The sequence below is a fragment of the Paraburkholderia caledonica NBRC 102488 genome (genome assembly GCF_000685095.1).
GTDB classification, from domain to species: domain Bacteria; phylum Pseudomonadota; class Gammaproteobacteria; order Burkholderiales; family Burkholderiaceae; genus Paraburkholderia; species Paraburkholderia caledonica.
The window spans coordinates 112748-153544 of record NZ_BAYE01000015.1 but is presented as its reverse complement, the minus strand read 5'-3'; the positions used below and the strand labels follow the sequence as shown (position 1 = coordinate 153544).

Sequence of the window (40797 nt, the reverse complement as noted above, 5' to 3'; positions counted from 1 at the left end):
CCGAGCGGTTTTTTTTGCGCCGTTTTTTCCCGGCCCGCAAGCGCGCGTCGCGGTGCGATTGCGGGCGCGGCGGAGCGACCGTCCTGCCGCGTTCGCCTTCTAACGCTGATCGGTCACATTCGTGTTGTACGTGGTCGAGCCGATGACGACGTTCTTCAACGTGATGCCGTTGACGTTGTACGCGTAGATCGGTCCGGGCGTGGTCGACGTGGCCGGTCCCGCGCAAACCGCCGTGCCCAGGTTGCAGTTCGAGATGGTGACGCCTGTAATCGGCGGGATCGTCGGCGCGGGCGTGGGTCCGTTGTAATCGAATGCAACCGGACCTTGTGCGACGATCGCCTGGAAGCACGAACCGGTGACGCCGCCGACGGTCACGTTGCTCGCCTGCACATTCGATATGTTCACGTTCTGCACGACGGCAGGCCGCGTTCGTATCGCGTCGTTGGCGGGCTGGTAATCGCAGTCAAATGTGATGAGACCGCCTTGAGCCGCTGACGGATTCGCCGCACTCGCGGTGACCACGCCGAGCGGCACCGTGCCGTTGATCGGGCTGCCCGCGAGCAGCGCGCTACCGTAGCCGCCGCCTTTCAATGCGACGCCGTTGGGCAGCGTCACCTTGTCGACAAAGAAGTTTTTCACGAAGCCGCCGCGATTCATGTTCGTCTTGATGCGGATCGCGATGTTCAGCGGATTGGTCGCCCAGTTCTGATTCAACATCTGCAGATTGCGTGCGTAAATGTTCTGCACGCCGCCGCCCATTTCACTGCCGAGCGTAATGCCGCCGTGACCGCTATTCATCGTGCAGTTCTGGATGACATGGTTCTGTGCGGGACCGTATTGCGTGTCGAGATCCTTGCCCGACTTGATCGCGATGCAGTCGTCGCCCGTATTGAACGTGACGTTGTCGCAGAGCACGTTATTGCAGGCGTCTGGATCGAAGCCGTCGTTATTCGGGCCGATACTGTTCGTCGTGACGCCGCGAATCACCACGTTCTTGCAAGCGGTCGGATGATGCTGCCAGAACGGCGTGTTATTGGTGCAATAGTTCTCCATCAACACATTCGTGCAGCCGATAAACTCGACCATGCACGGTCGCAGATAGTGGCCGATGCCGAAGATACGCTTCGCAACCGGAACGCCGGCTTCCGAGAGAGCGGGCAAGTAGTTCTGATCCTGTTGCCATGGCGTCGTCGGACTCGTCAGCTGTGCGTATAGCGTGTCGGAAATGCCTGGTGCGGCGGTCCGGAGGTCCACATTGTTCGGGTTCCGATATACCTGAGAAGGCGTCGACGAGCTCACGCAACCGTAGGCGCCATTCGAACCCTTGAATGTCCACCAGCATGTGGCAGTGTTGCCCGAACCGGAGAAGGGTATCATGGCCTGGCCGTTCAGAACCGAGGTCGCGTCTTCGCCGGTCAACGCGATGTTGGTCTGATTGCGGGCGTACACCGGTGAGCCGTAGTTCAGGCAATCATTGGCCTGCCAGCGGCTGTAAAAGAGTTTGCCGTTCGCACCGCAGTCTACGGGGCCATCCTTCGCATAGTCCGCCGGATTCGGGCTGAAATAGATCGTGCAATTCGCGCTCAGGTGGAAGTTGACGTTGCTGAGCAACACGATCGGCCCGGCGCAATACCAGGTACCGGAGGGCACCACGACGCGTCCGCCGCCGGCTGCATTGCAGGCCTGAATCGCGGCGAGAAACGCGGGCCGCGAGTCGAACGACGAGGGCGCGTTAGTCTGGTTCGAGCCGGGGCTCGCGGGTGAAGAAGAACCCGTGTACGGATTGGTCGCAGCGACAACGGCGCAAGGCTGTGCGCCGTATTGTGTGACGACGAAGTCGCGCGACGGGAACATGGACTGCGTGACGCCGGCGAGCGACGCGATGATTTGTGTCGCCGCGCCGGCACTGCCCCAGATCGGATCTTCCGGTGTCAGGCCCGAACTGCCCGAGCCGCCGCATGCGGACAGGCCGCCGACGAGCGTTGCGCCCGCCGAGGTCCCGGCGAACACCATGAAAGCCCGGCGCCCCGGCGAAGCAGGCTCGGCGCGACCGGGGGGGGTCGATGTCGCTCCTTGGCTGCCGCTTTTATATTGAATTGCCACGAATGTCGCCATGCCCTGGAGGGCGTTGTAAATAGTCGTCGATGTTCGAAAGTACGCGGTTCATTTCGACCGCTTGAATTCCATCAGTCATCCTTAATAAATGAAAGAAATGAAGGGAATCTGTCTGCTTGGGTGAGTTGAAACGCAATCCGCGCCGCTTTGACCGTTCGTCGGATTGAACGGAGAAAGCGGCGCGGCTGGATGCGCGTGGCGGATCAGGCTGTTTGCTGGCCGATTTCGTGATTGGCGAGCACTTCGAGCGCGCGCACCATCGCGGAGTGGTCCCACGCTTTGCCGCCGTGCGCGACGCATGCGTTGAAAAGTGCCTGACAGGTGGCGGTATTCGGCAGCGAGACGCCGAGTGTCTGCGCGGTCTGAAGCGCGAGATTCAAATCTTTCTGATGCAATTCGATCCGGAAGCCGGGGTCGAACGTGCGTTTGGTCATACGCTCGCCGTGCACTTCGAGAATGCGCGACGACGCGAAGCCGCCCATCAGGGCTTCTCGCACGCGAGCCGGGTCCACACCGGCTTTCGACGCGAGCAGCAGCGCCTCGCCGACTGCCTCGATCGTGGCCGCCACGATCACCTGATTGGCGACCTTGCATACCTGTCCGGCGCCGACCGCGCCGATTAGCGTGACGTTTTTGCCCATCATGTCGAACAACGGCTTCACGCTGTCGAAGGTGTTCTGCTCGCCGCCCACCATGATGGTGAGCGAACCCGCCTTCGCGCCGACTTCGCCACCCGACACCGGAGCGTCGAGATAGTCCGCGCCGGTTTCACGCACGCGAGCGGCGAAGTCGCGGGTGGCCATCGGCGAAATCGAACTCATGTCGACCACCGTCTGTCCGGCCCGCAAGCCGCTCGCCAGTCCGTCTTGGCCGAACAGCACGCGCTCGACGTCCGGCGTGTCCGGCACCATGATGAAGATCACGTCCGCCTGCGCGGCGACGGCGGCGGGGCTGTCGCAAGCCTGCGCACCGGCTTGGGTGAGATCGTCGGGCACGCCGCTGCGCGTGAAGGCAGCGAGCGTGACGCCGTTCTTGAGAAGATTGGCAGCCATGGGCTTGCCCATGATGCCGAGTCCGATAAAGCCTGCTTTTTGCATGGAATGCTCCGAAGATATCGTGGCGGCCACGCCTGTGCCGGGTAGTGTGCGCTTAGCCCGGTTCAGCTTTGGCCCGCCGGTTTCTGCATGAAGTGTTGGTGGACCGTCTGCGCGGCGTTCCTCAAAAGCCCGAGGTCGGCGCAAACGGCGATGATGCGGCAGCCCATATCACGATAGCGCTCCGCGTCGGCTTGCACCGGTGCAAGAATGCCGCTCGGCTTGCCGGCGGCCTGCGCGCGCTCGAACACATGCGCGATCGCCTGCTGCACGTCGGGATGTCCGGCGTTGCCCAGGTGCCCGTACCCCGCAGCGAGGTCCGACGGCCCGACGAAAACGCCGTCGACTCCGTCCACGGCAAGAATCTCGTCGATGGCGTCTACCGCATTGCGGCTCTCGATTTGCACGATCACGCAGACGTTGTCGTTGGCAATGTCAAAATAGTCGGGTACCGTCGCATAGCGGTTGCCGCGGTGACCCACCGAGACGCCGCGAATGCCCTGCGGCGGATAGCGGGTGGCCGCGACCGCACGCGCCGCGTCGTCGGCGCTATCGACGAACGGCACGAGGAAGTTGGAAAAACCGCTGTCGAGCAGCCGCTTGATGACGACGCTGTCGTTGCCGGGCGGGCGCACCACGGGCGCGCTGCGGCTGTCCTTGAGCGCCATCAGTTGCGGAATCAGCGTGAGGACGTCGTTGGGTGCATGTTCGGCGTCGAGCAGCATCCAGTCGAATCCGATCACACCGAGCAACTCCGTGACGATCGGGCTGGCGAGCGAGGCCCAGCAGCCGATCAGGGTTTCGCCTCCGCGTACCGCCCGGCGGAAACTATTGGGAAGGGACTGATAAGGCTGGCAGGTCACGGCGGGCATGAACGTTTTCCTCGAACGACAATGGATCGGGCTTGTTCCGACGATGGCTGACCGCATGTTATAGGTCGTCGTATATCTATTTCAGATTAGCACCCGAGGAAGCCGTTGTAACGGGCACGTTAACCCGAATCTATGCCGATGCAAAGCGGTTCAGGTTGCGTGGTAACGCCGTCATGTTGTAGGATGACTTATATCTTTAGCATTCAATCCAAAGGAAGAGACATGTCCAGTTCCAGCGAAGTCATCGGTCGGATCACCGGCGAAATGCTGATCGGCCGTCAATCGGTGCGCGGCGCCGAAGAGGCGCTGCACGCATTCAATCCCGCCACCGGTGCGGACATCGCCGAGCCGGTTTTCGGCAGCGGCACGGCTCGCGACGTGGGCCTCGCGTGCGAACTGGCGCAGAAAGCGTTCGATCCGTACCGCCAACTGCCGCTTGCGGTGCGCGCGGAATTTCTGGAGCGTATCGCCGACGGCATCACTGCGCTGGGCGATGCTCTCGTCGAGCGTGCGCAGCAGGAGTCAGGCTTGCCGAAAGCGCGCCTCGAAGGCGAGCGCGGTCGCACGACGGGTCAGTTGAAGCTGTTCGCGCAATTCGTTCGCTCGGGCCAGTGGCTCGACGCGACGCTCGACTCGCCGCTGCCCGAGCGCAAACCGCTGCCGCGTTCCGATCTGCGCATGCAGAAGATTGCGATCGGCCCGGTCGCCGTGTTCGGCGCAAGCAACTTCCCGCTCGCGTTTTCGGTGGCGGGCGGCGATACGGCTGCGGCGCTCGCGGCCGGTTGCCCGGTGGTGGTGAAGGCACATCGTGCTCACCTCGGCACGTCGGAAATGGTGGGCCGCGTGATTCAACGCGTTGCACAGGAAATGGATTTGCCCGAAGGCGTGTTTTCGCTGATCGTCGGCGCAGGCAATTCGGTCGGTGAAGCGCTGGTCGCGCATCCGGCGATCAAGGCGGTCGGCTTCACCGGTTCGCGCGCGGGCGGCCTGGCGCTGATGCGCGTCGCGGCGGCGCGTCCCGAGCCAATTCCGGTGTTTGCGGAAATGAGCAGCATCAACCCGGTGTTCCTGCTGCCGAACGCACTCACGCAGCGCACCGAGAACATCGCTCGCGGTTTCGTGGATTCGCTGGTGCTCGGCGCCGGCCAGTTCTGTACCAACCCGGGCCTTGCAATCGCTGTCGACAGCGACGCGCTGAAGAACTTCGTCGCCGTGGCGTCCGAGGCGCTGGGCGGCAAGCCGGCGCAGACCATGCTCACTTCGGGCATCTGTTCGGCGTACACGCAAGGCGAAAGCAAACTCGCCGGTATCCCGGGCGTGGAGACGGTGGCGCGCGGCGTCGACGTGACGGGGCCGAACCAGGCGCGCGCGGCATTGTTCGTGACGGACGCCAAAACGTTCCTCGCCACGCCGGCGCTGGAAGACGAGGTGTTCGGACCGGCATCGACGATCGTGCGTTGCAAGGACGAAAACGAACTGCTTCAGGTTGCCGAGCACTTTGCCGGCCAGTTGACCGCGACGATCCAGATGGACAGCGCCGACGTACCCGCAGCCAGAAAGCTCGTGCCGATTCTCGAGCGCAAGGCTGGCCGGCTTCTGGTCAACGGCTATCCGACCGGCGTCGAAGTGTGTCACGCGATGGTTCACGGCGGCCCGTTCCCGGCTACGTCCGATAGTCGCGCGACTTCGGTCGGCACGACCGCGATCGAGCGTTTCCTGCGCCCGGTCTGTTATCAGGATTTCCCGGCCGACCTGCTGCCGCAGGCACTGGCTGACGACAATCCGCTCGACCTGTGGCGCCGCCGCGATGGCGAGATCACGCGCAGCTGATCATTGCGTTTGAACTGCGGCTGAAACGAAAAATGGCCGGGGAGGCGACTCCCCGGCCATTTTTTTTGCGTATTCGCCGTGACAAACGGCGAGGTGCTCAGCGGCCCGTCAACTATGGCTTTCTGAAATTTCGTTCGCGCGGCGCAGCCGTTCGCGGCTGTTGGACAGATGCATGCGCATGGCAGCGCGCGCGCCTTCGGCGTCGTGCCGGGTGATCGCCTCGAGAATGCTCTCGTGCTCCAGGTTGACGAGCGACAGATACGCGTCCGGCTCCGCGCGCGCAATGCCCGCCGAGTCGAGCCGGTTACGCGGAATCAGCGCGCTGCCCATTTGCGTGAGGATGTCCACGAAATAGCGGTTGCCCGTGGCGCGCGCCACCGAGATATGGAATTGCAAATCGGCGTCGACGCTGTCGCGTCCGTTGTGGCGCGTCGCCTCGATCGCGTCGAGCGCGGCGCGCATGCGCGCGACGTCTTCCGGCTTCGCGCGTTGAGCGGCGAGGCCCGCACATTCCGTTTCGAGGCTGATGCGCAGTTCGAGAATCGACAGCACGTCGCGAAGCGTGGTGGCCGGCACCATGTCGATGCCGAGCTTTTCGCGCTGCGGTTCGAGCACGAAGCTGCCGATGCCGTGACGCGTCTCAATGATCTTGCCCGCCTGCAGGCGCGAAATCGCTTCTCGGATAACCGTGCGGCTTACGCTCAGCGTGACCATGAGTTGCGATTCTGTCGGCAGCTTGTCGCCGGGCTTGAGGGCGTTCGACGCGATCTGCTCGGTGACGTAATTGACGACGAGCTCGGCGAGATTACGAGCGCGTCGTGGCGGTGCCGCGGATGCCAGTGGTGTAGCCATCGAAAACGCCCCTTGAATCAGGTAGTTGCAGAGACTTCGTGCGATCCATTATACCGTCGTCTGACGACTGATTATAGAAAGGCCGGATCATTTAGCGCCGTGCCGCGGCCGGGAAGCGGCGGCGCGCGGTACGGCGCTGTCGGGCGGCGACCCGGCGCGGCGATTAGCGCGGGCGCAATTCCACGCGCTTGATGTCCTTCACGATAACGAGGTAGCTGAACACCGTGAGCAGCGCATTTGCGCCGACGAAAACCAGTGCGCCATTGAACGAGCCGCTCTTCGCCACGAGATAACCGATCACGATCGGCGTGACGATGCCGGCCACGTTACCGAACATGTTGAAGATCGCGCCGGACAAACCGAGCGCTTCCTTCGGCGACGTATCGGCGACCACCGCCCAGCCGAGCGCGCCGATGCCCTTGCCGAAGAACGCGAGCGACATCAGCGCGACGACGACCCAGTCGGTGGACACGTAGTTGCAGCCGATGATCGACACCGACAGCAGCATGCCGCCGACAATCGGCACCTTGCGCGCGACGGTCAACGAATGGCCGCGCCGGATCAGCGAATCGGACAGGATGCCGCCGAGCACGCCGCCGGAGAATCCGCAGATCGCGGGCAGCGACGCCACGAGGCCCGCTTGCAGGATCGTCATGCCGCGCGCCTGCACGAGGTAGATCGGAAACCACGTCAGGAAGAAGTACGTCAGCACGTTGATGCAGTATTGCGCCAGATAGACGCCGACGAGCATCCGGTTGCCCAGCAATTGACGCACGAGGGACCAGCCGCCCGCCTTCTCGACGCTTTCACGACGCGCGTTATGTTGGCCGCTCACCACGCCGCCGCCCTGTTCGATGTACTCGAGTTCCGCAGCGGAGACGCCCGGGTGATCGGCGGGATGCTTCATCACCTTGAGCCAGGTGAGCGCGAGCAGTAAGCCGGCGACGCCCATCACCACGTAGACCATGTGCCAGCCGAACGCGTGCGTGAGCCAGGCCATCAACGGTGTGAATACGACTGCCGCGAAATACTGCGCCGAGTTGAATATCGCCGATGCCGTGCCGCGTTCCTTGGTCGGAAACCAGCTTGCCACCACTTTGGCGTTAGCCGGAAAAGCGGGCGATTCCGCCGCGCCCATCGCGAAACGCAACAGGAAGAGACCGGTGACCGCCGCAGCCGCGCTGCCAAGCAGGCCGATCGAGCTTTGCAGCAGCGTGAAGAGCGACCAGAAGAAAATGCTCGCGGCATACACGCGCCGCGCGCCGAAGCGGTCGAGCAGCCAGCCGGCCGGCAGTTGTGAGAGCACGTACGCCCAACTGAACGCGGAGAAGATGTAGCCCATCCGGATCGCGTCGAAGCCGAACTCTGCGCGCATTGCCGAGCCGGTGACCGACAGCGTCGCGCGGTCCGCGTAGTTGAACGTGGTGATTACAAAGATAAGCAGCAGGATTGCGTAGCGGACTTTCGTGCGCTTCGCAACGTTCGCGGAACTTGCCGTGCGGCTCAGGTCCATGGTCATCTCCTTAGTTCTTATGCAAGGGAGCGGGGGTCGGGCCTTGGCGGCGCGGCGGCTCCCAAAGGCATGTGCAAAAAACGCCCGGCGACGGTGTTGTCCCCGGGCGCTGTTGCGCTGCCGCCTGTGCGGCGCCTGGTTCCTGACCGGCGAGAAATCCACGCGCCGGTCAGGCGCGCAGCATTACTGCGGGCCGAGCGTCTTGATGAGCGCGTCGAGTTGCGCCATTTCTTCTTCGGTCAGATCGGTCAGCGGTGCGCGCACCGGGCCGGCGCTATGGCCAACCAGCTTTGCACCTGCCTTGACGATGCTGACCGCGTAGCCGGCGCGGCGGTTGCGGATCTTCAGGTACGGCAGGAAGAAGTCGTCGATCAGCTTGCCGACGGTTGCGTGGTCGTCCGCGGCGATAGCGCGGTAGAAGTCCATTGCCGTCTTCGGAATGAAGTTGAATACCGCCGACGAGTACACCGGAACGCCCAGCGCCTTGTATGCCGCGGCGTAGACTTCCGCGGTCGGCAGGCCGCCGAGGTATGAGAAACGGTCGCCCAGACGGCGGCGGATCGTTACCATGTTTTCGATCTCGCCCACGCCGTCCTTGAAACCGATCAGGTTCGGGCAGCGCTCGGCGAGCCCTTCGAGCATGTCGGCGTTGAGCTTGGAATTCGCGCGGTTGTAGATGATCACGCCCATGTTCGGCACGGACTTGCAGACCTCTTCGGCGTGCGCGGCGATACCTTCCTGGCAGGCTTCCGTCAAATAATGCGGCATCAGAAGAATGCCGTTCGCGCCGTGGCGCTCGGCTTCCTTCGCGTACGCAATGGCGACGCGCGTCGGGCCGCCTGCGCCGGCCAGAATTGGTACCTTGCCCTTGCACACTTCAGTTGCGGTACGCACCACGTTCGAGTAGTCGTCATGCGTCAGCGAGAAGAACTCGCCCGTGCCGCCCGCCACGAACAATGCCGACGCGCCATACGGAGCCAGCCATTCCAGGCGCTCGGCGTAAGTGTCGGCGCGGAAATCGCCGTTCTGGTCAAAGTCGGTGACGGGGAAGGAGAGGAGGCCTTGCGAGACGATCTGCTTGAGTTCCTGCGGTGTAGTCATGATGTATGTATCCGGGCGTCGCTAAAGGTTGAGATCGGTTGGAGCGTCGATCGATAGAAATGAAGATTTCTTATACGTCATCGTACAACAACAGTTCGGCTAACTCAACGGCGTTTTCGCGGCATAATGCTAGTCATAGGGTAAATACGGAACATGCGGGCAAACATGTATGTTGTAGGATGACGTATGAATTGCTGCCGCAGAAGGCGTAAATCGCCATAAGGATCGATGCAATGGAACTCTCACCCCTCTACATTCGCGTTCACCCCAATGACAATGTCGCGATCGTCGTCAACGACGGCGGCCTAGGCGAGGGCGCGGTCTTTCCCGACGGCCTCGTGCTGCGCGAGCGCGTCCCGCAAGGTCACAAGGTTGCGCTTGCGGATCTGGCCGAAGGCGACGAAGTCATCCGCTATAACGTGGTGATCGGCTATGCGCTCAAGGCGCTGCCCAAGGGAAGCTGGATCAACGAACACGTGATCCGCATGCCGAGCCCGCCGGGGCTCGAGGACCTGCCGATCGCCACCATCAATGCGCCGGAAATGCCGCCGCTCGAGGGCTACACGTTCGAGGGCTACCGGAACGCCGACGGCTCGGTGGGCTCGCGCAACATACTGGCAATCACCACGACCGTGCAGTGCGTCGCCGACGTCGTCGAGCACGCGGTTGTGCGCATCAAGTCCGAACTGCTGCCGAAATATCCGAATGTCGACGACGTGGTGGGTCTCGGCCACACCTACGGCTGCGGCGTGGCGATCGACGCGCCGGACGCAATGGTGCCGATCCGCACGGTCCGCAATATCGCGCTGAACCCGAACTTCGGCGGCGAGGTGATGATGGTGAGCCTCGGTTGCGAGAAGTTGCAGCCGGAACGTTTGATGCCGCCGGGCACGATCCCCATCGCCGCGGCGCAGAACCCGAGCGAAATCGCGGATATCGGCGATCTCGGCGCCGACGAGAACGGCGACGTGGTCGTGCTGCAGGACGAAGCGCACGTCGGCTTTCAGTCGATGGTCGAGTCGATCATGAGAACAGCCGAAGGCCACCTGAAGCGCCTGAACAACCGGCGTCGCGAAACCTGCCCGGCAGCGGATCTGGTCGTCGGCGTGCAGTGCGGCGGCAGCGACGCGTTCTCCGGTCTCACTGCGAATCCGGCCGTCGGCTTCGCGACTGACCTGCTGGTGCGCGCCGGCGCCACGGTGATGTTCTCCGAAGTCACCGAAGTGCGCGACGGCGTCGACCAGTTGACGGCGCGCGCGGCGAACGCGGACGTCGCTCAGGCGATCATCCGCGAGATGCAGTGGTACGACGATTATCTGAAGCGCGGCGGCGCCGACCGCAGCGCGAACACCACGCCGGGCAACAAGAAAGGCGGGCTGTCCAACATCGTCGAAAAGGCGATGGGCTCGATCATCAAATCGGGTAACTCGCCCATTTCCGGCGTGTTGTCGCCGGGCGAGAAAGTGCGCCAGAAAGGCCTGATCTACGCGGCCACGCCGGCGAGCGACTTTATCTGCGGCACGCTTCAGCTTGCGGCCGGCATCAACCTGCACGTCTTCACGACTGGCCGCGGCACGCCGTATAGTCTCGCGGAAGTCCCCGTCATCAAGGTCGCCACGCGCTCGGATCTGGCGCGCCGCTGGCATGACCTGATGGACATCAACGCGGGCACGATTGCAACAGGCTCGGCAACGATCGAAGAGGTGGGTTGGGAGCTGTTCCGCTTCATGCTCGACGTTGCGAGCGGCCGCAAGAAGACCTGTGCGGAGAAGCTCAAGCTGCACAATGCGCTGGCGCTCTTCAATCCGGCGCCGGTGACCTGATCGCCGGATTTAGCGGGCCGCGATTTCGCGGCTCGTTTTACTTTGGGCTTGACGGCTCGTTGCATGACTGGCTCTATTCGCCTTTCTCGCTTCACTGACAGTGCTACTCATAAATACAAAGACATGACTGATTCGAATTCTGACCGCGCGGCTGCACAAAAACCTTTCCGGCGCCTTCTGCTCACCGGTGCCGCCGGCAACCTCGGCACGCAATTGCGCGGCGCACTCGCGGCGTGGGCCGACGTCGTGCGCGTAACCGACATAGCGCCGCTCGGCGAAGTGGCCGAGCACGAAGAAGCGGCGATCGTCGACCTCGCAGACGAAGCCGCGGTTCACGCGCTGCTCGAAGGCGTGGATGCGGTGATCCATCTCGGCGGCATCTCCGTCGAGGCGCCTTTCGAAGATCTGCTCGAAGCGAATATTCGCGGACTGTACAACCTGTATTCGGCTGCGCAGAAACAGGGTGTGAAGCGCGTCGTGTACGCGAGCTCGAATCACGCGGTGGGTTTTCACCCAGTGACCGAAGTGGTGGATATCGACGCGCCGTTGCGTCCGGACAGTCTGTACGGCGTGACCAAATGCTTCGGCGAATCGCTGTCGCGCTATTACTTCGACCGCTTCGGCCTGGAGACGGTGTGTCTGCGGATCGGCTCGTCGTTCGAGCAGCCGAAGAACCCGCGCATGCTCGTCACGTATCTCAGCTATCGCGACTTCGTCGAACTGGTGCGCTGTTCGCTGTTCACCAATCGCGTCGGTCATGCGATCGTGTACGGCGTGTCGGACAATCGCACGAAGTGGGTCGATAACACGAAGGCGGCGTTCCTCGGCTTTCGTCCGCAGGACAGTTCGGTTCAATTCGAACATCTCTTCCCCGTCGCGGCGCCGACCACCGATCTCGACGATCCTACGCAACGCTTCCAGGGCGGCGCGTTCGTACTGGCCGGGCCGATGGAGCCAAAACGATGAGCGCGGCGGCCAATCCGCGAGTCGAGCGAGTCGAGGCGGCGGGGCAGGCGCCGGCTCTCGTCGGCGAAAGTCCGGTCTGGCGTGTTGCCGAACAGGCGCTTTACTGGGTGGACATTCCAGCGCAGAAAATCGTGCGCCTCGTGGTGGAGACGGGCGAGCGCTCCGAATGGCTGTTGCCGGAGAAGGTCGCGTGCATCGCGTTCGACCGCCGCGGCACCGTGCTCGCAGGCTGCGAGACTGCGTTGTTTGCGGTGACCTTGAGCGGCAGTTCGGCCGATGCCACTGCGCAAGCCGTGCGCACTAGCGAGCCCGTCGAAGTAACAGGACGCAAGCTCGCCGCGCCTGTCTTCCCCTGTGGCGACATGCGTTTCAACGACGGCCGCTGCGACCGGCAAGGCCGGTTCTGGGCCGGCACGATGGTGCAGGACATGGCCGCGGCCAAGCCGGCCGGTGCGCTCTATCGGTTCGACGCGCAGGGCGTGCTCTCGGCGCCGGTTGTCGACGGACTCATTACGCAAAACGGTCTGGGCTGGTCGCCGGATGGCAAGACCATGTATCTGTCCGACTCGCATCCGTTGCGCAGGCAGATATGGGCTTTCGATTACGAAGTCGAGACGGGTGAGCCGAGCAACCGCCGCGTCTTCGCGGATCTGAATCACTATGTTGGCCGGCCCGATGGCGCCGCTGTGGATGCCGACGGCTGCTACTGGATCTGCGCGAACGACGCGGGCGCGCTGTTGCGCTTCACGCCACAAGGCAAACTCGACCGGCAGATTGCCGTGCCTGCAATCAAGCCCGCCATGTGCGCGTTCGGCGGCCGCGATCTCGACACGCTTTTCGTCACGTCGATTCGTCCGGGCGCGGGCGCGAGCGAACATGACGGGCATCTTTTCGCGGTACGTCCTGGCGTGAGCGGCTTGCCTGAGCCCGAATTCGCCGGTGATCTCTAAGTCGCTGCGCACGGTCCTCGCGTAGGGCGCTGGCCTGGTAGTCCGGCCGGCGCCCGTTCCTCGCAGTCGCTAATTCATCACTCGTCATACAACATTGTCGTGCGGACGCGACGTTTTTCGGTTATTCCGAATAATGCCCGTCGTTCTGCATACGTTCTTCACTTCCACGCGCAATCGGGCGTGCCGCCTCGCCGGGGCTCGCCTTTGGCGCGTTCATGTCATCCATACTGAACTGTTGTTTCCTCGGGTAAATACCGTCTGTACAACTCAAACTGCGTTTTATAGACTTCGTATGTCGTCGTACAACGTATAAGCGCAAACAGACAGCTTTCTGCGCTTTTCGAGATAGCAACGCGATGAGTGGCGGCTTTTGGCGCGCGCAATCGCTCGCGTGAAAGTACGCCGACGCAGCAGAAGTACAAGAAGTCGAGTTGTCCGACAGGAGTGCTGATCATTGTGCCGGGGACGTTGCACGGACAGCACGGCAAAGCATTTGCCACCGTAGGAGACCGCGAGCGCCGCACCGGGAGACCCAGCCAAACCATGTCACTCCGGGACTGTCCGTTTGCAGCCGGCCGTTCGCGTTTGGCCAGCCGTCAGCAGCCCTTCGCATCGATTGGGCGTCTATTTTTCAAGGAATGTCATGATGAACAAGAAGTTCGCCTCTTCCCGTGTTTCGTTGATTGTCGCGGCATCGGTGCTGGCCTTTGGCGCCATGTCGGCACAAGCGCGCGTGTTCCGCGTGTCGGACGTGCACGGCGACACTTACCCGACCAATATGGCCGTGAAGTACATGGGTGAGCAGATCAAGACGGCAACCGGCGGCAAGGATTCCGTGAAGGTGTTCGGCAATAGCGCACTTGGTTCGGAGAACGACACAATCGATCAGGTGCGCATCGGCGCACTCGACATGGCGCGTGCAAACGGTGCGGCATTCAACGAAATCGTGCCTGAATCGATGATTCCGTCGCTACCGTTCCTGTTCCGCGACATCGACCATTTCCGCAAGGTAATGTACGGCCCGGAAGGCCAGAAGATTCTGGACGCCTTCAAGGCAAAGGGCATGATCGCGCTGACTTTCTATGAAAGCGGTGCTCGTTCCATCTACACGAAAAAGCCGATCCGCACGCCGGCCGACATGAAGGGTCTGAAAGTGCGCGTGCAGCCGTCCGATCTGATGGTCGACGAAATCAGGGCAATGGGTGGCACGCCGACGCCGATGCCGTTTGCCGAAGTCTATACGGGCCTGAAGACCGGCCTCGTCGATGCAGCGGAAAACAACCTGCCTTCTTACGAAGAGACCAAGCACTTCGAAGTCGCGCCGGTCTATTCGGAAACCCAGCATTCCATGACGCCGGAAGTTCTCGTCTTCTCGAAGAAGGTGTGGGACACGTTGTCGCCGCAGGAGCAGGACATCATCAAGAAGGCCGCGGCCGACTCGGTGCCTTACTACCAGAAACTGTGGACCGCGCGTGAGAACGACGCGAGCAAGACGGTGACGAAGGGCGGCGCGCAGATCGTTGCATCGTCGCAGATTGACCGCGCGGCTTTCGTCAAGGTGATGCAGCCGGTTTGGGCGAAGTACGAGAAGACGCCGCAAATGAAGCAGCTCGTCGACGAGATCCAGGCAATCAAGTAACGCTCGCATCGCGCTTTCGCGATAGCGGAAAAGCCTTGCAGAAGTACTGCGAGGCTTTCCGCTGTCTGCGCGATTGCGTAACAGGTGACGGAAAGTAGCACGACTAACGAGTAAAAACGGTCCGTCGTAGGCAAGAATGGGGTCAAGAGATTCATGAAACGCCCAAACGATTTTATCTTTCGCGCGCTCGCTGTCATCGCCTCGCTCAGCCTCGCAGCGCTGAGTCTGCTGGTGATCTACAGCGTCGTCATGCGCTACGTGTTTAGCGACGCTCCCGATTTCGTCGAGCCAATCGCACTGTTGCTGGTGATCGTGATCGCGATGTTCGGCGCAGCGCTGAAGGTCCGCGAAGGCGGCCATATCGGGCTCGATTCGCTGGTGAAGAGTCTGCCGGAGAAAGGTCAGCTCGCCGCGCACACGTTCCAGCATCTGTGTCTCATCGCGCTCGCCGTGGCGATTTTCTTCGGCTCGCTGCAAATGGCCGAGACCACGCTGCATGACAAGATTCCAATTCTCGGTCTGCCCGAAGCGCTCCGCTACGTGATCCCGGTCATTGCGAGCGTCTGCATTGCGTTGTTCTCATTCGAGAACCTTCTGACGCTTTTCGCAAAGAAACACAAATAGAACAATCATGGAACTTGCACTCCTCTCTATTAGCTTTATCGTCTTTCTGGTGCTCGGCGTTCCTGTTTCGTTCGCGCTGGGGTTGTCGTGTGTGCTCACGTATCTGTATGAAGGGCTGCCGGCTGCCACCGCGATGCAGTCGATGATCTCGGGGATGAACGCGTTTTCGTTCCTCGCAGTGCCGTTCTTCATCTTCTCGGGCGAACTGATGTTGCACGGAGGCATTGCCGATCGCATTCTGCGTTTCGCGCAGGCAACGGTCGGCCATTTCCGCGGCGGCCTCGGCATGGCGAACGTCGTCGCATGTACGCTGTTCGGCGGCGTCTCGGGCTCGCCGACGGCGGACACGTCGGCAATGGGCGGCGTCGTGATTCCGCTGATGAAGCGCGAGGGTTACAGCGCCGCTTACGCGGTCAACGTCACGACGCATTCGTCGCTCGCGGGCGCGTTGATGCCGACGTCGACGAACATGATCATCTACGCATTCGCGGCGCAGGGCATTACGGGCACGCTGAACGGCGTGCCGATGAGCGGCGTGTCGATCGGCGATCTGCTGTTCTCGGGGCTGTTGCCCGTGTTGTGGGTGATGGGCTTCGTGCTGATCGCCGCGTACTGGCAAGCCGTGCGCTATGGTTATCCGCGCCGCCCCGACGGTTCGACCGAACTGCAGCGCTTCCCGGGCTGGATGGCGGTCGCGCGGACCTTCCTCGGCGCATTGCCCGGCCTGATGGTGATCGCGATCATTCTGGTCTGCGTGGCGAAGGGCATTGCAACAGCGACGGAAGCCGCTGCTATTGCGGTGGCTTATTCGCTGGTGCTGACGGTCGTGGTGTATCGCTCGATGACGCTGAAAAAGCTCTCCTTCGCACTGTCGAAGGCCGCGAAGACCACAGGCGTCGTGTTGCTGCTGATCGGTGTATCGAACATGCTGCGCTACCAGATGGCGTATCTGGAGATCCCCGATGCGATCGAGCACATGCTCGACGGCGCGACGAGCATTCCCTGGCTGATGTTGCTCTATATCAACATCATTCAGGTATTCCTCGGCACTTTCGTGGACATGGCGGCGCACATTCTGATCACTACGCCGCTGTTCCTGCCGATGGCGATGCATAGCGGTGTCGGTCCCGTGCAGTTCGGCATCATGATCCTATTGAACTGCGCGTTGGGGCTCGTTCACCCGCCGATCGGCTCGGTGCAGTTCATTGGTTGCGCGATCGGCAATGTGTCGATTGGGGAAACTACCAAGGTGGCTTGGCCGTATTACCTCGCTATCTTCAGCGCCATCAATATTGTGACTTACGTGCCGATGTTTTCCACGTGGTTGCCGAGCGTGATAAATGGACACCCGGTTTTCTGACCTGAAATCCCCGATTCACCGGTTGCGCGGTTCAGACAATGACCGGTAGTCAAGAACAATTTTTTTAAAGAGGAGCATAAATGAAAAAGGCACTAGCAACCTCCGCCCTTGGCCTGTTCGCCCTTGGCGCGCACGCTCAGAGCAGCGTGACGTTGTACGGTATCGTCGATACGGGGATCGGCTACCAAAGCAGCTCGACGACGCTCGGCTCGACTTCGGGCGGCCGCTCGGTTGTCAAGATGAACAACGGCATCTGGGCGGGTAGCCGCTTCGGCCTGAAGGGTAGCGAGGATCTTGGCGGCGGCACGAAGGCCATTTTCCAGTTGGAGCAGGGCTTTAACAGCGCAACCGGCGCGCAGAGCGTGAACGGCCTCGGCTTCAGCCGCCAGGCATGGATCGGTGTGACGAACCCCACGTACGGTACGCTGACGGCTGGCCGTCAGTACACGTCGTACTACACGCTGCTGTCGCCGTATAGCCCGACTACGTGGCTGACGGGCGCTTACGGCGCGCACCCGGGCGATCTCGATTCGCTGGATACGATCTATCGCGCGAATAACTCCCTCGTGTACACGTCGCCGAACATGTACGGTCTGACGGTGAGCGGTTCGTACTCGTTGGGCGGCGTGCCGGGCAGCTTCAACGCCGGCTCGACGTGGAGCGCCGCGGTGCAGTACCTGAACGGTCCGTTCGGTATCGCAGCAGGCTTCCAGCGCATCAACAACTCGACGCCTGGTGGCGGTCTCTGGGGCCCCGACTCGACTACGTCGAATAACGGCGCGACGACCGGCCCGGGTCTGTCCGGCATCACCAACGGTTACCGCACGGCGCAGGCTCAGCAGCGCGTTGCAGTTACCGGCGGCTACGCGTTCAACTCGCAATGGGACGTGTCGTTCTCGTACTCGAACGTGCAATACATTCCGGGTGTGAACTCAGGTTTCCGTCATCAGGCGACATTCAACACGGGTGGCGCAGTGCTGCACTTCAAGCCGATTGGTGCACTGGATCTGGCAGCCGGCTATAGCTACACGCGTGCGACGGAATCGAATGGCATCTCGAGCGCAGCTAGCTATAACCAGTTCAACCTGTCGCAGTACTACAGCCTCTCCAAGCGTACGGGTCTGTATGCGGTGGAAGCGTATCAGCGTGCGAACGGCCAGACGATCGGCAACAACGGCGTGAGCATCATCAACGCGACGGCCAATATCGGCGACGGTCAGAACAGCGCGCCGTCTTCGTCGCGCAGCCAGGTTGCAGGCGGCGTGGGCATCATTCACCGCTTCTAATGGCTCTGGGGTAGCGGCGGCGTGTTGTTACGCCGCCACAGCGACGCATTTTATTCATGCGTCGCTGAGCAATAAAACCGCTGCGCGCACCGCGCGCGCAGCGTATCAATTCAGCTTCCGCTGTCGGACCACAAGCGTCCTCCTGTTGCCCAGTTTTCGCGCTTCACGTCGGTAAGAATGATGTCTACCGAATTCGGCTCGACGCCGAGCGATTCGCAAGTCGCTTTCGTGATTGCTTCGACGAATTGGCGTTTCTGTTCCAGCGAGCGGCCTTCGAACAGTTCGATACGAAACGTGGGCATGGTTCGGCTCCGTTGAGAATTTAATCGACACCGCACACCGCATAATCAATTGCGGTATTCATTGTGCGGTATGGTCAGGGTAATTCAGGTATTAGTCGCCCGTCAGTCACGATAAGTCGGGTCGAGGCGGTCCAGCTTGCGCAGCAACGCAGGCCATTCCAGTGTTCCTTCAACTGCGCCGCCGTCATAGAGTTGCTCGGCTGTGCGCGTGGCGACCGCGTCGTCAGGCACGACAAGCGGGGCGCCGCATGCTTGCGCCTGCAACTGGATCTCGCATGCTTTGAGCAACGTGGCCATCAGCACATACGCTTCGGCGACGGTGCGGCCCACGGTCAGCGGGCCGTGATTGCGCAGCAGCATGGCCGGTTTGTCCGCCAGGTGCTCCACGAGGCGCCGGCTTTCGGCCGGCGTAAAGGCGAGGCCGTCATAGTCGTGATACGCGAGCTGACGATAAAAACGCAGCGCGTGTTGTGACGCGGGCAGCAAACCCGCAGGCTGTGCCGACACGGCCACGCCTGCCGTACTGTGCAAATGCATTACGCAGAACGCGTCTGCGCGCGCCGCGTGCACTGCGGCGTGAATGGCGAAGCCGGTCACGTTCACCACATGTTCGCTCGCGCCGACAATGTTGCCGTCGATGTCGATCTTCACGAGATCCGACGCGCGCACCTCGTCGAATGCAAGACCGAATGGATTGATCAGAAAGTGGCCCGGCTCGTCCGGAACGCTCGCAGAGATGTGCGTGTAGATCAGGTCGTCCCAACCGTTGAGCGCGACGAGGCGATACGCGGCGGCGAGATCGACGCGAGTCTGCTGCTCCGCTTGCGAAGTCGGCCCGGATTGCTCAATGCGGCCTGCGGGTGTGTGGATGAAAGACATACATGTCTCCTTAGGTTGTCTGGTATTCCCCGATCTTGCCTGACAGGCGGAGTCTCAGCGAACAGCACGCTGCCTCAGCCATTGCACGCTCCACGTTGCGGCGACGAAAGGCGCGCTTAGCGCGGCGACGCCGACGTGAGCCGCCGCCGCTTGCAAAGCCACTGAGAGTGCCACGCCGCCGAGCATCCACAAGACGCCGCAGCCGGTCAGTGCAAGCGCGGTGAGGGCGCCGTTGAATCCTAGCAGGCCTGCGTCGAACGAGCTTGCCCCCGCGCCCAGCAGAACATGCAGGCCTGCGCCGATCAAAGCAGCACAGGCAAGGCGCGGGTCGCAAAGCAGCCAGCCGGCAACGAGGCACGCCCCCGTGAATGCGTTCGCCTGGAGCACGATCTGCCCAAGGCTGCGCAGCAGTGTGCGCAAGGCGGCGGAATGCGCTTCGGTCGCGGCGGCATGCATGGTATCGGTCGATGAGCGTTCGGCGGCGCGCGCATCTGGAATCGAATGGCGCGCCGGAGGCGAACAGTTGCGAAACGCGAGGATAGGGCACTCGCGCGGGTGTGTGCATGCCCGTGCGTTGATAGTGGCTATTTGCAGAGCATCCGCACGATGTGTTGATTGGCACGCGCATCGGCGAGCGTCCCGCGTTCGCGCTACGATATGAAGTGCGACGCGCTTGCTGCGCGTTTCATCATAAGGAGGCGATCTGATGCGGGAAGTACGGTGGGCATCGCAAGAGGCCGATGGAATCGAACACCTGTCGTTCGACGCACGCGGCGACGGCTTCGACGTGGAAAGCGTCGTGGTCGGGCAGCGTTACGTCAAGGCTTACGGGTTGCACTATAAAGTGCGCTGCGATGCGCAATGGCGCACGCGTTACGCATGGCTGAAGATCGTGGGCGGCGGAGAACTGGAACTGCACGGCGACGGCGAGGGCAATTGGCGCGATGGGCACGGCCTTCTGTTGAGCGCGATTGAAGGATGCGTTGATATCGACATTGCCGCCACACCGTTCACTAATACGTTGCCGATCCGCCGGCTGCAACTCACGCAAGGTGAGCGTCGACCTATACAAGTCGCGTACATTTCCACACCGGACTTGCAGGTCACGCGTGTCGAGCAGGCGTATTCGTGTATTGAATTGAACCGCGAGTACCGCTATGAAGGCATCTTCCGCGACTTCACGGCGAATATGAAAGTCGACGGCGACGGCCTTGTCATCGACTATCCGACGCTATTCACTCGCCTGCCGCGCGAGCGTTGAACGAGGACGCGACCGGGCCACCCGGCTCTGCCAGATGTCGCGCGACGAAGCGTTCTATGTTTGCAGCAACTAGTTGCGGCTCGCTCAGCACGACCCAATGACCTGCGTCGAGTTCGACGCGGTCATAGGGTCCCAGCCAGGCTTCCTGACCCAGCGACAATTCCGGCCCGACATAGCGGTCACGCAACGGCACGATGAATTGAACGGGCGTATGCACGTGGCGTGCGCGCGGATGCAAGACTTTGTCGATAAAATTCGCGCGATAAAGGTTCAGTCCGTTGATCGCGTTGCGCATCTGCGTGGAGTCACGCGACGCGTCAACGCGTTCCGTGATTCGTAGCCACAGCGGCCACATGCGCAGTCCGCCCATGCGCCAGACCAGTTCCGGCAGCCATGGCAAATGAAAAAAGAAGATGTACCAGGATCTGAGCAACTGACGAATGCTGAGGCGCGGCGATCGATTCGCTATCCTGTGTTTGTTGTGAGCGTCACGCGTGCCACGCAACGCGACCGAAGCGTGATCGAGGCACGGGCCCGAGATAGAGGTAAATGACCTGATGCGGCCTTTGAACCGCGTGTCGGTCACTGCTTCCCAGCTTTGAATCGAACCCCAGTCGTGGCCGACCAGATGAAAGGGCTGCTCACCGCAGGTGGCGTTCACGACTGCGCAGAGGTCGGCGGCGAGTCGTTCAATACGGTATCCGTCGCGCGTCGTCGGCGCCTGCGATGCGCCGGCGCCGCGCACGTCGTAGCTTATGACGCGGTAGCGCGAGTCGAGTTGCGCGCGTACCGGTTCCCATACGGCGGCCGAGTCGGGATAGCCGTGCACCAGTACGATCGGCGGCGCGTCACGCGGTCCGCTCACGTAGGCCGCAAGCCGCACGTCGCCGGCATCCACCGGCAACGCGTTGCGTATCACACGGCCGCCTGCACGCCGCGCCGTGCTGCTCGACGCGAATTCGGGGCGGCCGCGTTGGAGGCGTCGACCGCCGCTACAAGGCCGTCGATACGCGCGAGTTGCGCGCGATTGTCGTGATCCCATGGATGAAAGCCGGGCCGGAAAAAGCTCAGCCATTCGGCAGCTATACGCGGAAAGACGCCATGACGCGGGCCGTACAGGTATTTCACGACTCGCCACATGCCGCGCAGATGACCGCCGCGTTTGCGGTCTGCAATCAGCAGACGGACATGAAAGTCGAACACGATCAGCCAGAAGGTGATGGTGGTGGCGAGCATAACGCCTGTACGTAACAGATAACGCCCGAGTCCAGGCTTGAGTACCGTATTCCACACGTCGTAGGAAACGGCTTTGTGCTCGGTTTCTTCGAGCGCGTGCCACGTCCACATTTGCGCGTAACCGTCGACCGACGCTTCGATGCGTGACGCGTCCTTGAGTAGCAAGCCCGCGAGCATGGCCGTGTAATGTTCGAGGCACACGGTGACGGCCAATTGATACGAATGCGGCAGCACCTTGCGGCCGAAGTTGAGAATGGCCCACAGCCGTTTGTCGAGCTTATGAGCAGGCAAACCGGCTTGTTCCAGCAGATCGTTGTATTCAACGTGCTCGCGCGTATGCATCGCTTCCTGGCCGATTAAACCGAGTACCTGCTTTTTCAGCACCGGGTCGTCAATCTGATCGCGATAGTTGCGCACGCTGTCCATGAAGAAGCGCTCGCCGGCGGGAAAGAGCAGCGAAAGCGCATTGAAGAAGTGTGTCACATGCGACCTTGGGCGTGCCAGTCGCACGCACGGTCCTGCGGGAGGTTGAAACGTAAGTCGCGGCGAACGGGCATCATGGCCTTTCTCCTCGTGATTCTATGAGCGTCTGGATGGTGCTGTCAGGCGCATACCTCGGGCGCGCACGTCAAGTGCGCCGGTCGGCAAGCTGCGCCGCGCGCCGGGCGCATTTGTCCGCATCGCGCTTCATGCGCCGCGTCTGCAGCACGACAAGTGCCTGGTAAGCGGCGGGCAACGTGCGTGCGAGCCAGTCGGCGGCGCGTGCATCGCGCCCGATCAGCACGCGCCGCTTGTTCCTGCGCACGCCGTCGAGAATCGTACGGGCGGCTTCGTCGGCGGTGGTGACGAAGAACTTCTCGAAATCGTCCTTGCCTTGCTGCTCGTTCTCCAGCATGAAGCCGACCATATTCGGCGCAATGCGGCTCGACTGCGCGATGCTTGCACGGATGCCGCCCGGATGCACGCATGTAGCCGACACGCCGCATTTCATCAGATCGAGTTCCTGGCGCAGTGCCTCGGTGAAGCCGCGGACCGCGAACTTCGTCGCGTTGTAGCCGCTCATGCCAGGCTGAGCGAAAAGGCCGAACACACTCGACGTGTTGACGATATGGCCTTCGCCCGACGCCTTCAAATGCGGCAGAAACGCCTTGGTGCCATGCACGACGCCCCAGAAGTTGATGCCGACGATCCATTCCAGATCCGCGTATTCCATGCCTTCAATCGTACTGGACAGAGCGACGCCCGCGTTGTTGAACACGAGGTTCGCGCGCCGATGCTGCGCGACGGTTTCCGCAGCCCACGCGAACATTGCGGCTCGGTCGGAGACATCGAACACAGCGGTGGTGATCAGCAGCGGCGCGCCGACGATATGCGGCGCGGCGGCCTGCGCAAGTCGGGCGGTCTCCTCGAGGCTCGTCGCGTTGCGATCGGCAAGGGCCAGGTGGCAGCCTTCTCGCGCGAGGCGGATCGCGAGCGAGCGGCCCATGCCGCAACCCGCGCCTGTGATCGCAGCGACTTTATCGTTGAAATGCTTCATTGGTTTTATCTCCCGTCCTCTCTGAATGTGCGTTGTCGTTATGTGTGTTTCAGGTGACGTCGGCCGACGCCGCAGCCTGCACGCTGCCGTGCACGCTGTGCGGCGAGGCGGCATGCGCAATTGTTGTCCCGGGCGCTGATGTGAAAGCGAAGTAATCGTCCATACTGAAGATGCTGGTGGCCTGGCGGAATTTGTACGCAAACCCGGGCCACAGCGTGGTGTTCCTGCCGGTTCTCGGATCGAGATACCAGCTCTTGCAACCGCCCGTCGACCAGATTGCGCGGCCGAGTTTGTGCTGGATCTTTTCGTTGTACGCACGCTCCACCTGCGGGCGAACTTCTATTGCCTCGGCACGCTCACTGCGCATGGTCTTCAGCGCGCGCAAAATGTACTCGACTTGCGACTCGATCATGAACACCATCGAGTTATGGCCGAGTCCCGTGTTCGGACCCACGATCATGAAAAAGTTGGGATAACCAGGCAACGCCGTGCCGAGATAGGCATGCGCGCCGTCACGCCATGTATCGACGATGTCGACGCCGCCGCGTCCCTGAACCACACCTCGCACGAACGGATCGGCGACCTGGAAGCCGGTGCCGAAGATCAGGCAGTCGACCGGATGACGCACGCCGTCACGCGTGATTACCGCGTCTTCGTCGATGCGCTCGATAGCGCTCGTCGTCACCGTTACGTTCGCCCGCGATAAAGCGGGTAAGTAGTCGTTTGAGATCAGAATGCGCTTGCAGCCCATTGTGTAATTCGGCGCGAGCGTCGCGCGCAATTTAGGATCGGGCACCTGACGGCGCAAATGCTGCTCGGCGACTTTCTGCGCGGTCTTCATTAGCGAGGGATGGATCGCGAAGCCGAGGGCGCGCGATTCGAGCATGCAATAGAGTGCAGAACGCATGATCTTTTGCGTGAATGGCGCGTGTCTGAAAAGCCACTGCTCGAACGGTCGCACCGCGCGGTCGGCCTTCGGCATGATCCACGGCGGTGTACGCTGAAACACATCGAGATGCGCGACGCGAGATGCGATTTGCGGCACGAACTGGATCGCACTGGCGCCGGTGCCGATCACGGCGACGCGCTTGCCTTCGAGCGGATAGGCGTGATCCCAGTGCTGCGAGTGAAATGCCTTTCCTTTGAATCGTTCGATGCCGGGAATATCGGGTATCGCCGCGCGCGACAGGCCGCCCATCGCAGAAATCAGTACGCGCGCCGACCACTGTTGCCCGTTGGCGAAACGCAGTTGCCAGCGGTGGCGCGTGTCGTCGTAGACCGCGCTAACGAGTTCATGTCCAAAACGCAGATGACGCTCCACGCCGAAGCGTCGCGTGCATTCCTCGAGATATGCGCGGATTTCCGGCTGACGCGCGAACATGCGGGTCCAACGCGGATTCGGTGCAAACGAAAACGAATAGACGTGCGATTGCACGTCGCACGCGCAGCCCGGGTAGTGGTTGTCGCGCCATGTGCCGCCGACCGACTCGGCCTTTTCTGCAACGATAAAGTCGGTGAAGCCGGATTGTCGCAAGCGTATCGCCATGCCCAGCCCCGCAAAGCCGGTCCCGATAATGGCGATGTCCGTCTCGATAGGTGCGAACGCGCCGGGGCCCGCGGCGTCGTGTGGCATGCGTGCGTTCATCCGGATCGCCTCCTTATTACGCTGATAACTGTTACATTGATTGATGTAACGATAGGGCGGAAGCACGGACGACGCAAGAGCACGTCTAGACGCCAAACTCTAGGGGTTGGACAGGCGGGGACTCAGGCCATTGGTAACGAAGCGCCGACCGGTGCCTCGGACTACTTCTTCGGCCGCTTCGGTTGGCCGGCCGAGCGGGCCAGTTTCTTTTCCATGATGGCCGCGACGCGATCGCCGAGGTAGTCGCCGGAGGCCTCTTCAAGCGCGCGGTTCATCTCGCTTTCGACGAGCACCATAGCGAGCGGCCGCACACGCCAGATCGCATCCACGAGGGCCGGCACGTCGGCGGGCGGCGGCAGCGCGTCGGGATCGTAGCGGTCCAGTTGGCGAACCACCAGATCGACCAGTGCGTGGGCGATCGCGCTGAAATGCGGCCGTGCGACCCCGACGGCGTCGAGCAGATCGGCCAGCGGAATGCCTTCTTTCGCGAGCGCGGCGCCAGCGGCGAGTGCAGTGGGGCTGCCCGACACGAACGACAGGCCGTCGCGTTCCAGCAGGCCGAGATCGACCGCTTTCGCGAGCGCGCTCGGCGAAGCTTTGTCGCCGAACATTTGCAGCAGTTCGACCAATGAATACTTCTTTGGATGTTCGCGCGACCAGCGCCCGCCGATCGCGGTTTCGAGGCCCAGAATGGAGCGAAGATCGTGGCCTTCGTCCACGGCCTTGATCAGGTCCTGGATGTTCGCGAGCGTGTAGCCGCGAGAAAGCAGATGATTGATCAGCTTCAGACGCGACACGTGCGCGTCGTCATACACGCCCACTCTGCCGCGCTTTTCCGGTGGCGCGAGAAGGCCGCGGTCCTGGTACGCCCGCACGTTTCGCACCGTTGTGTCGCTGACGCGCGCGAGTTCGTCGACGGTGTACTCGTTGCGCAGCGCGGCGCCTGCGGACGTGTCCGCGGCGCCGGGCGAGGACGACGGCGGAGTGGAGGGCGGCGTGGAGGGCGGCGTGTTAGGCATGCCGGGAATTTTACCCCCGCTGTATGGAGGCGGACCAGCACGACGCTCGGGTTGCGGCTTTAGGGTTCGTAGTCCGGCGGCGTCGAAGCACCCGCACCCAAAGTCCGCTGCATCAGCGTGGTGTCGAGCCATCTGCCATGTTTGAAACCGACAGCCCTCAACGTGCCGGTCAACTCGAAACCCAACTGCTTATGCAGCGACAGTGATCCGCCACTGCCACCGTCCGCGATCACGGCGACCATCTGGCGCCATGGCCCGGTTTCGCATCGGTCGATCAGCGCCTGTAGCAGCACGCGGCCGAGGCCTCGACCGCGATAGGCGTCGCTCACATAGATCGAATCTTCGATGGTGTTCCTGTACGCGGCGCGAGGGCGGTACGGCGTTGCATAGCAGTAGCCCGCGACCTCTCCGCCAATCTCGGCGACCATGTACGGCAGTCCATGGCTGCGCACCGACGCGAGCCGCATACGCAGATCGTCCACGGAAGGCGGCACTTCTTCGAACGACGCGACGCCGGTCAACACATGGTGCGCGTAAATGGCCTGAATGGCGGGCAGGTCGGCTTCGGTTGCGTCGCGAATAAGCGGGTCGCGGTCGGGCGACTCGGCGGTTGTGGCGGTTGCAGCGCTTGCGTCCGAGGCGCCGGATGCGGGGCGGGCTATGGTCATACGTGGTCCTGGTGCGGCCGGTCCGGCCTGTCGTGTCTCTTCTTCTGAGGATACGTTTGACTATGCCCGTCGCGCGCGCAAATTTGAAGCCGGACAAAAATCGTTGCGTGACGACTCGGCGCCAGTTCACGCCGTGCGGCGAGCCGGCGTCGCTTTGGAGAAGCGCCGGGCGCCGGCCACGCACGCTACCACTGCGACGGTGACCGCGATCATCGAAGGCGGCACCTGTTCGTGCAGCAACAACCCCGCCAGCACCAGGCCGAAAAACGGCTGCAGCAGTTGCAACTGTCCGACTCCCGCGATGCCGCCAAGCGCGAGGCCGCGATACCAGAATACAAAGCCGATCAGCATGCTGAACAGCGACACATACGCGAGCCCCCAAAGCGCTGCGTGGCTGACGCCCTCGAAAGAAGCCGGGCGGGTCCACCATGCGAGCGGCAACATCAGCGGAAGCGACAGCACCAGCGCCCATGAAATAACCTGCCAGCCGCCGAGATGCCGCGATAGCCGCGCGCCTTCCGCATAGCCCAGCCCGCACACGACGATTGCGGCGAGCATCAACGCGTCGCCCACCGGAGACGCATCGAGACCGTGGCGCATCGCGAACGCGACCACCGCGCCGCTGCCGAGCGCCGAGAAGAACCAGAAGGCCGCTTGTGGACGTTCGCCGCCGCGCAACACGCCGAAGATCGCGGTTGCAAGCGGCAGCAGTCCGACGAACACGATCGCGTGCGCGGAACTCACGTGGCGCAGCGCAAGCGCGGTCAGAAGCGGAAAACCGACCACCACGCCGAGCGCGACGATTACGAGCGGGACCATGTCGCGCCGAGCGGGACGCGCCTCGCGAAACACGAGCAGCAGCAACAGGCCGAGCGTGCCCGCGATGGTCGCGCGCGCCACCGTCAGGAACACCGGATCGAGCCCTTGCACGGCGATGCGCGTGGCCGGCAGCGAGCCGCTGAAAATCAGCACGCCTATGAGCCCGCTCAGCCAGCCATTCGTTGTCTTCTCCATCTAGAGGTCCACGCGTATTGGAATGAAGCGTATAGCATCCGCTTTCATCGCGAAAAGGTTAAGCTACGGATCAGTACAATTCGTGCAAACTGTACCGACGAAGGAGCAGTACAGATGGAGCAAGGTGGGCAGATGCGAGAACTCGGCAAACCGCAAGGAACACGCGTGGGCATCGTCATGGACAATTTGCGCGAACGCATTGCGAGCCGCTCGCTGATGCCCGGCGCGCGCGTGCCGTCGATCCGCGTCATGACTGAAACGCTCGGTGTGTCGAAGTCGACGGTGGTGGAGGCGTATGACCGGCTCGTTGCCGAAGGCGCGATCGTGGCCCGGCGCGGCTCGGGATTTTTCGTGTCAGGTCATGCGCCGCCGCTTGCGCTTGCCGATCTCGGGCCGCGCCTCGACCGCGAGGTCGATCCGCTGTGGCTCACTCGCCAGTCGCTACAACCCGGCTCCAAGGTGCTGAAGCCGGGTTGCGGCTGGATGCCGGCGTCCTGGCTGCCAGAGGACGGCGTGCGTCGTGCGTTGCGGGCCATAGCGCGCGATCCGCAGTCGCCGCTCGCCGACTACGCGAACCCGTATGGCCTGCCCGCGCTGCGTCAGCAGCTTGCCTGGCGGCTCGCGCAGCACGGCGTGGAAGCGCCGCCTGAACAGATCGTCCTCACCGACGGCGGCACGCACGCGCTCGACCTCGTGTGCCGTTTTCTGCTCGAACCGGGAGACACGGTTCTGATCGACGACCCGTGCTATTTCAACTTCCAGGCGTTGTTGCGGGCGCATCGCGCGCGCATCGTCGGCGTGCCTTATACGCCGTCGGGCCCGGACCTCGCAGCCTTCGAGCGGGCGCTGGTCGAGCATCGTCCGCGGCTTTATGTGACGAATTCCGCGATTCATAACCCCACCGGCGCGACGCTCGCGCCGGCGGTCGCGCATCGGCTGCTCAAGCTCGCCGGCGAACACGGACTGATCATCGTCGAGGACGATATCTTCGCGGACTTCGAAGACGAAGCCGCGCCGCGGCTTGCCGCCTTCGACGGGCTCACGCGCGTGGTGTCGATCGGCAGCTTTTCGAAGACGCTTTCCGCGGCGGCGCGTTGCGGCTACATCGCCGCGCGCACCGAATGGATCGAGCCGCTGATCGACCTGAAACTCGCCACGTCGTTCGGCAATGGGCAACTTACGGCAAGCGTCGTGCATCGGTTGCTGGTGGACGGTACTTACCGGCGTCATCTCGAGTCGATGCGCGCGAAGCTCGCGGACGCGATGGGCGAAACCATGCGCCGCCTGAACTACGCGGGCCTCGACGTATGGACGCAGCCGCGTGCGGGCATGTTCGTGTGGGCGCGTTTGCCCGATTCGCTCGACGCCGCCGACATCGCGCGCCATGCGCTAGGCGCAGATGTCGTGTTCGCACCGGGCAATGTATTCAGCGTCTCGCAATCGGCGGCCGGTTACCTGCGCTTTAACGTCTCGCAATGCAACCGGCCGAAAGTGTACGAGGTCTTGCAGCGCGCGATGGAAAGCGCTGCCGCATCCGGCGAGCGCAAGCGGGCGTGATCGCAGCAGGATCGCTGCTGATGCATTGCCGCTCCGCATTCGCATGCATTACTTGCACAGCAGAAGCAGGCGTTCCTGACTCGTACAGTTGCTACGCGGCTTTTCCGAGACCTGAGCCGCGGCCGCGTTGATGCCTGCACTCCGGTTTGCAAGGCACGCGCGTAAATGCTTCTCTACAGGCGGGTAATATTTCCAACCACGCACGAGGCTGGGCAATTCCAGCTTGACCTGTTTCCATTTCGGATGCCCGTGCTCCTGCAGATTGTCGAAGTTCGCGCATAGCGAGTCGGCAAAATGATTCAGGTTGCCCACGGTATCGCGCAGACCATAGTCATAGGTGACGAGGAAGGCCTTGACCGTCAGCGTCGGCACGTCTTCTTTCAGCCAGTTCGGATAGCTGCTCGCCCGGATCGTGGCGGGGAAATAGGTCTGCTTCGCACGGACGGTTTCGGGTGCCGTGGGCTCGGCTTTCAGCAGACGGATCTGCTGCAGCAGTTCCGGGTTCATATCGTTGAACAGCTTTGCGGGCTGGCCGACCACGATGATCGCGACGTCCACTTTCTTGACGATCAATGCGGCCAGTGCGTCTTCGTTGCTCAGGTGCTGGACGTTCTGTTCGGGAATAGGCTGACCGAACATAAGGCGATACAGGGTAGTCGCCGATTGCGCGGTCCCGCTGCCGAGCAGGCCGACGCTGATGGTCTTGTCCCTGATGTCGCCTAGACTTTTGAGCGGCGAATCCGCGCGGACTACGACGTTAATCTCTTCGTCGTAAAGCGGCATGATGAGGCGCAGCGGGCGGATCGCGGTACCGGCGTCGGGATTGCCCGAGTTGGCCATGTCGATGTACGCCTGATACACGTCGGACTGCACCAGCGCGAGTTTCACGCCCGGCTCGAAGCGCATGCGCTGCACGTTCTCGGCTGACCCCTTCGACGCGACCACGGCGAGATCGATGCCCGCCGGCTGCGCGACCCATTTCGACAGGTCCTGACCGATCTGAATGTAGGTGCCGCGTTCGGGGCCCGTGACGATCTTGTAGTGCGCGGGTTCGGCACTCAGCAGCGAAGACGTGATCAGCAGCATCGCTCCTAGCCATCCCGTCAGAAATCTCTTTAGCATGGTCTGCACCTATCGGGTCGGGTTGGCAATTTTCCAGCCATTAAATTCGGTATCCGAACTATTGGACGGCAGGCTGCCGCGGCAGCCTGGCATTGCTGGTTGTCTGCGAACTGAGCGGCGCCCAGCCGGTTTCGCGAATCACACGCTCGAGGATCGTCTTTGCCGTGTCGCTGCCGGTGTCTAGCGCCAGCGCCTCGTTCGCATGCTCCCGCGCGCACGGCCATGTTTGCTGGTCCGCGCACATCTGCGCCGCCAGCAACGCGGCGTCGCGGCGCGCGGTCAACGGTTTCAATTCGGCGGCGAGACTTTGCGCGTCGCTGCTCTCGGGTTGCAGCGATTGCGCTGCGCCCAAGGCCGCTTGCGCCGCGCTCAGATCGTTGGCGCGCAATGCGGTGCGGGCCGCCCGCAGGGCTTGCGCGCCGTCGCGGAATTGCGGTGTGGCCGGTTTCGCTGAAACCACCGCGATCGGTACAGCGGCCGGTATTGCCTGTACGGCGTTTCGCACGCCTTCTGTGCCGGTGGATTTGCCGGGCATCGCAGCGATGCGCGAGTCGGCTGCCTGATCGGGCGAGTATCGCGCGATGGTACCTGTTGTCGTTCTGGCGTCGTGGGCGGTTTCTGCAGACTGCTCGCCGTTGCCGGAATGCAGGTCGCGGCTGTCGTTGAATAGCGCGTAGCCGACATACGCCAGGCCCGCGGCGACAATGGTCGCGGTCGCGAGTACCGCGTGGCGCATGCGCAGAGCCGCGCGATGCGGCAGTTCGGCAGGATCGGCAACGGGCAACAGCGGCGTGTCGGGCGAAAGCAGCGACGACGAAGACGCCTGAAGCGCGCCTGCCGGAGCGAGGTTGAGGCCGGCATGCAATGCGCCGCCGGGGAAGTCGGGCTCGTTGAGCGCCGGCGCGCCGAAACCGTCGTTCAACATCGACATGCTCAGCGTGCTGGCTCGACTCTCGTGCAGCGCGCTGCGCACAGGTGCGCGTGCGTCGGCATCGAGCGGATGAACCGAGCCGCAATACGGGCAATGATCCACTCGCCGGTAAAGCGCACCGCCACATTGTTTGCATGGCGTCGGAAAGCGATCGCCGGCTAAGGTCTGAGTGGACATGCTATGGCTCCAACTGAGGAAAACAATGCCGTTACGGCATGCTTCCGATCGCGCTTGAAGCGGTATGGGTATCCGCGGAAACCACGATCTACATGCGCCAGAGAGTCCGGGCAGGCAAGCGAGCGATGCTTGCATGCCGTCCGTTTCAATATGTGGCGTTTCGAGACGGACGTCAATGGACGATCGACCCTATGTTGTGTGCGCTAGCGCACATTACCAGGTAGGACGAATGATCGCGCACACCATGAGGACGAACGCGCGCGATTCTTTTTGTGGTATGGCGCGCGCATTTCGCAGACGAATTTCGGGCGCACGCAATCAATATTTCCATGAGGCGCGCGAGTAGCATCATGGCGATCGCCACGAGCAAGGTGCCCGCAATAGGGAACATGCGATAGCGGCCAATTTTGCTGATCAGACGACCTGTCACCATCCACATGACGAACAGGCCGCCCATCGTCGGCAGCATCTGCATGCCGGCTTCTGTCGGTGCGGAGCCTTTGACCACTTGCAGATAGAGCGGCAAAAACGTCACGGAGCCGAACATCGACACGCCCACGATAAAGCCGATCAGACTGCTCAGCAAAAACGTGCGTTGCCTGAAAAGTTCGAGTGGCTTGATCGGTTCAGCCGCGCTTCGTTCTTCGTGGATGAACCCCCAGATCGCGACGAGCCCCATGCCGAGCGTGATCCACAATTGCGGCGACGACCACGGCAAGATCGTGCCGCCCTGGCTCGTGAACAGAATGATGCAGGTGAGTGCGCCTGCAAGAAACGCAGCGCCCATCTAGTCGATGTTGTGCTTGACGTGATGCAGACGCGGCTTGAAGACCGCGCCGATCACAGCCAGCGAGACGATGCCGAGCGGCAGGTCGATAGAGAAAATCCAGCGCCATGTGCGACATTCTCTCGGGCGTCAAACGAGTGCAATGCCAAGAATTCCATCAGTCGATAAGAAGACGAGCGGCACGAAGACTTCCGGGGGTAGCGGCTCTGCGGCGAAACCGCGCAAGCGCGCGAGGCAAACGGCGGCGGTTGCCGCAGATCCCGCGACAGGCGGCCTGGCAAAAACCGCGTCAGAGGGCGCATCTTCAAGACGGCCTGGCAGGCCGCCGGGCGCTTCGCGCGGAGCGGAGCAGCGCAATCGTCTGCTCGACGCGGCGCTCGTGCTGTTCGCGCGGCAAGGCATCGTCGATACGACGCTCGGCGAGATTGCCCGCGAGGCGGGCTTCACGCCGGCCATGATGCATTACTACTTCAAGACGCGTGAGCAACCGCTCGACGTGCTCATCGAGGAGCGCTTCGGCCCGTTGCGCGCGAGTCTCGGCGTGCCGTTCCAGGAGCATGCCGACGGATCCCGTCGCGGCGATCACGCAGCACGCACAGCGCATGGTGCAGGCTGGGTCGAGCGGCCGTGGTTTCCGTCGCTGTGGGTGCGCGAAGTCATCAGCGATAGCGGCCTGCTGCGTCAGCGCATGCAGGAGCGTTCCGGCGACGCAAATCAGAAGACGTCGCTTGCCGCGACCCCAAACGTCGCCTGATTGGCGGCGACCAGATCGCCCGCCACGCGGTGGCGCTTCTCGTGCAGGGCATTAGTCCGGAGAAAATTGGTTAACCATGCAACTTACCTGTTGCATGCCTTGCCATGCGCGGCACATAACGTGCTACCAGTGGGGTAAATGCGAACGCCGGGCAACGGGGCTGCTGGCGTCGCAGAAGAAATCGGCAGGAATGACGAAAAGACGCCGCGGCGACAAGTGAAAGCAATCAATCGCCTATGCCGCCGCGGCGAATCGGGTGTCGGCCCCGGTCGCCGTGGAGACGGACGGCGGGAGCCGTTTTTTCATTGGCGTGCAATTTTGGCGCGTTACTGTGCGCGCGTTGCAGGGGTCATGTCTACAATCGTGGGCCTTTTTTGCAACTCGGCACATGAATTCGAGTCCGAACCATGAACAGCAATTTCGCGGCCGCGCAAATCGGCGGCAAGCAACCCTCCCAGCAGGGCGACACATTGGCCAAGCCTGACGGCCTGACCGGATTTTTAGAGCAACAACATAAAATGAACGGAGCAATGAGACTCGATCAGGCCACGATCGTGCTCGTAGAAGACGACCCGGACAGCCGGGAATCGCTGACCTTGTTGCTGGAAGCGGAAGGGGCAAACGTCGTTGCCGTGGCGGATGCGGAAGAGGGCGTCGAAGCGGCCGTCCGGCTGCTGCCGGATGCGGTTGTATGCGACCTCGAACTGCCCGCCATGGACGGCTTCTATCTGATCCAGCGGCTGCGTGATCACGAGATTCGCGGCGATCACGCGCCTTCGGTAGCGGTGGCGCTGACGGGACATACCGACGACGCTTACCGTCTGCGAAGTATCGGCGAAGGCTTCCAGCATTTCATGACCAAACCGGCGTTACCGGAAGATCTGGTAACTCTGCTGCACGACGCCATTGGTGCACGCGGAGCCCGCTGAGCAGGTTACAACGCGGCGCGAAGCGTCAAAGGCTTTGCGCCGCAAGCACAACACATTGCCGCTATTTAGCCGCAACGGGCGCCGTCGATCCTGTCTTCGGCACAGCCGCTGCGGCCGCCTCTGCCGCCTGACATGCGGAACACAATCCCTTCAGTTCGATTTCGTCGCTTGCGATCCGGTAACCGGCATCTTCGATTTGCGCGACGAGCGCCTGGCGCAGCTTCGGCTGATGCAGTTCAGTGACGTTGCCGCACTGCTGGCAAACCACCAGAATGCCATGCTGACATTGCGTCAGATCGTGGCACACCGTAAATGCATTGATCGATTCGATCCGATGCACGAGACCTGCTGACAGCAGAAAGTCGAGCGCACGATAAACCGTGGGCGGCGCAGAGCCCGGATGAATCTGGCGCATGTCGTCGAGCAGCGAATACGCTTTGGTGGCGCGTCCCGAGTTCAGCAGCAATTCGAGCACTTTGCGGCGAATCGGCGTGAGCTTCTCGCCGCGTTCGCGGCAGTACTCTTCCGCGAGAGCCAGCGCGGCTTCGGGCGAGTCGCCGTGCGTGTGCCCCGGCGCCTGAGCAACGGCATCGGCGGAAGCTGCGGTTTTCTCCGTGCGCGTGGGACTGGCTGGGTTTGCGGCGGTAGCGGCGGCGGGCTTGGCGTTCTTCATGCGTCGATTATAAAGGCCAACCAGGGCGAACGCCTGTTGCCAACCTGTTGCCACGTCGGCGTGAGTCGCCGCGCCGGACGCGCTCACAGCAGGCGACGGAGACCGGCTCCGCAGCTCCGCCGATTGCGCACCGCTGCCCGCACTAGTTCACGTGAGCGGGAAGTCGACGTATTTCTTGAAGCCCGGGCGGGTCGCAATGCGCGAATACCAGCGCTCCAAATTGGGTAACGGCGGACGCTCCACGCCGTCCAGGCCGAACCACCGTTTCGCATACGCGCCGATCACGATATCGGCCAGCGTAAATTTGTCGCTTTCAAGGAAGAAGCGTCCTTGCAGATGCGTGTCGAGCATTTGCCACAGCGCGGTGACGGTGCGGATGTCTTCGGCGAGCCTGGCCGCGTCGCGCTGTTCGGGCGGCGTGCGCACGAGCGCCCAGAACACCGGCCGCTCGGCCGGTTGCAGCGTGGACAGCGACCAGTCCAGCCAGCGGTCGATGCTCGCACGTAGCCGCGGTTCGGCGGGATACAGCGGACTGCCCGCGCCGTACTGCAGCGCCAGGTAACGCAGTATCGAATTCGATTCCCACAGTTCGAAGTCGTCGTCGACCAGCGTGGGAATCTTGCCGGTCGGGTTCATTGAAAGGTACGCCGGCTCGTTGTTGCGGCCGAATTGCATGCCCGCGTCGATGCGCTCGTACGGCAGCACCAGTTCATCGCAGCACCACAAGACTTTTTGCACGTTGACTGAATTCGTGCGCCCCCAGATCGTAATCATCCGGTTAATCCTTTTTTGTCGACAGTTGGCAAGCCGTGCATCGCGCTCGGCGTTCAACCAGTAACGATACACGATGCGCATACGTTTGGATGCGTGCGCAGCGATGCGGCGATCTCGCAACAGAACGCCGGAGCGCCGGCCGCTCAATGCGTTGCGTACAATGAGCGCACCGAAATACGACGAGGCACCGCATGGCCCGCATTGTCCCCGACGACTGGAAGAGCCTCGCCGCCACCGGCGCGGCGTCGCGCGAGCGGGAAACGCTCGCATTGCTGGAACAGGCGCTCCCCGACGATTACACGGTCTATCACGGCGTACACTGGACGCGGCTCAACCAGAACTTTTCTGTCTTCGGCGAGGCCGATTTTGTGATCGTCAGTCCGGCCGGGCGCGTAATGATCGTCGAACAGAAGACCGGCTTTCTGCGCGAAACACCGAAGGGGCTCGTCAAGGTTTATCTGCAGACCGAGCGCAACGTGGCGATCGCGCTCGCGCATACCATCGAAGGGTTGCACCGGCGCTTTACCGCCGCGTTCGGCGCGGGCACCTATTTCATCGAAGAGTTGCTGTATTGCCCCGACCATATCGTGAAGGACGCCGCGATTGCAGGCGTGAATCCTGCCCGGATCGTCGACGCGACGCGCCGCGACCGGCTCGCCGCGGTGATTCGCGACGCGCTGCCGGCCGACGAGCCGCGCCTGCCATGCGCGTCAAAAATCCACCACTTTCTCGCCGATGAACTCGCGCTCACCCCGGACGCAAGTGCTCTCGTCGGCCAGGCGGGCACGCTCGTCACACGCCTCGCGGGCGGTCTTGCAACGTGGGCGCGGCGGCTCGAATTCTCGCCGTTTCGCCTGCGCGTGATCGGCACGGCAGGCTCCGGCAAGACGCAACTGGCGGTGCAGGTAATGAAAGACGCCGTCGGGCGTGGGCAGCGTCCGTTATATGTGTGCTTCAACCGGCCTTTGGCTGACCATATCTCGCGCGTGGCGCCGCCCGAGGCGAAGGTCGCGAACTATCATCAACTGTGCGACTGGATTGCGCGCGATGCTGGCCGCGAGCCCGATTTCGAGTCAGGCCAGGTATTCGATCAACTCGAAGCGATGTTTGCGGAAACGCCGATCGACGCGCGCTGGCAATTCGACGTGCTGATCGTCGACGAAGGACAGGATTTTCAGGAGCCGTGGGTCGCCGCACTCGAACGCCTGCTAAGCCCGGGCGGCGCGTGGTGGTGGCTCGAAGATCCGCTGCAGAATCTCTATATGCGCGAACCGGTAGCGCTGCCCGGCTGGACCACGCTAAAAGAGACCACCAACTATCGTAGCCCGCGCGACATTCTCGACTACGTGCGCGACGTGGTCGGCGCAGCGGTGCCTGTTGCGGCGACGCTCGCGTCGGGTAGTCCATTCGACGGCTCCGACATTTCGCTGTCCGTCTACGACGAAGCGAACGCCGCCGAGGGCAGCATCGAAGCAACCAAGCGCGCGATCACCCAGGCGCTGTCGCTTGGCTTTCGCAAGCAGGACATCGCGGTGCTGTCGTTTCGCGGACGCGAAGGCTCGGCGATGACCGCGCAGGATCATCTCGGCCCGCATCGGCTGCGCAGTTTTACCGGGAAATATGATTTGTTTGGCAATCCAGAATATCGCGACGGCGATGTTCTGTTCGAATCGATCTACCGTTTCAAGGGTCAGGCGGCGCCCTGCGTGATTCTCACTGAAGTCGACTTCAATGCATTCGACGAACGTATCGCACGCAAACTGTTTGTCGGCGCCACGCGGGCAACGATGAAGCTCATCATCGTCGCTACGCAGCGCGCGGCCCAGTATCTGCATTTGCGCGACGGCAAGGAGAGAAAGGAGAACAAGGAAGCGCGCGAAGCCTGACGCGCGCTCACGCTCACTCCGACGCCCACGCGCGCGCGCCGACCAGCATACCGGTATGCGTCTGGGCGTCCCACCAGATCACGCGCAATAGCGGTGCCTGTTGCGCGATCAGCAAGGCCTGCACCGGATCGCTTTCCACGAAGTGCGTGACGCCGCCCGCGAGCGCCGCAGCCGCTTTGTGAGCGGCCGCACCGGCCGGGCTCTCGTCGTGCGTGCCGGGCGTGCGCATCACCAGTTGCATATGGCCGAAGCCGTGCCGCTCCAGCCACGCTTGTGTGCGCGCGCGGTCCATTTCAGGCCGGCCCGTGATGATCGTGCGAACGCGCTTGAGGTCGATGCCCGGCAGCACTTCGAACGGCAGCAGTGCATCGCGTTCGAGCAGTGCCGCGGCGAGATCTTCGTCGTAGCGCGCAAGCGGCACGTCGGGCAGCAGAATGCCGTCGAGGTCGATCGCATAAGTCGCGTAGTGGTGATCGTCTGCCATTGCCGGCGCATCGCCCGCCTCGACGCGCGCCCAGTCGTCGCGATAGCGCTCGGTGTAGGCCTGGCGTTCCCACGGGAATAGCGCGAAGTAGCCGCGCGCGTCGATTGCATAGTCTGGCTGCGTGCGGCTCAGGTCGTCGACGGCGCCCGTCAGCATCTTCACATCGAGGCCATGCTGTTCGAGGAACGCAAGGCAGTCCACCAGCGTAAAGCCGCGGCCCGCAATGTCTTCGCACAGCAGGACCTTCGAGCCGGCCGGCGGGATGGGCAGCGTCGAGTCCCACGCCACTGTGCGCGACGTGCGGTCATAGCGCAGGAACGCGACCGGCGCGCCGGCCGAGTGCGAAACCATCAGTGCGAGTGGAGCACCGCCACGCAGAATGCCGATTGCCATCGCAAAACCTTCGGCGAGCAACGCGGGTTGCAGCGATTCGATCCAGTGATCGAGTTGCTCATAGGTGAGGGGCAAAACCGGCTTGTTCATAACGCTCGTGAGGTCGCGCAACGCGTGTGGGAAAACCGCCGCCTGAAGCGCGACGCGCGTTGGCAGATAGGGCGGCGGTGGGCCTTCGTTTTTTCCTGCAACAAATTTTGACGATATTATGCATGCCGTTCAGCGATCGCGCGTCGGGGTGGCGCGTGTGACGGCAAACGCGGGGCGATGCGCCGCAAGAAAAACAACAGACCACGGAATAAAAGAGCAGATGACCAAAGTAACTGCAAGACTGCAACGCAGGTTTGGCGCGCAGGCACGCGCGCGGTGGGCGATGGGGTTGATGTTTGCGCTGACCGCCTGGAGCGTGCAGGCACAGACCGACGCGACGGCGCTCTCGCTCGACGTCTCCGGCAAAATCGGCAAGACGAACGACGCGGCGCACCGTTCATATCGCTTCGCCGAGGCGCAGCTGCTTGCGCTGCCGGCCCGCTCGATCACCACCGCCACGACGTGGACGCCGCGCTCCACCTTCACAGGACCGCTGCTCGCGGATATTCTGAAGACGGTTGGTGCGTACGGCACGCAGATTGAAATCCGCACGCTCGACGACTACACCTACACGGTCCCAGTATCGGATTGCGACCGCTACGGCGTGGTTGTGGCGTACAGCATGAACGGCCGGCGCCTGAAGATCAGCGACTTCGGGCCCCTGTTCCTCATCTATCCGCGCGACGCGTTCCCCGATGAACTCGCGGGCGCCTCGGGCGATTCCAAATTCGTATGGCAGATCAAGGCACTCATAGTCAAGTAACGCGCCGTCCGTGGCGCCGGGTTTTATATGTGCTGATCTGGCTCACCGCGCTCGCCGCGCCGGCTGGCGCGATCGGCTATCTGCTCTACGCGAACCTGCTCAATCCGGGCACGGCCGAGTCGCTGACAGGCTCGTACGACGGCTTCTATTGGGACGCGGCGCAACTGCAAATCGCCTACGCACGCTTCGAAAACCAGCTGTTGCTCTACCAGGCCGGCGTCGATGACGACTATCAGCGGCTCACGTTGCGCTATCAGTTGCTGCAGTCGAAACTGCACGTCATGGAAGGTTCCACGCTCAGGCTCACGACGCAAGTCGCGCTGGTGCAACGGCAACTCGACGAAATCCATGCGCTCGACCGCATGCTGACCGGCATGGCTCCCCAGGTCGCGTCACTGCCCAACGATCCCGGCGGGGTCAACCGGATCGTCGCGCAATTGCGCCAGCACTGGAACGAAGTGAACGATCTCGCGCTGAGCCGCCGTTTCGCCGATGTCGCCGACCGCGAAGCGATGAACCGCGATTACATCGACAAGCGCCGGCTGCTTTTTGCGGGCGGCATGATCCTGCTGCTGCTGTCCGCTGCCGCGACGCTGCTGCTCGTGGTGAATGGCCGGCGTCGCACGCGCCTCATGCATCAGCAGCACGCCGCGCTCGAAGCCGAGCACCAGGCGAGCCGTGCGGCGCGCGAGGCGAGCCTCGCGAAAGACGCGTTTCTCGGCATGATCAGTCACGAGCTGCGCACGCCGTTGCACGCGATTGTTTCGTCGATCGAATTGCTTGGCTTCAACTATCACTCGGAAGCCGACCGCAAGGTGATTCACCGGCTCGAGACCGCAGCGCGGCATCTCGAAGCGCAGATGAAGGACCTGACCGATTACGCGCGCCTCGGCGCGGGCAAGCTCGAACTGCGTCACGAGCATTTCGAGCCGCGCGAGCTGCTGGCGTCGATCGTCGACGAACATGCCATGTCCGCCGCCGCGCGCGGCCTCACGCTCGAGAGCGAGGCGAGCGGCGTGAGCGGGCTCGTCGATTCGGACCCGCACCGCATTCGCCAGATCGTCAATAACCTTGTTACCAACGCCATCCGTTATACGGAAACCGGCACGGTGCGCGTGAAGCTGATGCAGCGGCCGGCACTGCTGAGTTTCATAGTTAGCGACACGGGGCCGGGCGTGCCGCAGGCACAGATTCCACTGATCTTCGAAGAGTTCACGCAGCTGGACAGTTCGCGCACGCGCCGCTTTGAAGGCGCGGGCATGGGACTCGCGATCGTTCAGGGGCTCGTCAGGTTGTTCGGCGGCAGCGTTGAAGTGTCGAGCATGGTCGGCGAGGGCACCACTTTTACCGTGACCATTCCTGTCACGCCGGTCGCGTCTGCTCAGGCGCCCGGCGTCACTGCGCAGGCCGAGCCGGGCGGCGCGCGGCCCAGCGTGCTGATCGTCGACGATAACCGGCTGATGCGCGAGTCGCTCGGTGAAATGGTCGCGCATATGGAGTTCGACGCGCACGCGGTCGCCAATGCGGACGATGCTCTCGCGTGGCTCGATGCGCATCGTTGCGATGTCGTGCTGCTCGATCTGCACATGCCCGAACGCGACGGCTACGCGCTTCTCGCGGATCTGGCCGCGCGCGGCGGGCCGTCGTCGGAAGTACCGGTGATCGTGGTCAGCGCTTATGCGCCCGAGGCCGGCGCGAGGCCGGGTGGTGAGACACAGAACGGCGCGCTGCCGTTCTTCGAGGCGTTATTAAAGCCGATACATTACGGGGACCTGCGCAACGCGTTGCAGCGCGCGCTGGCTTCGCGACACACCGTCTAGAACAGCGCTGGCCGGTTCACGACCCGTTCATGGCCGGTTCAGCCGCTTGGACAGATCGGCCACCAGAATCG

Annotated in this window: 35 protein-coding genes and 3 pseudogenes (1 of these 38 running past the window's edge); 15 read left to right on the top strand and 23 right to left on the bottom strand. The window is 62.5% G+C overall.

Going from position 1 to position 40797, the window contains the following annotated elements; all coding sequences use genetic code 11:
• Positions 1 to 99: 99 nt before the first annotated feature.
• The 3 genes from BCA01S_RS25855 to garL all read right to left on the bottom strand — a co-directional run bounded on the left by BCA01S_RS25855 (position 100) and on the right by garL (position 4081).
• A complete protein-coding gene (locus BCA01S_RS25855) occupies positions 100 to 2103 on the bottom strand; it encodes a glycoside hydrolase family 28 protein (RefSeq protein WP_027779412.1) in 2004 nt (667 codons plus the stop codon).
• A 215-nt stretch (positions 2104 to 2318) separates the two neighbouring features.
• A complete protein-coding gene (locus BCA01S_RS25850; RefSeq protein WP_255218484.1) occupies positions 2319 to 3230 on the bottom strand; it encodes a 2-hydroxy-3-oxopropionate reductase in 912 nt (303 codons plus the stop codon).
• A gap of 44 nt (positions 3231 to 3274) precedes the next feature.
• Positions 3275 to 4081, bottom strand: a complete 807-nt coding sequence (garL, locus tag BCA01S_RS25845; protein ID WP_027779410.1) for a 2-dehydro-3-deoxyglucarate aldolase — start codon at positions 4079 to 4081, stop codon at positions 3275 to 3277.
• 222 nt (positions 4082 to 4303) lie between these two features.
• Between garL and BCA01S_RS25840 the strand changes: the two genes are divergently transcribed.
• The gene (locus tag BCA01S_RS25840) at positions 4304 to 5911 is read left to right on the top strand and encodes an aldehyde dehydrogenase (NADP(+)) (protein WP_027779409.1); all 1608 of its coding nucleotides are present in this window, start codon (positions 4304 to 4306) and stop codon (positions 5909 to 5911) included.
• 108 nt (positions 5912 to 6019) lie between these two features.
• Here the strand turns inward: BCA01S_RS25840 and BCA01S_RS25835 are convergent, their stop codons facing one another.
• The 3 genes from BCA01S_RS25835 to kdgD form a co-directional block, all read right to left on the bottom strand.
• Positions 6020 to 6763, bottom strand: coding sequence for a FadR/GntR family transcriptional regulator (locus BCA01S_RS25835; RefSeq protein ID WP_027779408.1), 744 nt, complete (start codon positions 6761 to 6763; stop codon positions 6020 to 6022).
• Between the two features lie 163 nt (positions 6764 to 6926).
• Positions 6927 to 8276 (bottom strand): MFS transporter, encoded by a 1350-nt coding sequence (locus tag BCA01S_RS25830; RefSeq protein ID WP_027779407.1) that lies wholly within the window; start codon positions 8274 to 8276, stop codon positions 6927 to 6929.
• A 183-nt stretch (positions 8277 to 8459) separates the two neighbouring features.
• Positions 8460 to 9377, bottom strand: a complete 918-nt coding sequence (kdgD, locus tag BCA01S_RS25825; protein ID WP_027779406.1) for a 5-dehydro-4-deoxyglucarate dehydratase — start codon at positions 9375 to 9377, stop codon at positions 8460 to 8462.
• A gap of 233 nt (positions 9378 to 9610) precedes the next feature.
• Between kdgD and garD the strand changes: the two genes are divergently transcribed.
• The 7 genes from garD (at position 9611) to BCA01S_RS25785 (ending at position 18025) form a co-directional block, all read left to right on the top strand.
• Positions 9611 to 11200 (top strand): galactarate dehydratase, encoded by a 1590-nt coding sequence (gene garD / locus BCA01S_RS25820; protein WP_027779405.1) that lies wholly within the window; start codon positions 9611 to 9613, stop codon positions 11198 to 11200.
• Between the two features lie 123 nt (positions 11201 to 11323).
• Positions 11324 to 12166, top strand: a complete 843-nt coding sequence (locus BCA01S_RS25815) for an NAD-dependent epimerase/dehydratase family protein (protein ID WP_027779404.1) — start codon at positions 11324 to 11326, stop codon at positions 12164 to 12166.
• A complete protein-coding gene (locus BCA01S_RS25810) occupies positions 12163 to 13116 on the top strand; it encodes an SMP-30/gluconolactonase/LRE family protein (RefSeq protein WP_027779403.1) in 954 nt (317 codons plus the stop codon). Before BCA01S_RS25815 ends, BCA01S_RS25810 begins: the two co-directional genes overlap by 4 nt.
• Positions 13117 to 13762: 646 nt before the next feature.
• On the top strand, positions 13763 to 14755 hold the full coding sequence (locus BCA01S_RS25800) for a TRAP transporter substrate-binding protein (RefSeq protein WP_027779402.1): 993 nt from the start codon (positions 13763 to 13765) through the stop codon (positions 14753 to 14755).
• A gap of 153 nt (positions 14756 to 14908) precedes the next feature.
• Positions 14909 to 15379 (top strand): TRAP transporter small permease, encoded by a 471-nt coding sequence (locus BCA01S_RS25795; RefSeq protein WP_027779401.1) that lies wholly within the window; start codon positions 14909 to 14911, stop codon positions 15377 to 15379.
• 7 nt (positions 15380 to 15386) lie between these two features.
• On the top strand, positions 15387 to 16739 hold the full coding sequence (locus tag BCA01S_RS25790) for a TRAP transporter large permease (protein WP_027779400.1): 1353 nt from the start codon (positions 15387 to 15389) through the stop codon (positions 16737 to 16739).
• Positions 16740 to 16819: 80 nt separating this feature from the next.
• The gene (locus tag BCA01S_RS25785; protein ID WP_027779399.1) at positions 16820 to 18025 is read left to right on the top strand and encodes a porin; all 1206 of its coding nucleotides are present in this window, start codon (positions 16820 to 16822) and stop codon (positions 18023 to 18025) included.
• A gap of 110 nt (positions 18026 to 18135) precedes the next feature.
• Here the strand turns inward: BCA01S_RS25785 and BCA01S_RS25780 are convergent, their stop codons facing one another.
• From BCA01S_RS25780 to BCA01S_RS25770, 3 genes are all read right to left on the bottom strand, one after another.
• The gene (locus tag BCA01S_RS25780) at positions 18136 to 18363 is read right to left on the bottom strand and encodes a 4-oxalocrotonate tautomerase (RefSeq protein ID WP_255218483.1); all 228 of its coding nucleotides are present in this window, start codon (positions 18361 to 18363) and stop codon (positions 18136 to 18138) included.
• A 66-nt stretch (positions 18364 to 18429) separates the two neighbouring features.
• Positions 18430 to 19206, bottom strand: a complete 777-nt coding sequence (locus tag BCA01S_RS25775) for a class II aldolase/adducin family protein (protein ID WP_027779397.1) — start codon at positions 19204 to 19206, stop codon at positions 18430 to 18432.
• 54 nt (positions 19207 to 19260) lie between these two features.
• The gene (locus BCA01S_RS25770; protein ID WP_042319428.1) at positions 19261 to 19662 is read right to left on the bottom strand and encodes an urea transporter; all 402 of its coding nucleotides are present in this window, start codon (positions 19660 to 19662) and stop codon (positions 19261 to 19263) included.
• 250 nt (positions 19663 to 19912) lie between these two features.
• Here BCA01S_RS25770 and BCA01S_RS25765 point away from each other — a divergent pair, with 250 nt between their 5' ends.
• A complete protein-coding gene (locus tag BCA01S_RS25765; protein ID WP_027779395.1) occupies positions 19913 to 20467 on the top strand; it encodes a putative glycolipid-binding domain-containing protein in 555 nt (184 codons plus the stop codon).
• On the opposite strand, the gene BCA01S_RS25760 is transcribed toward BCA01S_RS25765, so the two are convergent.
• From BCA01S_RS25760 to BCA01S_RS25730, 7 genes and pseudogenes are all read right to left on the bottom strand, one after another.
• Positions 20442 to 21386, bottom strand: a complete 945-nt coding sequence (locus BCA01S_RS25760) for an alpha/beta fold hydrolase (RefSeq protein WP_027779394.1) — start codon at positions 21384 to 21386, stop codon at positions 20442 to 20444. The genes BCA01S_RS25765 and BCA01S_RS25760 overlap by 26 nt on opposite strands.
• Positions 21383 to 22263, bottom strand: a pseudogene (locus BCA01S_RS35330) (metal-dependent hydrolase). The gene BCA01S_RS25760 and the pseudogene BCA01S_RS35330 overlap by 4 nt, the downstream one beginning before the upstream one ends.
• Before the next feature lie 68 nt (positions 22264 to 22331).
• Positions 22332 to 23240 (bottom strand): SDR family NAD(P)-dependent oxidoreductase, encoded by a 909-nt coding sequence (locus tag BCA01S_RS25750; protein ID WP_027779393.1) that lies wholly within the window; start codon positions 23238 to 23240, stop codon positions 22332 to 22334.
• A gap of 49 nt (positions 23241 to 23289) precedes the next feature.
• Positions 23290 to 24885: a flavin-containing monooxygenase gene (locus BCA01S_RS25745; RefSeq protein WP_027779392.1), complete on the bottom strand. Its 1596-nt coding sequence runs from the start codon at positions 24883 to 24885 to the stop codon at positions 23290 to 23292.
• A gap of 161 nt (positions 24886 to 25046) precedes the next feature.
• On the bottom strand, positions 25047 to 25904 hold the full coding sequence (locus BCA01S_RS25740; protein ID WP_027779391.1) for a MerR family transcriptional regulator: 858 nt from the start codon (positions 25902 to 25904) through the stop codon (positions 25047 to 25049).
• Positions 25905 to 25963: 59 nt separating this feature from the next.
• On the bottom strand, positions 25964 to 26572 hold the full coding sequence (locus tag BCA01S_RS25735) for a GNAT family N-acetyltransferase (RefSeq protein ID WP_027779390.1): 609 nt from the start codon (positions 26570 to 26572) through the stop codon (positions 25964 to 25966).
• Between the two features lie 126 nt (positions 26573 to 26698).
• A complete protein-coding gene (locus BCA01S_RS25730; RefSeq protein ID WP_027779389.1) occupies positions 26699 to 27586 on the bottom strand; it encodes a DMT family transporter in 888 nt (295 codons plus the stop codon).
• Positions 27587 to 27700: 114 nt separating this feature from the next.
• Between BCA01S_RS25730 and BCA01S_RS25725 the strand changes: the two genes are divergently transcribed.
• Positions 27701 to 29143: an aminotransferase-like domain-containing protein gene (locus tag BCA01S_RS25725; protein ID WP_174447086.1), complete on the top strand. Its 1443-nt coding sequence runs from the start codon at positions 27701 to 27703 to the stop codon at positions 29141 to 29143.
• 48 nt (positions 29144 to 29191) lie between these two features.
• Here the strand turns inward: BCA01S_RS25725 and BCA01S_RS25720 are convergent, their stop codons facing one another.
• The 3 genes and pseudogenes from BCA01S_RS25720 to BCA01S_RS35325 all read right to left on the bottom strand — a co-directional run.
• Positions 29192 to 30265 carry a TAXI family TRAP transporter solute-binding subunit gene (locus BCA01S_RS25720; protein ID WP_027779387.1) on the bottom strand — a complete coding sequence of 358 codons (1074 nt, stop codon included), beginning with the start codon at positions 30263 to 30265 and terminating at the stop codon, positions 29192 to 29194.
• A 58-nt stretch (positions 30266 to 30323) separates the two neighbouring features.
• Positions 30324 to 31373 (bottom strand): hypothetical protein, encoded by a 1050-nt coding sequence (locus BCA01S_RS25715; RefSeq protein ID WP_027779386.1) that lies wholly within the window; start codon positions 31371 to 31373, stop codon positions 30324 to 30326.
• Between the two features lie 331 nt (positions 31374 to 31704).
• Positions 31705 to 32271, bottom strand: a pseudogene (locus tag BCA01S_RS35325) (MFS transporter); the annotation flags it as partial.
• Between the two features lie 31 nt (positions 32272 to 32302).
• On the opposite strand from BCA01S_RS35325, the pseudogene BCA01S_RS35320 reads away from it, so the two are divergent.
• Positions 32303 to 32988, top strand: a pseudogene (locus BCA01S_RS35320) (TetR/AcrR family transcriptional regulator).
• Positions 32989 to 33321: 333 nt separating this feature from the next.
• Positions 33322 to 33843: a response regulator gene (locus BCA01S_RS25700; protein WP_027779384.1), complete on the top strand. Its 522-nt coding sequence runs from the start codon at positions 33322 to 33324 to the stop codon at positions 33841 to 33843.
• A 61-nt stretch (positions 33844 to 33904) separates the two neighbouring features.
• Here BCA01S_RS25700 and BCA01S_RS25695 read toward each other — a convergent pair whose 3' ends face one another.
• Both BCA01S_RS25695 and BCA01S_RS25690 read right to left on the bottom strand, forming a co-directional pair.
• A complete protein-coding gene (locus tag BCA01S_RS25695) occupies positions 33905 to 34516 on the bottom strand; it encodes a Fur family transcriptional regulator (RefSeq protein WP_027779383.1) in 612 nt (203 codons plus the stop codon).
• Between the two features lie 147 nt (positions 34517 to 34663).
• A complete protein-coding gene (locus BCA01S_RS25690; RefSeq protein ID WP_027779382.1) occupies positions 34664 to 35290 on the bottom strand; it encodes a glutathione S-transferase family protein in 627 nt (208 codons plus the stop codon).
• Between the two features lie 191 nt (positions 35291 to 35481).
• Here BCA01S_RS25690 and BCA01S_RS25685 point away from each other — a divergent pair, with 191 nt between their 5' ends.
• The gene (locus BCA01S_RS25685) at positions 35482 to 37176 is read left to right on the top strand and encodes an ATP-binding domain-containing protein (RefSeq protein WP_027779381.1); all 1695 of its coding nucleotides are present in this window, start codon (positions 35482 to 35484) and stop codon (positions 37174 to 37176) included.
• Between the two features lie 13 nt (positions 37177 to 37189).
• On the opposite strand, the gene BCA01S_RS25680 is transcribed toward BCA01S_RS25685, so the two are convergent.
• Positions 37190 to 38143, bottom strand: a complete 954-nt coding sequence (locus BCA01S_RS25680) for a phosphoribosyltransferase (RefSeq protein WP_027779380.1) — start codon at positions 38141 to 38143, stop codon at positions 37190 to 37192.
• A gap of 220 nt (positions 38144 to 38363) precedes the next feature.
• Between BCA01S_RS25680 and BCA01S_RS25675 the strand changes: the two genes are divergently transcribed.
• Both BCA01S_RS25675 and BCA01S_RS25670 read left to right on the top strand, forming a co-directional pair.
• Positions 38364 to 38906, top strand: a complete 543-nt coding sequence (locus BCA01S_RS25675) for a putative pterin-binding protein (RefSeq protein WP_027779379.1) — start codon at positions 38364 to 38366, stop codon at positions 38904 to 38906.
• Entirely contained in the window at positions 38876 to 40726 is a 1851-nt protein-coding gene (locus BCA01S_RS25670) for an ATP-binding response regulator (protein ID WP_027779378.1), read from the top strand. The genes BCA01S_RS25675 and BCA01S_RS25670 overlap by 31 nt, the downstream gene beginning before the upstream one ends.
• 27 nt (positions 40727 to 40753) lie before the next feature.
• On the opposite strand, the gene BCA01S_RS25665 is transcribed toward BCA01S_RS25670, so the two are convergent.
• On the bottom strand, positions 40754 to 40797 hold the 3' portion of the coding sequence (locus BCA01S_RS25665) for a helix-turn-helix domain-containing protein (protein WP_027779377.1). The gene runs 811 nt beyond the window's last position; the window shows 44 of its 855 coding nt (coding positions 812–855); its start codon lies beyond the right edge, outside the window; its stop codon occupies positions 40754 to 40756.

Excerpts from the sequence above, each read along its gene's own strand:
- garL (WP_027779410.1), bottom strand. The coding sequence starts at position 4,081 with ATGCCCGCCGTGACCTGCCAGCCTTATCAGTCCCTTCCCAATAGTTTC.
- BCA01S_RS25840 (WP_027779409.1), top strand. The coding sequence starts at position 4,304 with ATGTCCAGTTCCAGCGAAGTCATCGGTCGGATCACCGGCGAAATGCTG.
- BCA01S_RS25835 (WP_027779408.1), bottom strand. The coding sequence starts at position 6,763 with ATGGCTACACCACTGGCATCCGCGGCACCGCCACGACGCGCTCGTAAT.
- BCA01S_RS25830 (WP_027779407.1), bottom strand. The coding sequence starts at position 8,276 with ATGGACCTGAGCCGCACGGCAAGTTCCGCGAACGTTGCGAAGCGCACG.
- kdgD (WP_027779406.1), bottom strand. The coding sequence starts at position 9,377 with ATGACTACACCGCAGGAACTCAAGCAGATCGTCTCGCAAGGCCTCCTC.
- garD (WP_027779405.1), top strand. The coding sequence starts at position 9,611 with ATGGAACTCTCACCCCTCTACATTCGCGTTCACCCCAATGACAATGTC.
- BCA01S_RS25815 (WP_027779404.1), top strand. The coding sequence starts at position 11,324 with ATGACTGATTCGAATTCTGACCGCGCGGCTGCACAAAAACCTTTCCGG.
- BCA01S_RS25810 (WP_027779403.1), top strand. The coding sequence starts at position 12,163 with ATGAGCGCGGCGGCCAATCCGCGAGTCGAGCGAGTCGAGGCGGCGGGG.
- BCA01S_RS25800 (WP_027779402.1), top strand. The coding sequence starts at position 13,763 with ATGAACAAGAAGTTCGCCTCTTCCCGTGTTTCGTTGATTGTCGCGGCA.
- BCA01S_RS25795 (WP_027779401.1), top strand. The coding sequence starts at position 14,909 with ATGAAACGCCCAAACGATTTTATCTTTCGCGCGCTCGCTGTCATCGCC.
- BCA01S_RS25790 (WP_027779400.1), top strand. The coding sequence starts at position 15,387 with ATGGAACTTGCACTCCTCTCTATTAGCTTTATCGTCTTTCTGGTGCTC.
- BCA01S_RS25785 (WP_027779399.1), top strand. The coding sequence starts at position 16,820 with ATGAAAAAGGCACTAGCAACCTCCGCCCTTGGCCTGTTCGCCCTTGGC.
- BCA01S_RS25775 (WP_027779397.1), bottom strand. The coding sequence starts at position 19,206 with ATGTCTTTCATCCACACACCCGCAGGCCGCATTGAGCAATCCGGGCCG.
- BCA01S_RS25770 (WP_042319428.1), bottom strand. The coding sequence starts at position 19,662 with ATGCATGCCGCCGCGACCGAAGCGCATTCCGCCGCCTTGCGCACACTG.
- BCA01S_RS25765 (WP_027779395.1), top strand. The coding sequence starts at position 19,913 with ATGCGGGAAGTACGGTGGGCATCGCAAGAGGCCGATGGAATCGAACAC.
- BCA01S_RS25750 (WP_027779393.1), bottom strand. The coding sequence starts at position 23,240 with ATGAAGCATTTCAACGATAAAGTCGCTGCGATCACAGGCGCGGGTTGC.
- BCA01S_RS25745 (WP_027779392.1), bottom strand. The coding sequence starts at position 24,885 with ATGAACGCACGCATGCCACACGACGCCGCGGGCCCCGGCGCGTTCGCA.
- BCA01S_RS25740 (WP_027779391.1), bottom strand. The coding sequence starts at position 25,904 with ATGCCTAACACGCCGCCCTCCACGCCGCCCTCCACTCCGCCGTCGTCC.
- BCA01S_RS25735 (WP_027779390.1), bottom strand. The coding sequence starts at position 26,572 with ATGACCATAGCCCGCCCCGCATCCGGCGCCTCGGACGCAAGCGCTGCA.
- BCA01S_RS25730 (WP_027779389.1), bottom strand. The coding sequence starts at position 27,586 with ATGGAGAAGACAACGAATGGCTGGCTGAGCGGGCTCATAGGCGTGCTG.
- BCA01S_RS25725 (WP_174447086.1), top strand. The coding sequence starts at position 27,701 with ATGGAGCAAGGTGGGCAGATGCGAGAACTCGGCAAACCGCAAGGAACA.
- BCA01S_RS25720 (WP_027779387.1), bottom strand. The coding sequence starts at position 30,265 with ATGCTAAAGAGATTTCTGACGGGATGGCTAGGAGCGATGCTGCTGATC.
- BCA01S_RS25715 (WP_027779386.1), bottom strand. The coding sequence starts at position 31,373 with ATGTCCACTCAGACCTTAGCCGGCGATCGCTTTCCGACGCCATGCAAA.
- BCA01S_RS25700 (WP_027779384.1), top strand. The coding sequence starts at position 33,322 with ATGAACAGCAATTTCGCGGCCGCGCAAATCGGCGGCAAGCAACCCTCC.
- BCA01S_RS25695 (WP_027779383.1), bottom strand. The coding sequence starts at position 34,516 with ATGAAGAACGCCAAGCCCGCCGCCGCTACCGCCGCAAACCCAGCCAGT.
- BCA01S_RS25690 (WP_027779382.1), bottom strand. The coding sequence starts at position 35,290 with ATGATTACGATCTGGGGGCGCACGAATTCAGTCAACGTGCAAAAAGTC.
- BCA01S_RS25685 (WP_027779381.1), top strand. The coding sequence starts at position 35,482 with ATGGCCCGCATTGTCCCCGACGACTGGAAGAGCCTCGCCGCCACCGGC.
- BCA01S_RS25680 (WP_027779380.1), bottom strand. The coding sequence starts at position 38,143 with ATGAACAAGCCGGTTTTGCCCCTCACCTATGAGCAACTCGATCACTGG.
- BCA01S_RS25675 (WP_027779379.1), top strand. The coding sequence starts at position 38,364 with ATGACCAAAGTAACTGCAAGACTGCAACGCAGGTTTGGCGCGCAGGCA.
- BCA01S_RS25670 (WP_027779378.1), top strand. The coding sequence starts at position 38,876 with ATGGCAGATCAAGGCACTCATAGTCAAGTAACGCGCCGTCCGTGGCGC.